This window comes from Streptomyces sp. RG80 (genome assembly GCF_040446465.1).
GTDB lineage: Bacteria > Actinomycetota > Actinomycetes > Streptomycetales > Streptomycetaceae > Streptomyces.
Window position 1 is genome coordinate 283,465 of sequence record NZ_JBEAAJ010000012.1, and the last position, 57,671, is coordinate 341,135.

The following is a 57,671-nucleotide window of genomic DNA, read 5'->3' on the forward strand; positions in this document are numbered from 1 at the left end:
GTGCTGCCGTCCTCGTAGAGGCAGTAGGCCTGCGGGGGAAACGTCCTGGACCGGCCCACGCCCCCGTAGTACATGGTGCACGGGTCCTCGCCGGGGTCCTTGGCCGTGTCGTCGGCCGTGACGATCAGCAGCCAGGCGGCGGCCGCCACCGGGATCGTCACGAAGACGGTGATCTTCGCCCAGGACGGCACCCGGGGCCGGCCGAGGAGTCCGTTCAGCGCGATCTGTATGACGACGTACACCGCGGCGACGGTCAGCGCGGTGCCCGGTTCCTCGAGCCACTCCACCAGCAGCCAGACGATCACGGCCACCGGGGGCGCGGTGAGGGCGAGGACCTTGAAGCCGGACGGGACCGCCGGATGGCCGAGCAGGAACAGCAGGACCGCGCCCGCGAGGACCGCGAGGAAGCCGGTCACGGGGAGGCGGGGACGGGCGCCGTCGGATACGGCGCCGTCGGCCGCGCGGTCCCCGTGTCGGTCCCCCGGTAGGTCTCGTCCTTCTTCCACGGCCCCACGCCGAGCCGCCCCGTCGTCCCGAGGTCCAGTTCCGGAACCACCGTCACGGGGTCGGCACCGGGCTTCGGCCGCACCCGGACGTAGGGCACGTTCACCGGGCCGTCGGCACTGACCTCGGTGGTGTTCCGCCACGCGAGCGTCGTCTGCGCGGCCTCGCCCGGCCGCAGGGTCACGGGCCGCGGGGATCCGTCCCCGCCCACGGCGGTGCTGATCTGTTCGGTCCCGTCGAGGATCTTCACACTGTCGACGGAGTCGTGGTCCTCGTCGAGGAGTTCGAGCTCCGGGTAGCCGTCGAGCTCATAGCTCCGGGTGCCGCAATTGACGAGGTGCAGGCCGACCACGCGCAACCCCATGGCGGCGTCGCCCTGATCGGCGTAGACGTGCACTCCGGAGGCGGGGCACGGGCCCGAGGCGGACGAGGCCTCGTCGACGGGGACGCCGCGCACCTTGACGACCTCCACGCCCGACAGCCCGGACACGTTCCCGGTCGTCTCCAACGGCTCCACGGTCCCCTTGGCGGTGCGCCCCGGCCCGACCGACTCGACGACCCGCTCGACGTTGTCGACCCCGCCGCCCGCTGAGCTGCGGAACCCGAAGGTGATCGTGTAAGTGGCCGCCACGGGCAGCGTGTTGGTGACCTCGAAGGTCGCGGAGAAGCCGGCCCCGCAGTTGCCACCCGGTCCCTGCGGACGCAGCGCGGTGATCTTCACGCCGTCCTCGTCCGGACCGTCGGCGGCGGACTGTCCGAAGCCCGCCGGGCACGTCGAGGCGGCACCGCCCGAGGCGTCAGCGGTGCCCCCACCCGGTGAGGCATGCTCGGAACCACACGCGGCGAGCAGCAGGACACCGGCGAGTACGGCGGGCACGACCCGCGAGGCGCTGGACATCCGCCCACCTCATCAGGGGCCGACGCCCTCGGCTGTGGCGGAAGCCACACCTCCGGTCACAGCGCTGTCACAAGTCGCGCCGGCTCGCGTCGCGGGGCGGCATGACGAAGGCCCCGCCGCCCGGAGGCCGCGGGGCCTTTGCCCACATGGGAAATGGTGGAGATGGCGGGAATCGAACCCGCGTCCAACGGTGCGGAATCAGGGCTTCTCCGTGTGCAGTTCGCTGTGATTTTCTCGGCCCCGGCAATCACGCGAACAAGTCGCCGACGGGCCCAGTCACTGTTTGATTTCCCATCGAACCCCGTGACCGGGCTCGATGGTTTAGTCCCCTAGATTATGCCAGGATCCGGGTCGGGAACACTCCCGGGCTGACACCCGTTAAGGACCTTCACTCACTGCTTATTAGGCAGCGAGGGCGAAGGTGCGGGAATCGCTCTTGTTAGTGGCGATTATTTTTTGCGACATATGGTTAACGAGATCATTGCCGCTTCCTCGACACGCTTCCCCTGCTTCGACATCCGCTGTCGAAACCGATCATCCCCATGTTGTTTTTTCAAAACCCCTCGCGAGAGGGGGCGCGCACCCGCTGTGGGGTGCGGTGCCATCGTACGTGACCAACGCCCGCCGATGCCAGCGCATTCCCGGCGGCCCACGCGGCTACTGACCGCGCTGCTTCCGCTTCGCCGCCGCGATCGCCCGGTCCGACTCCCGCCGGTCCTGCTTCTCGCGTAGGGTCTGCCGCTTGTCGTACTCCTTCTTTCCTCGCGCGAGCGCGATCTCGGCCTTGGCCCGGCCGTCCTTGAAGTACAGGGCGAGGGGCACGATCGTGTGACCCGTCTCCTGGGCCTTCGACTCCAGCTTGTCGATCTCCTCGCGGTGCAGCAGCAGCTTGCGCTTGCGGCGCGCGGAGTGGTTGGTCCAGCTGCCCTGGTGATACTCGGGGATGTGGGCGTTGTGCAGCCATGCCTCGCCCCGGTCGATCTGGACGAAGCCGTCGGTCAGTGAGGTCCGCCCCTCGCGCAGCGACTTGACCTCGGTACCCATGAGGACGATGCCGGCCTCGTAGGTGTCGACGATCGCGTAGTCGTGGCGGGCCTTCTTGTTCTGGGCGACGATCTTGCGCTTGCCGCCCTTCTCGCCGTCCCTGGCCTTGGCGGCGGCCCCACCGCCCAGCTTGGGCTGGGACTCCTTCGGTACGTACATTCCCTTGCTCATAGTGCCGTCCATTTTCGCACTACGGAGGGGGTCCGCGGAAAGCCGTTTACGACTGCGGGCTCAGTCCGCTCAGAACGGTCTCCGCGCGCTCGATCACCCGCTGGTCGGCGTCCAGGTCGGGGGTGATGCCCTTGCCGTCGACGCCGCGCCCGGACGGTGTCCGGTAGTGCCCCACGGTCAGCTCGGCCACCGACCCGTCCGGCAGCCGGCTGGGCATCTGCACCGACCCCTTGCCGAAGGTCCGGGAGCCCACGACCACGGCGCGCCCGCGGTCCTGCAAGGCGCCCGTGAGCAGCTCGGCCGCGCTCATCGTGCCGCCGTCGACGAGCGCGACCAGGGGTCTGGTGGTGTCGCCGCCGGGGTCGGCGTGCAGCGCGCGCTGGGCGCCCTCGACGTCGTAGGTGGCGACCAGGCCGCCGTCGAGGAAGGCGGAGGCGGCGGTGACGGCCTCGGCGACCAGACCGCCGGAGTTGCCGCGCAGGTCGAGGAGGATGCCGGAGGCGGCGGGGGCCTGTCGGACGGCGGCGCGGACGGCGGCGCCGGAGCCCTTGGTGAACGAGTCGATCTTGATGACGGTGGTCCCGTCGGCGAGTTGTCGAACGGTGACCGAGTCCGTGGACAGCCGGGCCCGCCGCAGCGTCTCGTCCCACGCGCGCGTGCCCCGCTCCAGCCCGAGCGTGACCGTCGTACCGGCGGCCGCGTCGGTGGCGTCACCGCGCAGTAAGGAGACCACCTCGGTCACGGGCCGCCCGTCGACCTTGCGTCCGTCGACACTGCGCAACCGGTCCCCGGACCGGATCCCGGCGACCGCGGCGGGCGACCCGGCGCGCACCTTGGTCACCTCGATCCGCCCGTCCCGCTCCCGCCGCGCCCACAGCCCGACGCCGGTGTACCGGCCGTCGAGGGCCTCCTCGAACTCCTCGTACTCGCCCGGCGAGTAGACGGCGCCCCAGCGGTCCCCGCTCCGGCTGACGGCCCGCTCGGCGGCCTCCACGGGGGACTTCCCGGCGGCCATGGCCTCGGCGGCGGCCTCGGCGACGTTCTCGTGATGCCCGGCCGGCGCGGCCGAACCGGCCCTGTCCGGCGTGCTCTTCCGGTCGCCCTCGGGCAACGACCCGGTCGCCGCCCCCGCCACCAGCACACTCGCGAACACCAACGTCAGAGCCGCCCCGCGGCCGAAACGGCGGGGCTGACAGAACAGGTCTCGGCCTGACATGCGGGTGAGTCTAGGACAACGCGAAGGGCCGCACGGCCGGTTGACCGTACGGCCCTCTTGGCGTGTGTCACACCTTCAAATACTTGCGCAGCGCGAAGAACGCTGCCAACGCGGGCATCAGCAGGCTCGTCGCCAGGATGAGCGGAAGCTTCGTCAGTACGGCGTCCCAGCCGATGAAGTTGATCAGATTGAGTTTCTCGGACAGGGCCAGGCCGTGGTCGATGATGAAGTACCGGGCCACCACCAGGAATCCGCAGGCGACCGTGCCTCCGATGAGCCCGGCGACGGCGGCCTCCATGATGAACGGGGCCTGGATGTAGAAGCCCGAGGCGCCGACCAGGCGCATGATGCCGGTCTCGCGCCGTCGGCTGAACGCGGAGACGCGCACCGTGTTGACGATCAGCATCAGGGCGACGACCAGCATGAGCGCCATCACCGCGCGCGCGGCCCAGTTCATGCCGTTGAGGAGTCCGAAGAGGTTGTCCAGGATGCCCTTCTGGTCCTGCACCGACTGCACGCCGTCCCGGCCGTCGAAGGCCGTCGCGACGACCTGGTACTTCTCCGGGTCCTTCAGCTTGATCCGGTACGACTCCTGCATCTGGTCCGGCGTGAGGGAGGCGGCCAGCGGGGAGTCGCCGAACTGCTCCTTGTAGTGCTTGTACGCCTGGTCCTGGGTCTCGTAGGTGACCTTCTCGACGACCGACATCTTGTCGAGGTCGGCGAGGATCTCCTTCTTCTGGTCGTCGGTCACCGCGCCCTTGGCGCAGTTGGGGTCGGACTCGGCGTCGCTCTTGTTGCAGAGGAAGACCGAGACGTTGACCTTGTCGTACCAGTAGCCCTTCATGGTGTTGACCTGGTCGCTCATGAGGAGCGACCCGCCGAACAGGGCGAGGGACAGGGCGACGGAGACGACGACGGCGAACGTCATCGTCAGATTGCGACGGAGACCGACACCGATCTCGGACAGTACGAACTGGGCGCGCATGGCGTCTGGTTGGGCCTTTCCGTGGACTGTGCGGTCAGTGCTGGTAGCCGTAGACGCCGCGCGCCTGGTCGCGGACGAGGCGGCCCTGCTCCAGCTCGATGACGCGCTTGCGCATCTGGTCCACGATGTTCTGGTCGTGCGTAGCCATCAGCACGGTCGTACCGGTCCGGTTGATCCGGTCGAGCAGCTTCATGATGCCGACGGAGGTCTGCGGGTCGAGGTTGCCGGTGGGCTCGTCGGCGATCAGCAGCTTGGGCCGGTTGACGAAGGCCCGCGCGATGGCGACGCGCTGCTGCTCACCACCGGAGAGCTCACCGGGCATCCGGTCCTCCTTGCCGCCGAGCCCGACGAGGTCGAGCACCTGCGGCACGGACTTGCGGATCTCGCCCTTCGACTTGCCGATGACCTCCTGCGCGAAGGCCACGTTCTCGGCGACCGTCTTGTTGGGCAGCAGCCGGAAGTCCTGGAACACCGTCCCCAGCTGGCGGCGCATCTGCGGCACCTTCCAGTTGGAGAGGCGCGCGAGATCCTTGCCCAGGACGTGCACCTGGCCGTGACTGGTCCGCTCCTCGCGGAGCACCAGCCGCAGGAAGGTGGACTTTCCGGAGCCGGAGGACCCCACGAGGAAGACGAACTCGCCCTTCTCCACTTCCAGGGACACATCCCTGAGTGCGGGGCGGGTCTGCTTGGGGTAGACCTTGGAGACGTTGTCGAATCGGATCACGGATGCACCACGGTTAGCCGGGGGTAGATGAGCGTGACCATACGCGACCGGGGTGCGCGTCCGCAGGCGCCGGTTGCGGTTGCATGCCGGATGTGCCTTTTGTGTACCTGCCCAGGGGGTCTCTCCGAGAGCGCTCGAGCCGTTTTCGGAGGAACCTGGCACAGTGGAGGGGGAACGTTCCGGACCCGGGGAGCGTTCTGTACAAGGAACCGGCACTAGGAGGGCGAGCGCATGACGTACGACCGGCTGGTGTGCGCGAACTGCGCCGCGCCCGTGAACGAGGGTCGTTGCCCCGTCTGCCGCGCGAACCGTGAGCGGCTCTCCCAGGAGAACCCGTTCGCCCAGCTCAACCCCATGACGCTGATCGCCCTGCTCGCGGTGCTGATCGCCGCGGTGGCCCTGCTGGCCCACCAGACCGCGTAGGAGACCGACCGCGCCGAAGAGCGCGTACGAGAACGCCCGAGGGGCCCGGAGCGGATGTCCGCTCGGGGCCCCTCGTCGTGCGACGCGCACACCCGGGGTGTGCGTGCGGCCACCGTCAGGCGGCGGCGCCGCCACGGCCGCCCACGAGGCGCGGCAGGACGCGGAAGCCGATACCGCCGGCGATCATCGTCGCGGCACCGATCAGCAGGAAGGTCGTCTCCGCGGCACCGGTCTCGGCGAGCTCGTCGCCGCCGCCCTGCGCCGAGGTGTCGGAGCCGGTGTCCGTGAGGGACGAGGAGCCCTGCTCCTGGGTGGAGGTGTTGGAGCCACCGTCGGTGTCGGTGTTGGAGCCGCCACCGTTGTTGTCACCGTCGTCGTTGCCGCCGCCGTTGTTGCCGTCGTCGGTCGGGTCCGAGGTGGGCTCGTCGCTCGGGTCCTCGGAGGGCTCCTCCGTGGGCTCGGTCGGCTCGGTGGTGGGCTCGTCGGTGATCGGCGGCTCCTCCGTCGGGAGGTCCGTCGGCAGGTCCGTCGGGAGGTCGGTGGGGACCGGGTCCTCCGTCGGTTCCGGCGCGGGCGACTCCTCGCCGCACAGGACACCGAGCAGGCAGTCGTCCGACTCCGCGGCGGAAGCGGCACCGGCGGCGGTGAGCGAGGCACCGGCCGCGATCACGGCACCGGCGGCTATCCGCGCGATCCGGATCCGCGTCTTCTTGGTCATAAGGTTGCTACCCCCAGTAGCTCATCGTCAGTGAGGCGGCGCTCGGGGCGGTGATCGACGGGGGTGGCGGTACTCAACTCTCCCCCGGTTCACATGCGCCCCAGAGATACGCATGCCGCGCTTTACCCTTCCCATTTTTCAAAGCAACGTCAAGGCCGTTGCGTACGCGATGTCCGGGTAAGGGTTCTTTGCCGGGGAATGGAGTCTGTGAGTGTGATGTAAAACCCAGACATCCGGGAACAGAAAAGGCAACTGTCGCCACGAGGGCGACAGTTGCCTTGTCGACAAATCTCTGTCGGTTACTTCTCCTGCTGCTTGCGCCAGCGAATTCCGGCCTCGAGGAAACCGTCGATCTCGCCGTCGAGAACGGACTGCGGATTTCCGACCTCGAACTCCGTGCGCAGGTCCTTGACCATCTGGTACGGGTGCAGGACGTACGAACGCATCTGGTTGCCCCAGGAGCTGCCGCCGTCCTTGAGGGCGTCCATCTTGGCCCGCTCCTCCTGGCGCTGCCGCTCCAGCAGCTTGGCCTGGAGCACGTTCATCGCCGTGGCCTTGTTCTGGATCTGCGAGCGCTCGTTCTGGCAGGAGACGACGATGCCGGTGGGCAGGTGGGTCAGCCGGACCGCGGAGTCCGTCGTGTTCACGCCCTGACCGCCGGGGCCCGAGGAACGGTAGACGTCGACGCGCAGCTCCGACTCGTCGATCTCGACGTGGTCGGTCTGCTCCACGACAGGCAGGATCTCCACACCCGCGAAGGAGGTCTGGCGGCGCCCCTGGTTGTCGAAGGGCGAGATCCGCACCAGCCGGTGGGTGCCCTGCTCGACGGAGAGGGTGCCGTAGGCGTACGGCACCTGCACGGCGAAGGTGGTCGACTTGATGCCGGCCTCTTCGGCGTACGACGTCTCGTAGATCTCGGTCTTGTAGCCGTGGCGCTCGGCCCAGCGCAGGTACATGCGCTGGAGCTGCTCGGCGAAGTCGGCGGCGTCCACGCCGCCAGCCTCGGCGCGGATGTTGACGAGCGCCTCACGGGCGTCGTACTCGCCGCTGAGCAGCGTCCGCACCTCCATCTCGTCCAGCGCCTTCTTCACGGCGACGAGTTCGGACTCCGCCTCGGCACGGGTGTCCGGGTCGTCCTCCTCCTCGGCCATCTCGAAGAGCACGGAGAGATCGTCGATCCGCCCGCGCAGCGCCTCGGCCTTCCTGACCTCGGCCTGGAGGTGGCTCAGCTTGCTGGTGATCTTCTGCGCTTCGTCCGGGTTGTCCCACAGGGACGGCGCGGCCGCCTGCTCCTCGAGCACGGCGATGTCTGCCCTCAGCTTGTCGAGGTCCAGAACGGCCTCGATCGACTCCATGGTCGAGGAGAGGGACTTGAGCTCTTCGGATACATCGACGACTGCCACGCCTCCAGCCTAACGGCTGTGGCAACCGACCCGTGCCGGGCCGCGGGGCGGGGCCTTTCGACGCAGTTCGGCACCTTTCAGCCCGTCCGGCGTTTGAGGACGAGGCCCCTTAAGGGCCGAAGGGGGGTCTGGGGGCGCAGCCCTCAGGGATGGGACGGGTAGGGGCGGCGGGGGCGAGAAGAGCCCGGCGGTCACCCCCACCCACCCGTCACGGAGAGGCCGGCGCCGAGTTCCCCGAGTCCGACGGCGTCCCGGGGTCGTCCCCCGACGTAGCCGCCCACGTACCCACCCCGGCCGCAGCCACCAGCACCACCGCCGCCGCACTCAGCACCAGCCGCCGCCTCCGCGTGGCCGCCCGATTCCGCGCAGACCCCGGCCGAGGCGCACCGGAGGCCCGCGGCACCCGCGCCGTCCCCCGCGCACCCCCCGCCAGCTCGTCCGGCGCCGGCACCCGCATCGACGTGTGCGTGTCCCGGTTGGAGTCGGCCGGCTTCGCCCCCGGCACCAGCGGCACCGCCCCCCGCCGTACCGGCGCCGCGGACGGCGGCTGCTCCGAGGGGGACTCGTACGGCTCCTCCTCCTCGTCCTCGGCGTCCGGCTCGTCCACGTCCAGCGGCGGCATCCCGGTGAGCATGGGGAGCAGCTCCCGCAGTCGCGCCCCCAGCTCCGAGGCGCGCAGCCGGGAGGCCGGGGCCTTGGCGAGGCACTGCACGAGGAGCTGCCAGAGCTCGTCGGGGATGCCGGGCAGCGGGGCCACGGTCTCGGTGACGTGCCGGCGCAGCACCGCGCCCGGGTGGCCGCCGCCGAAGGGCGTGAAGCCCGCCAGCAGCTCGTACAGGACCGTCGCCAGTGCGTAGATGTCCACGGCCGCGCGCGGGGGGAGCCCCTCCACGATCTCCGGGGCGAGGTAGTCCGGCGTACCGATGATCTTCGTGGCCCGGGTCCGGCGCGGGGTGTCGATGAGTTTGGCGACCCCGAAGTCCGTCAGCAGGGCGCGGTGCGAGCCGCCGGGCCCGAGCGGGCCCTGCATGTCCAGCAGGACGTTCTCCGGCTTGACGTCCCGGTGCACGACCCCGGCGGCGTGCGCGGCCGCGAGCCCGTCGGCGATGTCCGCGACGATGGCCACCGCGGCCTCGGGCGCGAGCCGCTTGTCCCGGTCGAGCCGGGTGCGCAGGTCGGTGCCGCGGACGAGGTCCATGACGAGTGCGAGGTCGTTGCCGTCCACGACCAGGTCGCGGACGGAGACGACGTTCGGGTGCTCGAGCCCGAGCAGTGCCGTGCGCTCCTGCACGAACCGCCCGACGAGCTCCTGGTCGGACGCGAGGTCCTCGCGCAGCAGCTTGACGGCGACGGGCCCCTCGGGCCCCTCGCCCAGCCACACCGTGCCGGCGCTGCCCCGCCCCAGGATCTGGTTGGCGGTGTACCGGCTGCCGATCTTCCGTGCCAAGGCTGCTCCTACAGACGCGTGTTGCCGATAAAACTACGCGTCCGACGAGCCCACCTTCACCGTGGAGGCCGAAATCACCCACCAGGTGTCGACAAATCTCCAGAGTCGCCGCGGGAACGGCTACTGCCCGGACGAACCGCCGCCCAGATCGCCGATCCACCCGGAGACCGTGCTGATCATGTCGCCGATCTGGTCCCAGTAGCTCTTGCCCGTGCCGATCCAGTCCTGGAGCGGGCTCAGCTCCCAGATCAGCCAGCCCGCGACGAAGAGGATGACGACCGTGAACAGGCACCCCTTGAGGCAGCCGAGTCCCGGGATCCGCATCGGGTTGGAGCTGCGCTGCCGCGGCTGCCGGGGCTCACGCTGGGGCTGCTGCGGTTGCTGGGGCGGCGCGTACCGCTGCGGCTGTGGCTGGGGCGGCGGAGGCGGGGCGTAGCGCTGCGGCTGCTGTTGCTGCTGCGGATGACCGCCGTAACCCTGCTGCGGCTGCTGGCCGCCGTAGCCCTGCTGGGGCTGCGGGCGCTGCTGGCGCTGCGGCGGCTGCTGCGGGCGCTGGACCTGCCGCTGGGGGCGGCGGCGCAGCGGGTCCTCATTGGGGTCGAGGTACTGGACCTGGGTCTGTTCGTTGCGGTCGCGGGCCGCGCGCAGCTGGTTCTGCCACGGGTGCGGGTCCTCGGGGCCGCCCTGTCCCTGCTGGCCCGGCTGGCCGGGCGGCACCGGCGGCAGCACGGCCGTCGGGTCGGCGGCGCCGCGGTTCGGGAGGACGGCGGTGGGGTCGGCGGCGCCCATGTGCGGCAGGACGTTGGTCGCGGCGTTCGGGTCGAACGCGCCCGCGCCGTGCGGCAGCACCTGGGTGGGGTCGGCGGAGCCCGGTACGGCCGCGGGGGCCGGGTCGGGCGCGAGGAGGGCCCCGACGTTCTCGGCGGCGGCGATCTGCGCGGAGTTCGCGTGCACGCCGACGCCCGCGGCGACGACCCGCAGGCCGCGCGCGAGGTTCTCGGCGCTGGGCCGGTCGTCCGGGTTCTTGCGCAGACAGCGCTCTATGACCGTCCACAGCGGCTCGGGAACCGTGGAGGGGCGGCGGGGTTCGGCGCTGAGGTGCTGGTGGAGGACTTCGAGTGCGGAGCCGCCGGAGAACGGCGGACGGCCGGTGACCAGTTCGTACAGCAGGATGCCGGCGCCGTAGATGTCGACGGCGGAGGTCTGCGGGCGGCCCTCGGCGGACTCGGGGGCGACGTACGCGGGCGTGCCGACGAACTCGTGGGTGCGGGTCAGGCCCGGGGAGTCGGCGAGGCGCGCGATGCCGAAGTCGGTGAGCAGCGGATGCATCTGGCCGCCGTCCTGCCGCAGCAGGACGTTGGCCGGCTTCAGGTCGCGGTGCACTACGCCGTCGGCGTGGCTGGCGGCGAGCGCGTCGGCGATCTGCGCGGTCATCAGGGCGGCGCCGACTGGGCTGAAGGGGCCGTTCTCGCGCAGGTAGCGGTGCAGGTCGGGGCCCTCGACGAGGTCCATGACCAGGGCGAGCAGATCACCCTCGACGACCAGGTCACGCACCCTGACGATGTTCGGATGGGTCAGCCGGAGCAGGACGGAGCGCTCCCGCAGGAACCGCATCACGATGTCGGGGTCGCTCGCGAGCTCCTCTTTGAGGACCTTGATCGCGACGGTCTCCCCGGGCTGGCCCTGGACGGCCGCCTCGGCGCCCGCGGCCTCCCGCTGCCGGGCGCGCCAGACGGTGCCCGTGGCGCCGCGTCCGAGCGGCTCCTCGAGGAAGTACTTGCTGCCTACCGGCCGCACGTCATGCGCTCCCTGCTTGCTTGCGTATGTTCCGACCCACTGTAGTGCCGCCTCCCGTAGGAGCGGCCTGTCGTCTTTCTGTGCGTCTTACGTACCGGTTCCCGTAGTTGTTCGAAGGAAAGACGCTCGACCCGGTCGGCTGGTTGCCGGAGTCGGACGTGACCGATCTCAAGTGATCGCCCGCGCGGTACTGGTCAGGCACTTTTGGGGGCAGAGCTGACCAATCAAGATCACTTGCCCTCGGGGGGCGGGCGCACTGTCAGTGGCAGGTGCGAGGATGCCTCCAGTACTGGCCGATGTGCTCGTGCGGCGGTGGGGGAAGTCCGCGGTGTGGGGGACCGTGGGGTGACTTCTGCCCCGTTTCGCGGGTGCCCGCGCAGAAGGGACCGCTGACGGCGATGCAGATCCGGCTGACCGTCGTAGACCCGCTGGCCCCGCCCGCGGAGGCGGCCCCCGGCCGTGCCGCGAGCTGCGACGTGCTGGTCACGGCACCCGCCGGCACGGCCCTCGCGGCGATAACGTCCGCGCTGGCCTCCGCGGTCTCCGGCGAGGGCACGCTCACCACCGGAACCGGACAGCCCGCGCTGTACGCCGGTGCCGAGCGCCTCGACGCCCAGCGCTGCACCCTCGGCGAGCCCCCGCTGACCGACGGCGCCGTGCTCTCCCTCGGCGCCCCCACCGACCCCGAGCCGCACCCCGAGGTGGACGACGCGCCCACCCGCCTCGACGTGGTCGCGGGCCCGGACGCGGGCGGGGTCCATCTGCTGCACGGCGGCCGCATCGAGATCGGCCGCTCCGCCGACGCCGACGTCCCGCTCGACGACCCGGACGTCTCCCGGCTGCACTGCGCGGTCACGGTCGCCGCCGACGGCCGGGTCTCGGTCGCCGACCTCGACTCCACCAACGGCACGGTCCTCGACGGCACGCGCGTGGGCACCCGCCCGGTCCGCTTCGCCCCGGGCGCCCTGCTCCGGATCGGCGAGTCCGCCCTCCGGCTGGCCCCGCCCGGCGGCCCCGGCACCCGCCTGCGCACGGCACCGGACGGCGAGGGGCACGTGCGCGTGCCGTCCCCGACGGAGCCCGGCACCGCCCCCCAGGGCCCTTCCGGACCGACCCGGCACGCGTACGGCACGGCGGACCTGACCCCCACCCCGGAACAGCCGGTGGTGCCGGTCCAGGGGCAGGCGCCCCGGATCGAGAGCAGGGGGGCGCGGCCGTACGAGACGCAGGGCGCCGTCTCCCGGCGCCGGGTGTCCGGTGTCGCGGGCGCCGCGGGGCAGGCTTCCGGCGCCGCCCGCGCGGGCGGCGGGGAGACCCACGCGGGGCGCCTCGGGGCGCTCGGATCCGGCGGTACGACGCCCTCCGCCGAGCCTGTCGGCCCCGGCACCCCACCGGACGTGGCCTCCGGCGGCCCGGCCGGCACCGACGAACACGCGCGCGCGGCGGACGCCACGGACGCCCCGGCGGGCAGCCGCCGCAAGGGCACACCGCTGCGGGGCACCGACATCCCGCAGGGCGTACGCAAGCGCGGCGGGCTCGGCGCCTGGGCGCGGCGGCTGACCGGCGGCCGGGGCGAGCAGAGCCCGGCGACCGAGAGCGACATGTACGACGACGAGGCTCCGCACCCGACCCCGGCGCCCGCGACCGTGGCCCTTCAGCAGCCGGAGACCTGGCCGGACCCGTCGGCGCTGCTGCTGACGGCGCTGGGCCCCGGCCCCCGGCTCTGGGAGCGCGGCCCGGACCACCCGGAGGCGCTCACGGTGCGGCTCGGCACGGCGGACCGGACGGCGCCCGACGGTTCGGGACTGCTGCCCGCGGTGCCGGTGACCGCCGATCTGCGCGAGGTGGGGGCGCTGGGGCTGGCGGGCCCGCGCGCGCGGCTGGCGGGGCTGGCCCGCGCGGTGGTGGCCCAGCTCGCCGCCCTGCACTCCCCCGACACCCTCGAGCTGGTCCTGCTCAGCGCGGACCGCTCCCGCCCGCTCGAGGAGCGCACCGCCGAATGGTCCTGGCTGGGCTGGCTCCCCCATCTGCGCCCGGGGCACGGCCAGGACTGCCGACTGCTGCTCGCCTACGACCGGGAGCAGGCGACGGCCCGCACGGAGGAGCTCCTGCGGCGGCTGGAGGAGACACCGCAGCCGACGGGGTCCGCCCTGGCACAGGCCCAGGCCGCGAACCAGGCCCGGCGCCCCTCCTGGGCGCGCGACGACGACGCCGGCGACAAGGCGCCCGCCTTCGAAGGGCCGTACACCGTCCTCCTCGTGGACGGTGACCCCGGTGGCGCCGATGTGCGTGAGGCCGTCGCGCGGCTGGCGCTGGAGGGGCCGCGGGCCGGGATACACGTGGTGTGTCTCGCCGAGACCCCGCCCGCTTCGCCCGCGTCGCCGGTGACGGAGACCTACGAGACGGCGTGCGCGGCGTCCCCGTCGTTCCGGGAGTGCGGCGCGGTCGCGCTGCTCAGCGGGGACGTGGCGACGGCGCTGCGGCTGATGCGGGTGGCGCGGGCCGGCACACCAGGCACCCCCGGCCCCGACGGGGCCCTGGCACCCGGCGGCGGCGAAGGCGGCACACCCGATCACCGTCGTTCCGACCATCACCCCGTCGCCGAGACCGCCGCGGGCCACACCACAGGCCCCGTCGGCCACGGCACCGTCGCCGCGGTGGACGCCGTCTCCCCCGCCTGGGCGGAGCGCTTCGCGCGGGCGCTGGCGCCGCTGCGTACGGACGGCGCCGGTGGCGAGCGGCAGGCGCGGGTGTCGGCGCCGTTGCCCCAGCTGGCGCGGTTGCTGGACGAGTTGGGGCTGGCGCGGGCCACCCCGGCGTCGCTGATGACCCGTTGGGCGGACGCGGCGGACGACACGGAGGCGCTCGGCGGACGGGCCTGGGCCGTGCTCGGCGCCGGGCCGCGCGGGCCGGTCTGCGCGGACCTCGTGGCCGACGGCCCGCACCTGCTGATCGAGGGCCCCGCGGGCAGCGGCCGCACGGAACTGCTGCGGGCGGTCGTCGCCTCGCTGGCCGCCGCCGAGCGACCCGACCGGCTGAGCATCGTCCTGATGGACGGCCGGGACAGCGTGGGCACGGGCGGCGGCGGTCACGGCGAGGGCCTGCGGGTCTGTACGGACGTACCGCATGTCACGACCCATCTCGCCGCCAACGACCCGGTGCGGATGCGGGAGTTCGCCCAGTCGCTGAGCGCCGAGCTGAAGCGCCGCGGTGAGCTGCTGGGCCGTTCCGACTTCGCCGAGTGGCACACCGGGCGGGAGCTGTCGGGCCGTATGGTCGCGCAGCGCGGCGCCTCCGGCGGGGCCGGTGACCTGGACGCCCCGCCCAGCTCCACGATCCGGCTGCGCCCCGGGGCGGCCCGTCAGCAGGCGGAGTCGGCACCGCCGCTGCCCCGTCTCGTGGTGGTCGTCGACGACCTGGACGCCCTGGTCTCTCCCGCGCTGGGCTCGCCCGGGCGGCCCTCGGCGGGCTCGGTGATGCGGGCGCTGGAGGCGGTGGCGCGGGAGGGCGAGCGGCTCGGCGTGCACCTGGTGGCCGCGGCGGCCTCCGGGGGGCGTACGGCGGAGTCGGAACCGGCTCGCCGGGCGGCGCTGCGGGTCACGCTGGACGCCCCGGCCCCCGGCCCGGACGAACCGGCGCCCGGCCGTGGCCGGCTGTCCTGGGCGGACGGCCGTACGACCGCCTTCCAGGGCGGCCGGGTGACGGGACGCATCCCGCGCACCGCGACCCTGCGTCCGACCGTGGTCGCCCTGGACTGGCACCGCATGGGCGACCCGCCGGCCCGCCGTCCCGTACGGGAGTTGGGCAACGGGCCGACGGACCTGGCGCTGCTGGCGAGCGCGCTGGAGCGGGCCGCGCGGGAGGTCGCGGCGACCGAGGTGCCGTCGCTGCTGTAAATGCGGCGAACGGGGGCTGTCCCGTTACGACGGGGTCACGATCCCCCGGTTGACACCGCACGCGGTCTTGCCGACCCCATGCCCCCGGCGTAGACCAGAGCCCACGGGACAGCGGTCGACGTTCGACGACGAACGAAGAACGGGGCAGTGATGCGCAGCACGAGCAGCACCTACCGGACACGCATGGCCACGGCGACAGCCGCCCTTCTCGCGGGAGCCCTCGCGCTCACCGCGTGCGGCGGCGATGACGACGACGGCGGAGGAGACGGGGGCGGAGGCGGCACGGAGACCGCCGGCACCTCTGTCACGCTCCCCAAGCTCGACGGCCAGACCCTGGAGGTCGCCGCCGTCTGGACCGGAGCCGAACAGGAGAACTTCACCAAGGTCCTCGACGAGTTCACCAAGCGCACCGGCGCCAAGGTCAAGTTCGTACCGACGGGCAACAACACCTCCACCTTCCTCGGCGCCAAGATCGACGGCGGTCAGCCTCCGGACGTGGCGTTCCTGCCGCAGGTCGGTGTGTTGCACCAGTTCGCGGAGAAGAACTGGCTCAAGCCCCTGGGTGCGGAAGCAAAGGCACAGTTGGACAAGAACTTCTCCCAGGGCTGGCGTGACCTCGGGGCGGTCGACGGGAAGCAGTACGGCGTCTACGCGAAGGCCGCCAACAAGTCCCTGATCTGGTACAACACCGCGGCCTTCGAAGCGGCCGGGATCACCGAGACGCCCAAGACGTGGAAGGAGTTCATCTCCACCGCGCAGACGCTGTCCGACGCCGGTTCGCCGGCCGTGTCGATCGGCGGCGCGGACGGCTGGACGCTCACCGACTGGTTCGAGAACGTCTATCTGTCCCAGGCGGGGCCGGAGAAGTACGACCAGCTGGCCAAGCACGAGATCAAGTGGACGGACCCCTCGGTCAAGCAGGCCCTCACCACGCTCGCCGAACTGTGGGGCAAGGACGAGCTGCTCGCGGGCGGCCGCAAGGGCGCGCTGGACACGGAGTTCCCGAAGTCGGTCACCCAGGCCTTCACCGGTGACACCCCGGCCGCGATGGTCTTCGAGGGCGACTTCGTGACCGCGAACATCAACGCCGACACCAAGGCGAAGGTGGGCACGGACGCCAAGGTCTTCCCGTTCCCGGCGGTGGGCAGCGACTCCCCCGTGGTCAGCGGCGGTGACGTGGCCGTGGCGCTGAAGGACAGCAAGGGCGCCCAGGCGCTGCTGACCTTCCTCGCCTCGACCGACGGGGCCGAGGTCTGGGCGGCGCAGGGCGGCATCCTCTCCCCCAACAAGGAGATGGACCAGAGCACCTACAAGGACGACGTGACCCGGCAGATCGCCAAGGCGCTCATCGACGCGGGCGACGACTTCCGGTTCGACATGTCCGACCAGGCTCCGGCGGCGTTCGGCGGCACGCAGGGCACCGGCGAGTGGAAGGACCTCCAGGACTTCCTCGCCGACCCGAGCGATGTGGCGGGCGCCCAGCGGAAGCTGGAGGCCAGCGCGGCCAAGGCCTACGGCGCCGGCTGACCGATGGCCTCCGTGGCGAACTCGACGGAGGGCGCCGGCGCCACGCCGACGCCCTCCGTCTCTCCGCGCGTGAGCGTGACGAGGACCCGGTTGTGGGTGGCGGTGCTGTTCCTGCTGCCCGCGCTGGTCCTTCTCGGCGCGCTCGTGGTCTACCCGATCGGGTACTCGGTCTGGCGCAGCCTCTACGACGCCGGCGGCTCGAACTTCGTGGGCCTGGACAACTACGGCGACATCTTCAGCAACGACGCCACGCTCACCGCCGTCAAGAACACCGCGATCTGGGTCGCGGTCGCCCCGGCCCTGGTCACCGCGCTGGGTCTGATCTTCGCGGTGCTGACCGAACGGGTGCGCTGGGGCACGGCGTTCAAGCTGCTCGTCTTCATGCCAATGGCGATCTCCATGCTCGCCGCCGGCATCATCTTCCGGTTGGTGTACTCGGCCGACCCGGACCAGGGGGTCGCCAACGCGGTGGTGACGAGCGTGCACGACACGTTCGTCGACTCCTCGGTCTATCCCAAGGCCCGGCCGAACGCGGCGGTGAGCGACCTCAAGGCCTCCGGCGACGGCTCGTTCACCTCGACCGGCACCGTGCGGGCGGGCACGCCGGCGCTGCTCCCGCTCGTCGGCATCGCGCCCAACAAGCTCCCCGGCAGCCCCGAGAACGCCAAGGCCGCGACCGGCGCCGGCGTCACCGGCACCGTCTGGCTGGACTTCAAGCTGGGCGGCGGCGGCACGAAGGGCCAGATCGACGCCGGCGAGAAGGCGCTGGAGGGCGTCAAGATCGAGGCCGTGAAGGACGGCGAGGTGGTCGCCTCCACCAAGAGCGGCGCCGACGGCACCTTCAATCTGCCCGGCGAGGCCGACGGGGCCCAACTGAGGCTGCCCGGCTCGAACTTCGCGGCGCCCTACAACGGCATCGACTGGCTCGGCCCGACCCTGATCACCCCGGCGATCATCGGCGCGTACGTCTGGATGTGGGCGGGGTTCGCGATGATCCTGATCGCGGCCGGCCTCGCCGGGGTGGACCGCAACCTCCTGGAGGCGGCCCGGGTCGACGGCGCCAACGAGTGGCAGGTGTTCAGGAAGATCACGGTGCCCATGCTGGCGCCGGTCCTGGTCGTCGTACTCGTCACGCTGATGATCAACGTGATGAAGATCTTCGACCTGGTCTACATCATCGCGCCACAGCCCAGTCAGGACGATGCCAACGTGCTGGCGCTGCAACTGTTCCAGTCGTCGTTCGGCGGCGGCGCGAGCTACGGCGTCGGCAGCGCGATCGGCGTCATCCTGCTGTTGCTGGTGCTGCCGGTGATGTGGGTCAACCTCCGTCGGCTGCGGAAGGAGCGTGAGCGGTGAGCGCTCTCGACACGACCGTGCGCGCCAAGCGCTCGCTCGCCGCCCGGGTGGCGAGCGGGGCGGCCGGCGGCGCGATGCGGATCTTCCTGATCGTCATCGCGCTGGTGTGGCTGGTGCCGACGTTCGGGCTGCTGGTCTCGTCGTTCCGCGACCCGACCGACATCGCCACCTCGGGCTGGTGGAAGGTGTTCAGCTCGCCGGGCCAACTGACCGCGAACAGCTACGAGACGATCCTCAAGAACGACGCGATCACCGACTCCCTGTTCAACACCGTCTGGATCACGGTCCCCGCGACCCTGCTGGTGGTGATCATCGGCGCGATGGCGGGATACGCCTTCGCGTGGATGGACTTCAAGGGCCGCGACTGGTGGTTCATGGTCGTGGTGGGGCTGCTCGTGGTGCCGGTGCAGATCGCGCTGATCCCGCTGACCTTCCTCTTCCGGGACATCGGGATCTTCGGTGACATCAGCGCCGTGATCCTCTTCCATGTCGCCTTCGGACTGCCGTTCGCGATCTTCCTGTTGCGCAACTTCTTCGCGGAGATCCCCCGTGAACTCCTGGAGGCGGCGCGCCTGGACGGGGCCGGCGAGGCCCGGCTGTTCCTGACGGTGGTGATGCCGCTGGCCGCGCCCGCGCTGGCCTCGCTGGGCATCTTCCAGTTCCTGTGGGTGTGGAACGACATGCTGGTGGCGCTGGTGTTCTCCAACTCCGAGTCGCAGCCGCTGACGGTCGCCCTGCAACAGCAGGTACGGCAGTTCGGCAGCAACATCGAGATCCTGGCGACCGGTGCCTTCATCTCGATGGTGATCCCGCTGGCCGTGTTCTTCGCGTTCCAGCGGCAGTTCGTGTCCGGGGTGATGGCGGGCGCGGTGAAGTAGCCCGTACGACAGCGCGATCGAAGGGGCGGGCCGCGACCGGTCCGCCCCTTCACGTTCGCGCGAAATCCCCCGTATGCCGCACACCACGTAACCAAGTCGCGTCGAGGGCAGTTCCCGGGCATGGCCTACCGCCCGCGCCGACTCTTGGATGTGCCTTGCCCAGGTTCACTGTCATCGTCCCCGCGTACAAGGTTCAGGCGTATCTGCACGAGTGCCTGGAATCGGTGCTCTCCCAGTCGTATCCGGATCTGGAGCTGATCGCCGTCGACGACTGCTCGCCGGACGCCTGCGGGGCGATCGTCGAGGAGTTCGCGGCCCGCGACCCGCGTGTCCGGCCGGTGCGCCTGGCCGAGAACCAGGGCCCGGGCGGCGCCCGCAACGCCGGTCTGGCGGCGGCGACCGGCGACTACCTGGTCTTCCTGGACGGCGACGACACCCTCACCCCGGACGCGCTGCGGGCGATCGCCGACCGGCTGAAGGAGACCGGCGACCCGGACGTCCTGGTCTACGACCACGCGCTCACCGACTGGACCGGCGAGGCGATCCGCGACGGCCTCGCCGCGCAGCTCACCGAGCAGGGCCCGGCACCGTTCCGCCTGGAGGACCGCCCGGGGCTGCTGCGGGTGACGACGGCGGCCTGGAACAAGGCGTACCGCCGGGAGTTCATGGCGGACGCGCGCTTCTCCTTCCCGCCCGGCTGGTACGAGGACACGCCCTGGACGTACCCGGCCCTGATGGCGGCGCAGACCCTCGCGACCCTGGACCGGGTGTGCGTCCACCACCGCAGGCGCCGCCAGGGCGACATCCTCGGCACCACCAGCCGCCGCCACTTCGACGTCTTCGACCAGTACGACAGGGTCTTCGCGTACGTCGACCAGCACCCCGAACTCGCCCGTTGGCGCCCGGCGTTGTTCCGCCGCATGATCGAGCATCTGTCGGCGGTGTTCACCGAGCGGCACCGGCTGCCGCGTGCCACCCGCGCCGAGTTCCTGCTCAAGTCCCGCGCCCACTACCGCCGTTACCGCACCCCGGGGCACCCCGTCCCGCTCCGCTCCCGGCTCCGCCACACCCTGGTCCGCCTGGGCCTGCACCGCACCTACCGGGCCCTGGAGTTGGCCAAGCGGCTGGGCCGGTGGACCACCCGCCGTACGACCCGACTCACCCGGGCCGTGCGCGCCGCGGCCCTCCGGCTCCACTACCGCATCCAGCGCCGCCTCCCGCTGCGCGAGGACCACGCCGTGTTCGCCGCGTACGGGAACCGCGGCCACAGCTGCAACCCGGGCGCCCTGGAGCAGGCGTTCCGCACCCACGCCCCGCACATCCGCACGGCGTGGATCGCCGACGCCGAGCACCACCACACGATCCCGACCGCGGCCCGCCGGCTGCGCCCCGGTTCGGCCGCCTACTGGACGGCGCTGGCCCGCTCCAAGTACCTGGTGAACAACACCGACTTCGACCGCCGTCTGGTCAAGCGCACCGGCCAGGTCCTCGTCCAGACCCAACACGGCACGCCCCTCAAGCACATGGGCCTGGACCTCCAGGAACGCCCGGCGGCCGCCCGCGACATGGACTTCACCGCCCTCCTCGACGGCGTCGACAAGTGGGACTACCTGCTGTCCGCCAACCGCCACACCACCCTGACCTGGGAGCGGGTCTACCCGGGCACGTACGCCACGCTGGAGTACGGCTACCCCCGCAACGACGTGTTCCAGCAGGCGACTTCGCAGGACGTGCGCCGGCTGCGCGAGTCGCTCGGCATCCCGGAGGGCACGGTCGCGATCCTGTACGCGCCCACCCACCGCGACTACCGCCGCACCCAGCGCCCCTCCCTCGACCTGGACCGCGTCCTGCGCCGCCTCGGCCCCCGCTTCGTCGTCCTGGCCCGCGCCCACCACGGCCACGGCGGCCCGCTCGCGACGAGCACCGGCCGGATCATCGACGTCAGCGACCACCCGAGCGTGGAGTCCCTGTGCCTCGCCTCGGACGCCCTGGTGACGGACTACTCGTCCCTGATGTTCGACTACGCGAACCTGGACCGGCCCATCGTGGTCCACGCCGACGACCGGGAAGCGTACGAGGCGGCCCGCGGCACCTACTTCGACCTGCGCGCCTTCCCGCCCGGCGCGGTCGCGCGCAGCGAGGACGAGCTGACCGACATCTTCGCCAGCGGCCACTGGCGCGGCTCCCGCTCCACCCAGCTGCGCTCGGCGTTCCGCGAGCGGTTCTGCCCCTACGACGACGGTCGCGCCGCCGAGCGGGTGGTACGCCGGGTGGTGCTGGGCGACACCGACCCCGCGCCGTTCCTGCCGCTCGCCGAGCGCTACCCCGTACCGTCCGCGGCGGCCGCCCTGGAGCAGCAGCCGGCCCTGGAGCGGCAGCCGAGCGTGGTCCCGCGGCCCGCGGCACCGCCGGTCGTCACCGAAACCGTCTAACACCGTTCCCACCCAGGGGAGTTCGCATGCCGTCCGCCAACACCTCGGGGCCCACCCCGACCCGGCCGCACACCTGGCGACCGTCGGGCCGCCCCGGTCGCTGACCCGCGCGGACGCCGAGACACGCGCGGCCGCCCGCACAGGTGCGGGCGGCCGAGGAGAGCGTCGCCGGGGCGGTCGGTGACTACTCGATGACGAGCTCGACCTCTATGTTGCCGCGGGTGGCGTTGGAGTAGGGGCAGACCTGGTGGGCGGTCTCGACGAGCTTGCGGCCGGTCTCCGCGTCCACGGTGTCGGGGAGCTCGACACGGAGCACGACGGAGAGGCCGAAGCCCTCGCCCTGCTTGTGGATGCTGACCTCGCCGGTGACGGAGGCGTCGCTGACGTCGACCTTGGCCTGGCGGCCGACGAGACCGAGGGCGCTGCCGAAACAGGCGGCGTAGCCGGCGGCGAACAGCTGCTCCGGGTTGGTGCCCTGACCGTTGCCGCCCAGCGCGGCCGGCGGGGCCAGCTGGAGGTCGATCTGGCCGTCGTTGCTGACGGCGCGACCGTCGCGGCCGTGGGTGGCGGTGGCGACAGCGGTGTAGAGCGCGCTCATGGGGTCCATCCCTCTCAGGAGAGTCAACGGGGGGGGGTGGCCGGCCCATTACATTCGGTCCGGGCCCTCTCACGACCACAAGTAGAGCACACAATTCAATTGCGCACAACTGAATGACGGACAAGCGCTACCCTGGAGACATGACGACGCCACCACCCGCCACCGACTGGCTCCGCCTGGACCAGCAGATCTGCTTCTCCCTGAACGCCGCCTCACGCGCCTTCGGCGGCGTCTACCGCGTGATCCTCAAGGACCTCGGGCTCACCTATCCGCAGTACCTGGTGATGCTGGTGCTGTGGGAACACGGCGACCTGCCCGTCAAGAAACTCGGCGAACACCTCCGCCTCGACTCCGGCACGCTCTCCCCGCTGCTCAAGCGCCTGGAGTCGGGCGGCCTGGTCCGTCGCGAGCGCAGCGTCCGTGACGAGCGGTCCGTGGAGGTCCGGCTCACCGAGGAGGGCGTCGCGCTGCGCGAGCGGGCGCTGGAGGTGCCGCGCCGGATCGTCGCGGCGACCAGCCTCGACGTGGACGGGATCCGCGAGCTGCGGGCCCGGCTGGACGAACTGACCTCGGCACTGGACTCGGCCCAGCTGGAGGAGCAGGCCTGAGGTGGCGGTGGCGCCGACGGTGTGGCGCCAGTGGTGAGGCGTGGCGCCCGCACGCGCGAGTGAACGGGAGTGAACCGGGGGCGGCTTCCGACCGTCTTCCGGGCCGAGCGCCACCCTCTGCGATTCCGGAACACGCCCTCCATGGACCCTCACACCCCCCAGGCCTGTGTCGTCGTGACCGGCTACGACAACGCCCCGCGCGTGAGAGCCACCGTGCGCTCGGTGCTCGCCCAGGGTGCCGCCGTCCGCGAGGTCCTGGTCGTGGACGACTGCTCGACGGACGGCAGCGGGGAGCGGCTGGCCCGCCTCACCTCCGTCGATCCACGCGTGCGCGTGCTGCGTCGCCGGTGGCACAGCGGCGGCCGCGGCAGCCCGCGCAACACCGGTCTCGACCGGGTGACATCGCCGTACGTGATGTTCCAGGACGGCGGCGACCTCCTGCTGCCGGGCGCACTGGACGCACTCCTGGGGGCGCGCTCGGAGATCGCGAGCGGGTTGTGCGCGCTTCCCGCCCGGCGCCCGCTCCTGGTCCACGACACCGCCTGCGGCAACAAGCTCTACCGCACCGACTTCCTGCGCACGAACGGCATCCGCTTCCCCGAGGGTCGCTTCCCCCACGAGGACGTCGTCTTCCACGCGCGCGTGCTGGCCGCGAGCCCCGACATCGTGCTCGTACGGACGCGGGTGTCCGTGCGGCGCACCCGGCAGCCCGCCGACGCGCGGGCGCTGACGGAGGCGTACCGGCTGGCGTACGACATCCTGCGGGCCGCCGGCCGGGAGGAGCTGGCGATGGCGGTGCGCGAGGCGCACGACACGCAATCGGCACCACACGTGACTCCGCACTCACGCAGAGTCGTCGAAGTTGTCCGCGACAGCCTCCGGCGCCTGCTTCACTGATAGCCGGACTGACGAGGGGACGGCCGCACATGACCTGGCTGATCACCGGCGGCGCCGGCTACATCGGGGCGCACGTCGTACGCGCGATGACCGACGCGGGCGAGCGCGCGGTGGTGTACGACGATCTGTCGACGGGGATCGCCGAGCGGGTACCGGAGGGGGTGCCGCTGGTCGTGGGCTCCACCCTGGACGCGGAGCGCGTGGCGCGCGCCCTCGCCGACCACGCCGTCACCGGGGTCGTGCATCTGGCGGCGAAGAAGCAGGTGGGCGAGTCGGTCGACCGGCCACTGCACTACTACCGGGAGAACGTGGAGGGCTTGCGCGTCCTCCTGGAACAGGTCACCGAGGCGGGCGTCGCCTCCTTCGTCTTCTCCTCCTCGGCGGCGGTGTACGGCATGCCGGACGTGGAGCTGGTCACGGAGGAGACACCGTGCGTGCCCATGTCGCCGTACGGCGAGACGAAGCTGGCCGGTGAGTGGCTGGTCCGCGCGACGGGCCGCGCGACGGGCCTGGCGACGGCATCGCTCCGCTACTTCAACGTGGCGGGCGCGGCGAGCCCCGAGCTCGCGGACACCGGCGTCTACAACCTGATCCCCATGGTCTTCGAGAAGCTCACGGAGAACGCGCCCCCGCGCATCTTCGGCGACGACTACGCCACCCCGGACGGCACCTGCGTCCGCGACTACATCCACGTGGTCGACCTCGCCGAGGCCCACGTGGCCACGGCCCGCGCCCTGCACGCCTCCCCCGGCCGCGACCTCACTCTCAACATCGGCCGCGGCGAGGGCGTTTCGGTACGCGAGATGATCGACCGCATCAACGCCGTGACCGGCCACGACCGCCCCCCGACCACCACCCCCCGCCGCCCCGGCGACCCCGCCCGGGTCGTCGCCTCCGCCGACCGCATCACCACCGAACTCGGCTGGAAGTCCAGACACGACGTCCAGGACATGATCACCTCGGCCTGGCAGGGCTGGGTACGCCTGCATCCGGAGGCGGCACGGGGGTAGGGCTTGGTGCGGGGGGGGGCAAGGCCCGGTGTGGGGCGGTCGGTTGTGGGCTCTGGTCGTGGCCTAGCCTGCCCCGATGACCGTACCCACCTCGCGCGCCCTGGGCGCGGTGCTCGGCTCCGCCGTCGGCGACGCGCTGGGCGCGCCCTTCGAGTTCGGCCCCGAGGGCGCCTTCTCGGCGCGCTTCCCGCACCCCGGACAGGGCGGCGAGATGTGCGGGGGCGGCGGCTGGGACCCGGGCGAGGCCACCGACGACACGCAGATGGCCGTACTGGTCGCGGAGTCCGTCCTGGCGCACGACGGCCTCGAACTCCCCGACGTCTTCGACCGCTTCCGGCGCTGGGCCGCCGCCGACCCCAAGGACATCGGGCTCCAGACCGAGGCCGTCCTGACCGGCGGCGACCCGTGGGACCTCGCCGCGGCCCTGCACTTCCAGACCAGCCAACGGGCGGCGGGGAACGGCGCGTTGATGCGGGCGGCGCCGTCGGCGGTGTACTTCGCGCCCACCGGCCGCGACGCCACCATGGACGCCGCCCGCCGCCTCTCCGCCCTCACCCACGGCGATGGGGCGGCCTGGGAGGGCACCGCGATCCTCCACGAGCTGATCCGGGTCGCCCTCACCGGCGCCGACCCGCTGACCGCCGTGCCGGACACCCTCACCGCCGTCCACCCCGACCATCGCGCCCGCTACGCCACGGTCCTGGCCCCCGACTGGCACCCGGACCGGGCAACCGAGTTCAACGGCGCCGTCTGGCCCTGCCTCGGCTCGGCCGTCTGGGCGCTGCGCACCACCTCCTCCTACGAGGAAGCGGTGCGCGCCGCGATCGACCTCGGCGGCGACACGGACACCGTGGCCGCGGTCACCGGCGGCCTCGCGGGGGCCGTGTACGGCGTCGAGGACATCCCCGACCGGTGGACCGAGCCCCTGCACGTCCCGCTCCCCGGCTTCGGCGAACGGGTCCTGCGCACACCCGAACTGACCGAGCTCACCCGGCGGTTGTGCAACTGAGGCCTACGGCGCGCCCCGCGAGTGGCGGCGGCTGCGGGACGTGCCGTTGCTCGGGCCGCTGCCCGGTTACGGCTACAGCGCCTTGAGCCCCGCCGCGGTCGCTCGCGCGAGCGCCGCCAGGTAGCCCTTCGGCAGCTTCGGGCTCCGGATCACCACGGATCGCCAGTACAGCGGCCCGGAGATCAGGTCGAGCGCCAGTTCGTCGTCGAGGCCCGCCCGGACCTCCCCGCGCTGCTCCGCCGCCACAAGGATCTTGCTGGCGACCCCCTCCTGCCCGTCCCGCAACGCCTTCTGCACCGCTTCGGCGATCTCGGGGTTACGGGCCGCCTCCGCCTGGAGGTCCGGCAGGATCTGCGAGGCCACGGGATGGCGCAGCGCCCGGGACGTCACCTCGTACAGCAGCCGCAGGTCGCTCTCCAGCGCGCCGGTGTCGGGCGCGGGCAGCCCCTGCACGGCGAGCGCCGACACCACGTCGAGGACCAGGTGGAGTTTGGAGCGCCAGCGGCGGTAGACCGCGGTCTTGCCGACGCCCGCCCGGCGCGCGATCCCCTCGATGGACATCCGCGCGTAACCGACGGCCGCGAGCTCCTCGAAGACGGCCGCCCGGATGGCCTCCGTCACATCCTCCCGGAGCACGGCGGCTCCGGCGGGGGCCCGGCGGCGCGGACGGGTCTTCGGCTCGTCGGCGTTCGTCGTCATACGGGTCAGCATAGGGCGTTACGACGATACGGTCCCGTCCCCACGCTGCGCGTCACGACGAAACGGTTGCGTTCCGACGCCCATTCGGCCTACGCTCACGTTGCGACGATACGGTCCCGTCCCGACGTAAGAGAACGTGAAGAGAAGCGTAAGGAAACGCCGGACGACGGGCACCCCGCCGCACGCACCCCCACCCCCTGAGCGAAAGCAGCGGATGTGAGCCAGGTCCTCAACGCGCCGCCTCCGGCGACGACCACCCCCGCTCCCGCCGAAGGCGACCTCGCGGCCCTCGCCGCCCGCCACGGCCTCTCGGTCAGCGGTGCCCGCCCGACCCTGTCCGAGTACGTCCGCCAGCTGTGGGCCCGGCGTCACTTCATCACCGCGTTCTCGACCGCCAAGCTCACCGCCCAGTACAGCCAGGCGAAGCTCGGCCAGATCTGGCAGGTGATGAACCCGCTGCTGAACGCGGCGGTGTACTTCTTCATCTTCGGCGTGCTGCTGGGCACCAAGAAGGGCGTGCCGGACTACATCCCGTTCCTGGTCACGGGCGTGTTCATCTGGACCTTCACGCAGAGCTCGATCCTCGCGGGCACCCGCGCCATCTCCGGAAACCTCGGCCTGGTCCGCGCCCTGCACTTCCCCCGGGCCGCGCTGCCGATCTCCTTCTGCCTCCAGCAGCTCCAGCAGCTGCTGTTCTCGATGGCCGCCCTGGTCGTGATCCTGCTCTGCTTCGGCGTACCGGTCTCGGCGTCCTGGCTGCTGGCGATCCCGGCGCTGGTCCTCCAGTTCGTCTTCAACGCCGGTGTCTCGATGGTGATGGCCCGGCTCGGCGCCAAGACGCCGGACATCGCCCAGCTGATGCCGTTCGTGCTGCGCACGTGGATGTACGTGTCCGGCGTGATGTGGAGCATCGACCACCTGCTCAGCAAGCACAACGACCTGCCGTCCTGGGTCGGCCCGGTCCTCCAGGCCAACCCGGCCGCCGTCTACATCGACCTGATGCGGTACGCCCTGATCGACAGCTTCCACTCCAGCCAGCTGCCGCACCACGTGTGGGCGATCGCGGCCGGCTGGGCACTGCTCGCCGGAGTCGGCGGATTCATCTACTTCTGGAAGGCTGAGGAGACGTACGGCCGTGGCTGAGAACACCAACGAGAACGTCCCGACCGTCGTCGCCGACAACGTCGACATCGTCTACCGCGTCAACGGCACCGGCGCCGGCCGCGGCTCCGCGACCGCCGCCCTCAACCGCATCATGCGCCGCAAGCAGACCGAGAAGGCGTCGGGTGTGCGCAAGGTGCACGCCGTGAAGAAGGTCTCCTTCGTCGCCTACCGCGGTGAGGCGATCGGTCTGATCGGCACCAACGGCTCCGGCAAGTCGACCCTGCTCAAGGCGGTCGCCGGTCTGCTGCCGGTGGAGAACGGCGCCATCTACACCGACGGCCAGCCCTCCCTCCTCGGCGTCAACGCGGCGCTGATGGGCGACCTGACCGGCGAGCGCAACGTCTACCTCGGCGGCCTCGCGATGGGCATGTCCCGCGAGCAGGTCAAGGAGCGCTACCAGGAGATCGTCGACTTCTCCGGCATCAACGAGAAGGGCGACTTCATCACCCTGCCCATGCGCACGTACTCCTCCGGCATGGGCGCCCGGCTCCGCTTCTCCATCGCCGCCGCCAAGGACCACGACGTCCTCCTCATCGACGAGGCCCTCGCCACCGGCGACCGGTCCTTCCAGAAGCGTTCCGAGCAGCGCATCCGCGAGCTGCGCAAGCACGCGGGCACGGTGTTCCTGGTCAGCCACAACAACAAGTCGATCCGCGACACCTGCGACCGGGTCCTGTGGCTGGAGCGCGGCGAACTGCGCATGGACGGACCCACCGAGGACGTCCTGAAGGAGTACGAGGCCTTCACCGGCGACAAGACCACGAAGCCGAAGCCCAAACCGAAACCGAAGGTCGCCGTCTAGGGCCCTTCGTGCTGGAACACCCAGGTGCGGTAGACCAGGAACCGGAACGCGGACGCCAGCACGATCGACACGGCCTTCACGGCATTCGAATCCAGCGGACCGTGAAGGCCGAGGCCGTGGTAGCCGACGTAGAAGAGCCCGCTCTCCATGGCCACGCCGATCGCGCTGAAGACGAAGAACAGCACGATCTGCTGGTGGGTGCGCGCGTCCCGGTCCCGGTAGGCGAAAAAGCGGAAGCCGAGGTAGTTCGTGCCCATGGCGACGAGGCTGGCGAGCGCCGTCGCCATCATGGCCCGCCATGCGAGGCCGTGCAGCAGCACATTGAAGACGGCGAAGTTCACCAGCACGCCGCTGCCACCGACGGCGCCGAAGTGCACCACTTCGCGGACGCCGACACGCTCCTCGACAAGGTTCACAGTCACGGCACAAGGCTTAGCCGCAAACGGTAAGTCTTCTCCTTCCCTTTGCCTAAGGCAGGCCAAGAAAAGGGCGCCCCGAGCCTTCGCGGCTCGGGGCGCCCTTCTCGTCGTACCGCCTACGAATGCGTGCGCAGCAGGGTGCGCATGGTCCGCATCGCCACCGACAGGTTGGCGAGGTCGAACGTCTCCGAGCCCTGGATCTCCTCCAGGGTCGTGCGCGCCCGGCCCAGGATCGCCGCGTTCTTCTCCTCCCACGCCTTGAAGCGCTGTTCGGGAGTCGAGGTGCCGTTGCCCACCGCGAGGACGTCCGCGGTCAGCGCCGAGTGGGCCGCGTAGAGGTCCTCGCGGATCGAGGCGCGGGCCATGGACTGCCAGCGGTCCGCGCGGGGCAGCTCGATGATGCGGTCCATGAGCTGGGTGATCCGCAGCCGGTCGGCGAGGTCGTAGTAGACCTCGGCGACGTCCAGCGGCTCGCGGCCCATCCGGTCGGCCACCGAGACGATGTCGAGCGTCGGGAAGGCGGAGGAGAACCCGGCCACGCGCGTGGCGAGTTCGTCCGGGACGCCGGCACCGGACAGCTCGTCGTAGATCTGCTGGTACCACTCCAGGTCCGCGCCCTTGAGCAGCTTCGGCAGCTGCGACCAGACCTGCTCGACCCGCTCGCCGAAGAACTCGACGGTCTCGGCGAGCTGGAGCGGCTGCGGCCGGTTGTTGAGCAGCCAGCGCGTGCCGCGCTCGACGAGCCGGCGCGAGTGCAGCCTGATCCGGGTCTGCACGGCGGCCTCGACCTGGTTGTCGAGCGCCTCCACGCCGTCCCAGACCATCGCCGAACGGAAGATCGCACGGGCCGCGGTCTGCGCCCGGACGATCTCCTCCAGGGAGGCACCGGTCTCCTCGCGCAGCCTGTGCAGATAGGTCGTACCGCCGGTGTTGACCGTGTCGTTGACCAGCACGGTCGTGGTGATCTCGCGGCGCAGCGGGTGGTTGTCGATGTGCTCGGCGAACTTCTCGCGCAGCGCGCTCGGGAAGTACGCGTGCAGCAGACCGCGCAGATACGGGTCGTCCGGGAGCGTGGTGTGCAGCAGCTCGTCGGAGACCGTGATCTTGGTGTACGCCAGGAGGACGGCCGTCTCCGGGCCGGTCAGGCCCTGTGCGGCGCCCAGGCGTTCGCGGATCTGGCGGTCGGTGGGCAGGAACTCCAGGGCCCGGTCCAGCAGGCCGGCGCGCACCAGGTGGCGCATGTACCGCTGCTGGGCGTGGAGCATGTCCTTGGACTGGGCGAGCGCGTTGGCGATGGCCGTGTTCTGCGCGTAGTTGTTGCGCAGCACGAGGTGGCCGACCTCGTCGGTCATCTCGGCGAGCTGCTTGTTGCGCTGCTTGACGGTCATGTCGCCGTCCGTGACCAGCCCGTTGAGCAGGATCTTGATGTTCACCTCGTGGTCGGAGGTGTCCACGCCCGCGCTGTTGTCGATGGCGTCGGTGTTGATCTTGCCGCCGGTGAGCGAGAACTCGATCCGGCCGAGCTGGGTCAGACCCAGGTTGCCGCCCTCGCCGACGACCCTGACCCGCAGGTCGGCGCCGTCCACCCGGATCGGGTCGTTGGCCTTGTCGCCGACGTCGGCGTGGGTCTCGCCGGCGGCCTTGACGTACGTGCCGATGCCGCCGTTCCACAGCAGGTCCACCGGCGCCTTGAGGATGGCCTTCATCAGGTCGGCCGGCGTCATCTTGGCGACCTTGCCCTCGATACCGAGTGCCTCGCGGATGTGCGCGTTGACCGGGATCGCCTTGGCGCTACGGGGGAACACGCCGCCGCCGGTGGAGATGAGCTCGGCGTTGTAGTCGGCCCAGCTGGAGCGCGGCAGCTCGAAGACGCGGCGGCGCTCGGCGTAGGAGGTGGCCGCGTCCGGGTTCGGGTCGATGAAGATGTGCCGGTGGTCGAAGGCTGCGACCAGGCGGATGTGCTCGCTGAGCAGCATGCCGTTGCCGAACACGTCACCGGACATGTCGCCGATGCCGACGACCGTGAAGTCCTCGGCCTGCGTGTTCACGCCGAGCTCCTGGAAGTGCCGCTTGACCGACTCCCAGGCGCCGCGCGCGGTGATGCCCATGCCCTTGTGGTCGTAGCCCGCGGAGCCGCCGGAGGCGAAGGCGTCGCCGAGCCAGAAGTTGTACTGCTCGGCGACCCCGTTGGCGATGTCCGAGAAGGTCGCGGTGCCCTTGTCGGCGGCGACGACGAGATAGGTGTCGTCCTCGTCGTGCCGGACGACGTCCGCCGGGGGCACGACCTCGCCGGCGACCATGTTGTCGGTGATGTCGAGCAGCGCCGAGATGAACGTCTTGTAGCTGGCGATGCCCTCGGCCAGCCACGCGTCCCGGTCCACACCCGGGTCCGGCAGCTGCTTGGCGACGAAGCCGCCCTTGGCACCGACGGGCACGATGACGGTGTTCTTCACCATCTGCGCCTTGACCAGACCGAGGATCTCGGTACGGAAGTCCTCGCGCCGGTCGGACCAGCGCAGACCACCACGCGCGACCTTGCCGAAGCGCAGGTGCACACCCTCGACCCGCGGCGAGTACACCCAGATCTCGTACGCCGGACGCGGCGCCGGCAGGTCCGGGATGGCCTGCGGGTCGAACTTCATGGACACGTACGCGTGCGGCTTGCCGCCGAGCGCCTCCTGGAAGAAGTTCGTGCGCAGCGTCGCCTTGATGACGGTCAGGAAGGAACGCAGGATGCGGTCCTCGTCAAGGCTCGCGACCTGGTCGAGCGCGGCGTCGACCTCTTCGAGGAGGGCGTCCACGATCTCGTGCCCGGCGCGCTGCCGGTCGGGCGACATCCGCGCCTCGAACAGGGAGACGAGGAGGCGGGTGGTGTGGACGTTGTTGCGGAGGGTGTCCTCCATGTAGTCCTGCGAGAAGGTGGACCCCGCCTGCCGCAGGTACTTGGCGTACGCCCGCAGCACCATGGCCTGACGCCAGTTCAGCCCGGCGCTCAGCACGAGGGCGTTGAAGCCGTCGTTCTCCGCGAGGCCGGTCCAGGTCGCGGCGAACGCCTCCTGGAAACGCTCGCGGCCGTCGTCGCCCAGGTAGTCCCCGGCGCCGTTCCCCGTGCGGGGCATGCGCAGCCCGAAGTCGTAGATCCAGGCGACGCTGCGGTCCGAGCAGCGCAGCTCGTAGGGCCGCTCGTCCATGACCTCGACGCCTAGCCGGTTGAGGACCGGCAGGACGGCGGAGAGGGTGATCGCGGCGCCCTTGCGGTAGATCTTGAAGCGGCGCTCCTCGGGGGCGGCGCCGACCGGCTCGTACAGGCTCAGCGCGAAGTCGTTCTCCTCGGTGAGCTTCTCGAGGTGGACGAGATCGGCGACCGCGGAGCGCGCGGTGTGGTCGGCCTTGTAGCCCTCGGGGAAGGCGTTGCCGTAGCGGCGCAGCAGCTCGGCGGCGCGCTCCTCGCCGAGTTCGGCGTTGAGCGCGTCGGAGAAACCGTCGGCCCAGGAGCGGGCGGCCTCCACCAGGCGCGCCTCGATGCGCTCCTTGTCGAGGTCGGAGAGCTCCGGCAGCTCGGTGCCCTGCGGGACGCGGACCACGAAGTGCAGCCGGGAGAGGATCGACTCGGTGTTCCAGGCCGTGAAGTCGACGCTGATGCCGCCGAGTTCCTCCTTCAGGATGTCGATGATCCGCAGCCGGACGCCGGTGGTGTACCGGTCGCGCGGGAGGTAGACGAGGGCGGAGTAGTAGCGCCCGTACTCGTCCTGGCGCAGGTAGAGCCGCAGCCGTCGGCGCTCTTGGAGGTACAGGACGCTCGTGACGATCGACTGGAGCTCGTCGACCGGGGTCTGGAAGAGCTCGTCGCGCGGGTAGGTCTCCAGGATCTGGAGCAGGTCGCGCCCGTCGTGGCTGTTGGGCGAGAAGCCGGCGCGCTGGAGCACCTCGGCGACCTTGCGGCGGATGACCGGAACGCGGCGGACGGACTCGGTGTAAGCGGCCGAGGAGAACAGCCCGAGGAAGCGCCGCTCACCGACGACATTGCCCTCGGCGTCGAACTTCTTCACCCCGATGTAGTCCAGGTACGACGGCCGGTGCACGGTCGCCCGGCTGTTGGCCTTGGTCAGCACCAGGAGCTTGTGCTCGCGCGCCTTGGCGCGGGCGTCGGCGGGCAGCCGCTCGAAGGAGGGGCTGACGGGGTGGCTCTCGTCCTCGGCGTGATGCGGGTCGGAGCGCAGGATGCCGAGGCCGGTGCCCGGCACGGCGGCGAGGGAGTCGTCCTCGCGGAGCTGGTACTCGCGGTACCCGAGGAAGGTGAAGTGATCGGCGGCCAGCCAGCGCAGCAGCTCGCGGGCCTCCTCGATCTCCTGCTCGCGCAGGTCGGAGGCGACGGGCTCGGCGGGCAGCTCCTCGGCCATCCGCAGCGCCGCGTCGCGCATCTTCTCCCAGTCCTCGACGGTCTCGCGGACGTCGGACAGGACGCGCAGCAGATCGGCGGTGATCTGCTTCAGGTCCGCGCGGTCGGTCTCGCGGTCGATCTCGACGTGGATCCAGGACTCGGTGTGCCCGTCGTGCGGCAGCTCACCGCTGGGGCGCTGGGTGAGCACCTCGACGAGCTTGCCCGTGAGGTCACGCCGGACGGCGACCTGCGGGTGGATGACGACATGGATGCCGCGTCCCTGCCGGGTCAGCTCGTTGGTGACGGAGTCGACGAGGAAGGGCATGTCGTCGGTGACGACCTCGACGATCGAATGCGTGCAGGCCCAGCCGTTCTCTTCGACGGTGGGCGTGAGCACCCGCACATTGGCCGTTCCCTGCGGCCGGTTCTCGGCCAGCCGGTAGTGCGAGTACGCGGCTCCGAAGACGTCGATCGGGTCGCGATCGGCGAGGTCCTCCGGGGCGGTGTGCAGGTAGTAGCGCTGGAGGAACGCGAGCACGGTCTCCCGGTCAGGAGTGCCCTCGTCCGTCGTCCCGGTCGGTAGGTGCCCCCCGACCGGGCTGTTCTCAGCTACCCGGGCGGCCCTCTCGAGCAGCTCGGCCTTGGCTTCGTCCAGCTTGGTCTGCATTGTCCTCTGGCTCCTGTCGCGCGCCGTTGCGTGACGTAGAAGGAAGTACGGTCTCTTCCCCTGGGACGTGACGCCGTGACGCGGGGTGTCCGGTCTGTTCCGACGCTATGCCGCAAGGTGAGATGAGCGGGGGGTTATCAGCCATTCTCGACGCGCCCGACGGATGTGACGTCGCTCTCCGCGACACCGCTTCCGGGAAGGTGCGCGGCGCTCCGGGGGGCCATGTGCCCCCGCCCCGCCCGCGAGGACCAGCGACTGCCGCCCGGTCACGGATGTGGTCCGTGCTCTCCGGGCGCAGGGCAGGGGCAACAGTGCCCCCGCGAGCTATCGCGCTGATCACGCCACCAGGCTATCGCTCCTTACAGGGGGCCCGTCATGAGCCGTATGTGTACAAAACCAGGGGTCGAACTTTGACGTTCTGCACAGGGGCGGGCGGTGCGCCGTCGTGCGGGGGCGCCTTACGGAACGAATGGCGACCGCACCCCTTGGCAAGGTCCGGCTCCGGAGGCACGTTGCCGACATGACAGCCAAAATCCTGATCGTCACCGGCGACGCGGCAGAGTCACTGGAGGTCCTGTACCCCTACCAGCGCCTCCGCGAGGAGGGCTACGACGTCCATATCGCGGCCCCCGCCCGCAAGACACTCCGGTTCGTCGTCCACGACTTCGAACCCGGCTTCGACACCTACACCGAGAAGCCCGGCTACACCTGGCCCGCCGACCTCGCCTTCTCCGAGATCGACCCCGGTCAGTACGCCGCCCTCGTCATCCCCGGCGGCCGGGCACCCGAGTACCTCCGCAACGACCCCGAGCTGCGCAAGATCCTCAAGTCCTTCTTCGACGCGGACAAGCCGGTCGCCCAGATCTGCCACGGCCCCCTGCTCACCGCCGCGATCGACGGCCTGCGCGGGCGCCGCGTCACGGCTTACCCCGCACTGGAACTCGACATGCAGGCGGCCGGCGCCACCTTCCAGGACGCCGAGGCGGTCGTGGACGGCACCCTGGTCTCCGCACGGGCCTGGCCGGACCACTCCCGCTGGATGCGCGAGTTCCTGACGATCCTGCGGGCTAAGGCGCCGGTGACGTGAGGAGGGGGGCGGGGCGGTAGCCGTTCGACTGCGCCGCGTCGGTGACGTGAGGAGGGAGGTGGTGCGGTAGGCGTTCGACTGCGGCCCGGTGGGGGCTGGTCGCGCGCACGCGGCGGTAGCCGCAGATCGATGCAGCCCCGCGCCCTCGAGCGCCTGGGCCGGGGCTGTTCCTCCGCCCCGCCCCCGCCCGCGCCGCTACGCCGCCAGCCGCTCCGCCTCCACCACGGCCTCCGCCAGGGTGTCCACCACGGGCACTCCCACTTCCTCCAGGCTGGCCCGGCTGTGCGAACCCCCCGTGTACAGCACGGCCCGCGCCCCCACGTGCCGCGCCGCCACCGCGTCGTCGGCCGCGTCCCCGATCACCACGGTCCGAGCAGGGTCCACTCCCGCCGCCCCCGTCAGCGCCGCGAGGTGCCGTGTCATGTGCTCGGCCTTGCTACCCCCCGAGGGCCCGGTCCGCCCGTCGACGCGTATGAAGTGCGCCTCGATCCCGAACCCCCGGACCAGCGGGACGAGTTCCTCGTGCCCGTACATGCTGAGGATCGACTGGCTGCGGCCCGCCGACCGCCACCCCGCGAGCAGCTCCGCCGCACCGAGGGTGAGCCCGCAGCGGACCCGGTGCTCGGTGTAGTAGCGGTGGAAGGTCTCGTCCATGACCACCCACTCGGCATCGGTCGGCAGCCGGCCCAGCAGCCGCTCGTAGAACTTCGGTACCGGCACGCAGTACAGCGCGCGATACCGCTCCATCGTGATCGGCTCGAGCCCCAGCTCGGCGAATGCGGCGTTCGTCGCCCCGATGATCGCGTCGTTGTCGTGGAACAGGGTCCCGTTCCAGTCCCACACAATGTGCGCGCCCGTGTGCTTCCCCATGTCGAAAAAGGTACCCGCCACCACTGACAATCATGAGACCGGCAGCTCACCGGGGCACGGACCGCTCCTCAGTCCCCCAGCCCGACCAGGTTCGCGATCTCCTGCGTGGCGTACCAGAGCAGCTCGTGGTCCTCGGCGCCGTCCACCACGAACTGCGCGTCGTCGTCCCCGCCGTCCGCGGCCGGCAGCGCCTGCGCGGCGGCGGTGACATCCTCCTCGGCGTCACTCGCGTCGACATGCACGGCCGCGGCCTTGGTCAGCGCCACGGCCCCGGCGACCCGGACCTCGCCGAGCGCCGCCGGGTCGAGACCCCGGTCGGGGTCGGCCTGGGCCGCGCCGTCGGGTACGTCGACGGCCACCACGACCCGGCGCCGTACCGCCTCGGGATCCGCCGCCAGCAGCCGCAGCGAGGCGAGCGCGGCCCGGTTCAGCGCCGCGTACTCCAGTTCCTCGATGTCGTCGGAGAGGTACCACTCGCGCAACGCGGGCGTCACGGCGTACGCGACGAGCGGTCCGGATCCCAGCTCGCCCGTCTTGTACGCCTCGGCGAGACCGGAGAGGGTCAGGGGGACGTAGACACGCATGGGCTGCCGCTTTCGTGGTCGGGGGCGGGGTCGGGGTGCTCCGCGAGGGCCTCGGCGAAGGCCTCGCTGGCGGCCTCGTCAAGAGCCCTCAGGATACGTGCGGGCGTCCCCTTTCGAGTCCCTGCCTTGACGCCCGGGGGCGTCAACCCCGGTCCGACATCTCACCCGGTACTGCCCCGTGGTCAGGCGCTTCCGGCACCCTCACTCACTCGGATAAGCGAACATTTCGGCCGCTCGACCCGGGCCGCCGCTTCCTTGCCGCCGACGCCCGCGGCCCCGTACAAGATCCCCAACCACGGAAGTTACCGCCCGGTATCAATCCGGGCCCGCTGAAACGGGGACCCCATGAACAAGGTCATGACCAGGGCACAGCACCGTCCCGGCACCCGCCCGCCGAGCCGCCGCGACCCCCGCCGCCCGGGCACCACCCCGCCCCGCACCCCGACCGGCGGCACCACCCGCACGACCGCGGACGACGCCCGCCCGCCGGGCTCACGCACCGCCGCCGGCCCCCGCACCTTCCCCGTCGACAACCGCCCACCGACAACCGGCACGCCCGCCTCGCCCACCCACCGCACGCCCTCACGGCCGACTCCGGAAAGGCCCCTCGACGCCGCCCGCAGGCCCGTCCCCCAGCCCCGCCCCACCGACGTCTTCGCCGACCTCCTCCTCGCGGTGCTCAGCGGCCAGCGCCCCGTCCACTCGATGCTCCGCCACACCGCCGGCCGCGCCTACGACGAACTCGCCGAGCTGGCCGAACGCGGCCCCCTCCGCGCCCGCGGCACCCGCCCCGTCGTCCGCGACATCGGCTACTACGTCCCCCGCGACGGCGCGGTCGAGGCCTTCGCCCGCATCGGCGCCGGCGACCAGCTCCGCGCCATGGCCTTCCGCCTGGAACAGGGCCGAGACCACCGCTGGCGCTGCACCGCGGTAGAACTGGGCGGCCCCCGCGGCAACCACACGCCCGACGACTGACGCACTCCGGCCCCGCCCTGACACGTCCTGGGGAGCCCCCAGGCCCCCAAGGGAGCTCTCCAGGACAGCCGGACAACCATTCCGGCTGGGTGAGAGCGGGCGGGGCCCACAGCTCGCCGTGACAGCGTCCACGGCAGCTCTCCGACGACGGTCCGCAAAGACGGAGACCGGGCTGCCCCGGGGGCTGGCGGGACAGTTCGCAGGCCGCCCTCGGGAACCAGCTCCCCGGGGGACCCGCCTCGCAAGAGCCGAGAGGGCCTCAGGGGCGCCGACCTGGCGCTCCCGAGCACGTAACCGGCGGACGGCCCCCAGGCCAGACCTGACGCCGCCAGAGGCGCCCACAGAACCCCATCTCGACGCCCCCAGGCAACCCACTGCCCGGGCGCTGCCTGACCGCTCCGCGAGCCGCAGGATGCCGCGCAGCCCCCACCAAGCCGGGGGCAACTCACCCGCACCGACCGGTCCGCGCGGGGCGGCCCCCGGCCCGGCCCGCCCCGCGCAGATCCGCCCCCACCGCCCCCTGCATCCGTCCCCGTACACACCGAAGGGCCGGGCCACCCCAGGTGACCCGGCCCTTCAAACCGCTACGGCGTCGCAGACACCGTTACTTCTTGCGGCGCCGCCCCGCACGGGACTGCTTGCGCCGCTCCGCGCGCGTGAGGCCGTCCGACTCGGAGCGCACCGGCTCGTCGTCGGCGAACTCGCCCTCGACGACGCCACCCTCGCCGTCCACGGTCGGCGCGGAGAAGTGCAGATCCCGGCGCTGCGGAGCGTCCAGCCCCTTCGCGCGGATCTCCGGACGCGCACCCGCCTGCGCAGGCACCGAGTCCTTCTTCTCGAGCGTCGGCTTCTCGTCCTCGACCGGAACCTCCTCGACCTGCTGCTCGACCTGGACCTCCAGGTTGAACAGGTAGCCGACGGACTCCTCCTTGATGCCCTCCATCATGGCGGTGAACATGTCGAAGCCCTCGCGCTGGTACTCGACCAGCGGGTCCTTCTGCGCCATCGCGCGCAGGCCGATGCCCTCCTGGAGGTAGTCCATCTCGTAGAGGTGCTCGCGCCACTTGCGGTCCAGGACCGACAGCACGACCCGACGCTCCAGCTCACGCATGATCTCGGAGCCGAGCTGCGCCTCACGCGCCTCGTACTGCTCGTGGATGTCGTCCTTGATGGACTCGGAGATGAAGTCGGCGGTCAGCCCGGCCCGGTCGCCGGCCGCGTCCTCCAGTTCCTCGACGGTGATCTTCACCGGGTAGAGCTGCTTGAACGCGCCCCACAGCCGGTCGAGGTCCCAGTCCTCCGCGAAGCCCTCGGCAGTCTCGGCGCTGATGTAGGCGTCGATGGTGTCGTCCATGAAGTGCTGCACCTGCTCGTGCAGGTCCTCGCCCTCCAGAACGCGGCGCCGCTCGCCGTAGATGACCTCACGCTGGCGGTTGAGGACCTCGTCGTACTTCAGGACGTTCTTACGCGTCTCGAAGTTCTGCTGCTCGACCTGCGACTGGGCGGACGCGATCGCGCGCGTGACCATCTTGTTCTCGATCGGCACGTCGTCCGGCACGTTCGCCATGGACATCACGCGCTCGACCATCTGGGCCTTGAACAGCCGCATCAGGTCGTCGCCGAGCGACAGGTAGAAGCGGGACTCACCCGGGTCGCCCTGACGGCCGGAACGACCGCGCAGCTGGTTGTCGATACGACGCGACTCGTGCCGCTCGGTACCCAGGACGTAAAGCCCGCCGAGGTCCTTGACCTCTTCGAACTCCGCCTTGACCGCCTGCTCGGCCTTGGCCAGGGCGGCGGGCAGGGCCGCGGCCCACTCCTCGATGTGCTCCTCGGGGTCGAGGCCGCGCTGACGCAGCTCCGCCTCGGCGAGGTCCTCGGGGTTGCCGCCGAGCTTGATGTCGGTACCACGGCCGGCCATGTTGGTGGCCACGGTCACGGCGCCCCTGCGGCCGGCCTGGGCGACGATCGTCGCCTCCCGGTCGTGCTGCTTGGCGTTGAGCACCTCGTGCTGGACACCGCGCTTGCTGAGCTGCTGCGAGAGGTACTCGGACTTCTCGACCGACGTCGTACCGACGAGGATCGGCTGGCCCTTCTCGTGCTTCTCGACGATGTCGTCGACGACCGCCTCGAACTTCGCGACCTCGGTGCGGTAGATCAGGTCCGACTGGTCCTTGCGGACCATGGGCCGGTTGGTCGGGATCGGGACGACGCCGAGCTTGTAGATCTGGTGGAACTCGGCGGCCTCGGTCATCGCCGTACCGGTCATGCCGCAGAGGCCGGGCTGTTCCTTGCCGTTGTGGTCGTGGCGCTTGTAGAGGCGGAAGAAGTTCTGGAGGGTGATCGTGGCGAGCGTCTGGTTCTCGTCCTTGATGTCCACCCCTTCCTTCGCCTCGATCGCCTGGTGCATGCCCTCGTTGTAGCGGCGGCCGGCGAGGATACGGCCGGTGTGCTCGTCGACGATCATGACTTCGCCGTCCATGACGACGTAGTCCTTGTCCTTCTTGAAAAGCTCCTTCGCCTTGATGGCGTTGTTCAGGTAGCCCACCAGAGGGGTGTTCACCGACTCGTAGAGGTTGTCGATGCCCAGCCAGTCCTCGACCTTGGCGACACCGGACTCGTGGATGGCGACCGTGCGCTTCTTCTCGTCGACCTCGTAGTCGCCGGTCTCCTCGATGCCCTTGAGCTGGTTGCCGGCCTCGCCCTTCTTCAGGCGGGTGACCAGCTTGGCGAAGTCGCCGTACCACTTGGTGGCCTGGTCGGCCGGACCGGAGATGATCAGCGGCGTACGGGCCTCGTCGACCAGGATGGAGTCGACCTCGTCGACGATGGCGAAGTTGTGGCCGCGCTGGACGAGCTCGTCCTTGGACCACGCCATGTTGTCGCGCAGGTAGTCGAAGCCGAACTCGTTGTTCGTGCCGTACGTGATGTCGCACGCGTACTGCTCACGGCGCTGGGCGGGCGTCATGTTGGCGAGGATGCAACCGACGTCCAGGCCCAGGAACTTGTGGACGCGGCCCATCATCTCGGAGTCGCGCTCGGCCAGGTAGTCGTTGACCGTGATCAGGTGGACGCCCTTGCCGGACAGCGCGTTCAGATACGCGGGCAGGGTGCCGACCAGGGTCTTGCCCTCGCCGGTCTTCATCTCGGCCACATAGCCGAGGTGGAGGGCCGCGCCGCCCATGATCTGTACGTCGTAGTGCCGCTGACCGAGCGCGCGCTTGGCGCCCTCGCGCACGGTGGCGAACGCCTCGGGCAGCAGGTCGTCCAGCGTCTCACCATCGATGTACCGCTGCTTGTACTCATCAGTGAGGGCCCGCAGCTCGGCGTCGGAGAGGTCGACGAAGTCCTCTTCGATGGAGTTGACCTGGTCCGCGATGCGGTGCAGCTTGCGCAGGATCTTGCCTTCGCCTGCACGCATGATCTTCGAGAGGACGGACACGGGGGTAAGTCTCCTTGCCGGTCGGGCCTGGGACGGTCGGTTTCCATTTGACTTGACTGAGCAACGGCCATCGTATGCGAGGACCCGGCCACGCCGGGAGCCTGCCGAGGACGCCGACCGTCCGCTGCTTCAAATCTCCGTCAAAGGGGACAACGGACGGAGGTCGCGGATGGTGCCGCGCTCCACCGACGAATTGAGCGAAGTGTGATCACGCGCTCACACAAAGCAAAAAGATGGCGCCGTTGTGCGACCCCCGAGCAGAATCGGCCGATGGAATCCGTCACGCTCACCACCGGCCGCCTGGTTCTGCGCACCGTCGGTCCCGACGACACCGACGCCGTGTACGCCGCCGCCCAGGACCCCGAGATGCAGCGCTGGATCTCCCAGTTCCCCTCGCCCTACCTTCCCGAGCACGCGCGGGCCTTCACCGAGCAGTTCGCCCCCGACGGCTGGGCGAACGACTCCATGTTCACCTTCGGCGTCTTTCTCCCCTCCGGTGAACTCGTCGGCATGCTCGGCATCACCATGCGCTCTCTCGGCGTCGCGGAGATCGGTTTCTGGGCGGCAAAGGAACACCGTGGCAACGGCTACATCACCGAAGCCACGACCACCGCCTCCCGCTGGGCCTTCACCGCCCTCGCCATCGACCGCATCGAATGGCGCGCGGAAGTCGGCAACACCCCCTCCCGCGCGGTGGCCCAACGCGCCGGCTTCACCCTGGAGGGCACCCTCCGCTCCGCCCTCAACAACAAGGGCGTACGCCGGGACTGCTGGGTGGGTTCACTCCTGCCGTCGGACCTGGGCCTCCCATCGACGGCCCCGTACCTACCGGCACCGTCCGACCGATCCGAGCCTTGAGCCGCCCCCCAGCCCGTCGGAAGCGCCCTCCAGCCCGTCCGGCGTTTGAGGACAAGGCCCCTTAAGGGCCGAAGCGGGGGTCCGGGGGCGGCAGCCCCCTGGGGGTCCCCCCTCTGGGGGAGGGACGGGTAGGGGCGGCGGGGGCGAAAAACACCCCACCCTCACCCCACCACAGCGCACCCCGCCAAGAACCCGCAGCTCACCCCCCACTGTCAGTCCCACCTCCTATCGTGCGGAGGCATGACGACCCCGCGCCCCACGACCGCCCTCTCCGCAGACGAGGCCCGCCGAATCGCCCTACGCGCCCAGGGCTTCCTCGGCACCCCCGACCGCAAGGCCGGAGTCCGCGGCACCCTCCGCCACCTCGGCGCGGTCCAACTCGACACCATCTCCGTCCTGGCCCGCTCCCACGAACTCATCCCGTACGCCCGCCTGGGAGCGGTAGGCCGCAAGACCGTCGAGAGCGCCTACTGGGAAGACAGGCACGCCTTCGAGTACTGGTCCCACGCCGCCTGCATCCTCCCCATCGAGGAGTGGCCCCACTTCGCCTTCCGCCGCCGCTCCTACCGCAACCGCCCGCACTGGAACCACGACCTCCCGGACGGCACCTACGACCAGGTGATCAAGCAGCTCCGCTCCGAAGGCCCCCTCACCGCCACGGAGTTGGGCGGCGCTAAGAAGACCAGCGAATGGTGGGACTGGTCCGGCACGAAGGTCGCCGTGGAGCGTGCGCTCATGTACGGCGAGGTGGTCTGCGTGGAGCGCCGCGGCTGGAAGCGCGTGTACGACCTCGCCGAGCGCGCCGTACCGGAGGATCTGCTGCACGACAGGCTGGACGACACCGAGTGCCTGCGCCGCCTCGTCCACCTCGCCGGCCGGTCCCTCGGCGTGGGCACGCGCGCGGACATCGCCGACTACCACCGCCTCAAGGGCGAACAGGTCGACTCGGTGATCGACGAATCGGGCCTGGTCCCGGTCACGGTCGAGGGCTGGTCCAAGCCGGCCTGGGCCGACCCCGCGGCCTTGGAGACACCCCCGCGCGGCCGCCACCGTACGACCCTGCTGTCGCCCTTCGACTCCCTCATCTGGGAACGCGCGCGTACGGAGCGGATCTTCGGCTTCACCCACCGCCTGGAGGCCTACGTCCCCAAGCCGAAGCGGGTCTACGGCTACTTCGCGATGCCCGTCCTGGCCGGCGGCCACCTCGTCGGCCGCGTGGACCCCGCGCGCGAGGGCCGCACCCTGGTGGCCAGGCAGGTCACCCTGGACGGCCCGAAGGCGGTCCCGGCGGTGGCCCAGGCCCTGGTCGAGGCGGCGAGCTGGGTGGACTGCACGGACGTACGGGTGGAACGGGTGGACGCGCCCGAGCTGCGCGAGCCCCTCATCAAGGAACTAGCGGATCTCTAGGATCTTCTCGCGCATCGCGTAGACCACGGCCTCCATCCTGGAGTGCAGCTGCAGCTTCTCCAGGATGTTGCGCACATGGTTCTTCACGGTGTTCTCGGAGATGAACAACTCCTTGGCGATATCGCGGTTGTTCATACCGGTGGCGACGAGTTTGAGAACCTCCAGTTCCCGGTCCGTCAGTCGCGGCGCGGGAACAAGCCGACGCTCGTCCGTCCGCTGGATCATCGACTTGAACTCGGTGAGCAGTTTCGACGCCATCGACGGGCTGATCTGCGACTGCCCGTCGGCCACCGCGCGAATGGCGGTGGCCACCTCGTCCGTGGAGATCTCCTTGAGGAGATAACCGGTCGCGCCCGCCTTGATCGCCTCGTAGAGGTCGGCCTCCTCATCGCTGATCGTCAGCATGATGATCTTGGCGCTGGGTGCCACCTCCTTGATGGAGGTGCACGCCTCGATACCGCCCCGCTTGGGCATGCGTACGTCCATCAGGACGATGTCGGGCAGCAGGTCGGCGGCCTTGTCCACGGCCTCCGCGCCGTCACCCGCCTCGCCCACGACCTGGATGTCCTCCTCGGCCGCGAGCACGATCTCCAGTCCCCGTCGGAAGAGGGCGTGGTCGTCCACGACCAGGACACGGATCGGCTCCTTGCGTGATGAGCCCGCGTCCGGCCCCATGCCGACGACGCCGTCGCCGGCGTCCTCGTCATGCATCGGTCCGAAACTGTCCGCCATCGTTCCTCCCCCTGAAGGCTGTGGCTGGTCCTGTGCCATCGCCAACCCAAGGCAACGGCCCACCGGTTGGGCCGGTGCGGCCATGATTTCATGCCCGGACGACACCGCGGTCACAGAGCGGGGCGCGAAGTGGTCGCACACCGGTGCCCCTGGGGGCGCACACGCGCTCCAGGGGCACCGGCTCAGCCGTCAGCCGAGCGGGTCAGCCACCCAGCGTGCCCCCGGCCGCGGGAGGTTGCGCCTGGGCAACCATCGGGTCGGTGCTGAGGTGGATGACGCCGTAGTCGTAGGCGTGCCGCCGGTAGACGACACTCGGTTCCTTGGTCTCGGAGTCGACGAACAGATAGAAGTCGTGCCCGACCAGCTCCATCTCGTACAGAGCCTGGTCGAGGGTCATCGGGGAGGCGACGTGGGTCTTCTCGCGGACGATGAGCGGGCCCTCGCCCTTGACCTCCAGCGAGCCGATCTTCTTGGTGGGGACGCCGTCCTGCTCTTCCTCATGGACGGCGTGGCCGTTTCCGTTGAGCGTCGCCGCGCCCGGAACGTGGTCGGGGACCTCGGCCGCCGTGAGTCGGCGGGAGCCACGGCGGGAGTAACGCTTGTCGTGCTGCTTGCGCAGCCGTGCGTCCAGCTTTTCCGCCGCCAGGTCGAGCGCCGCGTACGGATCGCTTGCCGCCGCCTCCGCCCGGATCACCGGACCGCGGGAGCGGAGCGTGATCTCCACTCGGTCACAGCGGTCGGCCTGTCGGGGGTTCGGCTCCTTGGACACCTCGACGTCGAGGCTGATCACCTTGCCGTCGAGCTTCTGGATCTTCTCCAGCTTCAGCTTCTCGGCCACGTGCTTGCGGAACCGCTCGGGCACCTCGGTCTTGCGGCCCTTGACGACGATGTCCACGCAGAACTCCGTTCCCGGATAGCTCCGCTCCACTGGCGGAGCATCTCCCTTTTGCACCAGGCTCCGGTGAGTCCCGGAACCTCGGACTCGGTGACTTCCACCTCCTCCCCCGTGGGCAAGATCTCCACTCCACCGGGGCGGGTGATTGTGAAAAACCCGCGGCACGGCAATCCGATATGAGAGGTGTGGCCTGCGCCTTTCCTCACAACCGAACATATCTCGCCCGGACGGATGTCGTCACCCTCTACCGCGGCGTACCTCCGTTCAGGTGAATTGGCCCTCTCATTACCTGCAACGATGCAAGTTCGCAGTCAGTTCCGGTTTATTTCGAAAGAATCTGGCGCAGCTGCGACCACAGCCGCGCAGATGACGTCACCGGCACGGTAGGTCCGCACCATTCCGGCCGCACCGCCCATGCCCGCCTCCGCCGATCGGTTCATCCCTCCCCCTGTGCCTTCCCGAGCGGCCGTCCCGTACACAGCTGTTGCGGCTGAGTCGTACGCGACCGTGCCACTGTTCCGTCCGTTCCGGCCCCGCCCGACCGCCGCCGCGGCCGTCGCCGCCCGCACGGCCCGCGCCGCCTCCGTCAGGGACGCACCCGTCGTCATCAGGTCGTCGACGAGCACGACCGGACCGTCGAGCAGCAGCCGCCCACCGCCGGGCACGACCGCGAGCGCCCCGGCGAGATTCTCCAGCCGCTCCCGCGAGTTGAGCCCCGCCTGGTCGGCCACGGCACGCCGCTGCCGCAACACGCCGACCACCCGCGCCGGCACCCCTGCCCGCCGCAGCTCCCCCGCCGCCGCCAGCGCGATCCGCCGCGCCGGATCATGCCCCCGAGCCGCCACCACCCGCCGCGCGGACGGCACAGGCACAAGCAACACGGCCGCACCCCCAGCCATTGCCCAGCCACCCAGGCCCCCGTCAGCCGCCACCAGCCCGGAACCGACACCCACACCGCCGGCCCCACTCCCGACCGCCGCCCCGGCACCCTCCACCGGACCGCAACCACCGACCCCTGCGAAGCCGTCACGGCGCCGTGCCCCGGCACCCACCGAGCCGCAGCCATCGACCTCCGCAGGGCCGTCGCCGGGCCCTGTCCCGGCGTCCCCCGCCGAACCGCAGCCATTGACCCGAACGGAACGGTCACCGCGCCATGCCCCGGCGCCCCTCGCCGAGCCCCGACCACCAGCCCCCACCGATCCGTCACCGCGCCCTACTCCAGCCCTGGCCCGCCTTGGATCACCACTCCCCGGCCGCCTTGAACCACCCCACCCAACCGAACCCGGGTCACCACTCCCCGCCGACCTCGGATCACCCCACCCCGCAAAACCGCCCCCACGCCCCTCCGCGGCCCCCTCCGGCACGCAGCCACCGTCTCCAGCCGCATCACCCGTCCGTCGGCTCCCAGGGCCCGCCTGGCCCCAGCCCGAGGCCACTGGGGCATCTCCGCCCCGTCCAACCTCCCTGGCCCCACGCCCCGCGCCCCTTGCCGGCCCCACGGACGCGGTATCCGCCCCCGAGAAACCCCCGCCGAGCCTCCCCGAACCCCCGACACGACCCCGCTCAGCCCCCGCGAAGCCCGGACCGTCCCCTGTCGACTCCCCGCCGCCGAACCACAGCGGCTCCGCACCAGGCCCCGACGCCAGTCCACCATCCGCCCCCGGCTCACCGGCCCAGGCCGGTCCATCCGCCCCAGCCGGCCCACCAGCCCGCATCGAATGCCCGGCCCCCGCCAGATCCCAGGCCCAAGCCTCCCGCAGCCCCGCCAGCACAGCCCCCGCCAGAGCCACGCCGAGCGGCGCCGAGAGTGCCAGTGCGCCTCGCTCCTTGTGTGCCAGCAGCACCGCCCGGACCTCGTCGGCGTACCGCGCAGCCGCATGCACCGCCGGCAGCCCCACAGGCTCCGGCTCCGGTCGCACCCGGCACGGCACGGTCCCGCTCAGGACCGCACGGCACTCCGGACAGAGCACCGTGCGAAGCGCCCCGCAGCCTCCGCACTCAGCCGGCAGCACCAGATCGGTGAGGTCCTGCCACCACCCCCGCATGCCCACCACTGTGCCAACGCGCGCGCCACCCGGCCACCCCTGTGGAAAACCCCCTGTGGACAACTCCCCGCGGCACTCACGGGCCGGCACGGACCCACCGTCCGCGCCTACCCGGGATAGACCGGCGCCGTCCCGTCCTTGACCACCTGCTGCCACTTCGACCCGGACGAGAGCCGGACGATGCCGTCCTCCTCGGAGTACGCCACCAGCGGCAGTTGCTCGTCCTCGGAGGAGGCGAGGGCCTTCACACCCGTCAGCGCGGCGGGCGGTGAACCCACCGGCGTGGAGCCGTCGACCTGGACGTACGACATCTGCTGCACGCCACCGTCTTCGCGTCCCACCACCACGAGCCGGCTGTCCCCGGCCCATGACATGGCGGTGACCTCCACCAACTGCGGTGTCACCGAGCGAGGTTCGACCACCGCGACAGGCTTCTCACCGGTCGCCTTGTCACCCCGCTCGATCCGTCCGACGTAGAGGGACTTCTTGCCGCCCTTCTCCACGATGAGCGCGATCCGCACTCCGTCGGCGGCCATCCGCACCGCGTCGATCCGTCCGTCGAGCCCCGTGGTGTCCACCTGGATCGGCTCGCCCGCGCCCTTCTTCAGAAGCAGCAGCCGGGGGTTCTCGGGATCGCGGTCGGCCACCCACAAGTCGCCCTCACCGTCCCAACTGGGCGTGGTGAGGCGGTCGTTCTGGGTCTTGCCGTGGCTGCGCAGAACCGGCTCGCCGAGTGAGGCACCCGAGACCAGCGACCCGACGTACAGCGCGCCGCCGTCGAGGGAGACCCCGGCCGCCTTGCGCTCGTCCCGGGACACCGCGGCGGCCCGCAGCTCCTTGTCACCCTCGCCGAGCGCGCCCGGAACCTGCGCGGGGCTCGTGCTGTCGCTCTCGCTCGCCAGCCGGGCCAGCCGGTGCTTGCCGTCGATGAGGTACTGGTACTCGTCCTTCGCGGCCTCGTGCACCACCGCGAGCTCGGCCTCGCCCTCGCTTAGGGTGTCGCACAGTTGGGTGCCGTCGGAGCGTTGCAACGCGACCGAGGTCACGCCGGTGGGCGTCAGATCCCTCAGCGTAAACAGGAGTTGGGCGGCCATCTCCCGGCACTTCTCCGAACCGACCCGGTCCGCCTTGGCGTTCAGCGGCACCGTCAGCTGGTTCTGGTCGTCGGGCGCCAACTGGTCGACGCCCTTCTTCAGCGACGTACCGGTGGGGAAGCTCGACCTGACCACCGGGCTCAGCCAGCGTGAGGGCCCGGCGAGCAGCAGACTCACCGTCTGCGTCATCGGGTCGACCTTCTTGCGCACGTAGACGGGGTCGGCGACAGCCACCGGCTGCCCGTTCGCCTCGGACGGAGAGTTCGAGGCGAAGTAGTACTTGTTGACCGAGGTGTAGTTGCGCAGGAAATCCGACTTGCCCATGACCACGCCCCGCGGCGGCAGGTCAATGCGCCACTGCTTGGACTTCTTCTCGCGCACGAGGTGCAGCGTCTTGTCGTACTCCCCGGCGGCGGGCGCGTACGTCCGCTGTCCGTCCACGGTGGCGACCTTCTCGCCGGTCAGCCTGAAGACGGCGTCGGTCCCCTCGCCGCCACCCGTCGAATGCCTCTCGGACGAGTCGGGCCCTTCCGCGAGCACCGTGAGCGACTGCTCGGGCCGCCAGGTATCCGCGGCCTCGCGGGTCAGATACTTGCGTGCCGTCTCGAAATCGGGATCGTCGCTGGTCAGCGCTTCGAGGAAGCCGTCCACTATCTCGGGCGCCTCGGCGTTCTCCCGGGGTGGCACCGCGAAGACGCGTACCTGCGAGTCCTGGCGCGGCGTGGACTCCACCCCGCGCAGATCCCCGCTGTCCGGCATCGAGGCACATCCGGCCAGCAGCAGAGCGCCGCACGCGACCGACACCACCGCCCGCACAGACTCCCGCCGTCGGCCGCCCCCCAACCGGTCAGCGCCCACGGCTGCTTGCCTCCCCCTGCTTGTTCCGGTCCTCGGGACCGGCGCTTCGAGCTTCCGAAGGCGCCGCGTCCGCGGCACCCGTGTCGTCCGCCGGCCGCGCTCCCCCGGTGGGGCGTGGCACCACGCGCGCGCCGTTGCCGGGCAACGCGGTCGGATCGGCGGTGGGGGGCGCGGCGGGCTGCCGCGGCGCGAGCGGCGCGGGCTCGTTCGACGTCTGCACCGGCACGGTGGCGCGCTTCTCGCCGTCCCCCGCGCGCGGCAGACCGGCGTCATTAAGTCCACGATTGCGTCGCGAGTCCTTGGGCTCCAGCGGTATCGGCGAACCCCGCAGCGGCTCGTCCGCCGTCCTCGGCAGCGTCAGCCGGAACTGCGAGCCACCCCCGGGCTCTCCCCACGCCTGGAGCCAGCCGCCGTGCAGCCGCGCGTCCTCCAGGGCGATGGACAGCCCCAGACCCGTACCACCGGTGGTACGCGCGCGTGCCGGGTCGGCCCGCCAGAACCGGCTGAAGACCCGGGTCGCCTCACCGGGCTTGAGCCCTACGCCGTAGTCGCGCACCGCGACCGCGACCGCCCCGCCCGCCGCGGCGAGCTTCACCACTACGTCCTTGCCCTCGCCGTGCTCCACGGCGTTGACGACCAGATTGCGCAGCACCCGCTCCACCCGCCGGGCGTCGGCCTCGGCCACGACGGACTGCTGATCGCCCACGACCCGTATCCGCGTTCCCTTGCGGTCGGCGAGCGGCGCGGCACCGCCGACGACCCGCTGGACGACCTCCCGCAGATCGATCGGCTCCGCCTCCAGCGCAGCCGCGCCCGCGTCGAACCGGCTGATCTCCAGCAGGTCGGCGAGCAGCGACTCGAACCGGTCCAGCTGATCGGCGAGCAGCTCCGCCGACCGCGCGGTCACCGGATCGAAGTCCTCCCGCGCGTCATGGATGACGTCCGCCGCCATCCGTACGGTCGTCAGCGGCGTCCGCAGCTCGTGCGACACGTCGGACACGAACCGCCGCTGCATCCGCGACAGGTCCTCCAGCTGCTGGATCTTCAACTGCAGGTTCTGCGCCATCTTGTTGAAGGCCTCACCGAGCCGGGCGATGTCGTCCTCACCAGTGACCTTCATACGTTCCTGAAGCCGCCCCGCGGACAGCCGCTCCGCGATCCCGGCCGCCATCCGCACCGGCGCGACGACCTGCCGCACCACAAGCCAGGCGATGGCCCCGAGGAGTACGACGACGAAGAGCCCGGCCGTCGCCAGCGTCCCCTTGACCAGGCTCAGCGACTTCTCCTCCTGCGTGAGCGGGAAGAGGTAGTAGAGCTGGTACGGGTTGCCGTTCGGATCGTCGACCTGCTTGCCGATGATCAGCGCAGGCTGCGACTCCTGGCCGTCGGTGTACACGATCCGCGTATAGCTCTGGGCCGCCAGCGTGCTGCTGTCGACACGCTCCCGCAGGTCCTCGGGCACGCTCGCCGTCGGCAGGACCCTGCCGGAGGCACGCGGACCGCGCCCGCCGCTGTCGTCACCCGCGGCCGGCAGCGTGACGACGTCGAAGGCACCCTGGCCACCGCTGGAGAGGAACTCCACCAGGTCGCCCATCCACTGGATGACGCTCGGGTTGGTGCGGTCGCCCGTGCCCGCGGCGTCCTCATCGCCCGCGCTCAGCGCTGTGTCGGCCTTCTGCTTGGCCGCCGCGAAACCACCCGTGGCCTGGCTCTGCGACGCCTTCACCTTGGCGTCCAGCAGCCCGTTGCGCACCTGGCCGATGACGACGAACCCGAGCAGCAGCACCACGCCTATCGACATCAGGAGCGTGGTGACGACGACCTTGAGCTGGATGTTGCGCCGCCACAGCCGCATGACGGGCAGCAGCGGCCGACGCACCCAGCGCATGAACAGCCTGAGAACCGGGCTGCCCTGGACCCCGCCCTGAAGCAGCCCGCCCTCGAAGAAGCGCCCCCAACGGGAGCCCGACGTCTTCCGGCCGACAGGCCGCTCCGCACGGGCCCCGGTCCGCCCGGGCGACGAAGCGGCACTGTCTCCGGACATGTCAGCTGGGTCCTGCCTTGTATCCCACACCACGGACGGTCACCACGATCTCGGGCCGCTCCGGGTCCTTCTCGACCTTGGAGCGCAGCCGCTGCACATGCACATTGACCAGACGGGTGTCGGCGGCGTGCCGATAACCCCACACCTGCTCGAGCAGCACCTCACGGGTGAACACCTGCCACGGCTTGCGCGCCAGCGCGACCAGCAGGTCGAACTCCAGCGGCGTCAGCGCGATCGACTGCCCGTCCCGCTTCACGGAGTGACCGGCCACGTCGATGACGAGGTCACCGATGGCGAGCTGCTCGGGCGCCGGCTCCTCCGACCTCCGCAGCCGCGCCCGGATCCGGGCGACCAGCTCCTTCGGCTTGAACGGCTTCACGATGTAGTCGTCGGCGCCCGACTCCAGGCCCACGACGACATCGACGGTGTCGCTCTTGGCCGTGAGCATCACGATCGGCACACCCGACTCCGCCCTGATCAGGCGGCAGACCTCGATACCGTCCCGGCCGGGCAGCATCAGGTCCAGGAGCACCAGATCGGGTTTGCTCTCCCGGAATGCGGCCAGCGCCTTGTCGCCGTCAGCTACGAAAGACGGCTCAAAACCTTCACCACGCAGCACAATGCCGAGCATCTCGGCCAGTGCGGTGTCGTCGTCGACGACAAGGACTCGTCCCTTCATAACCGACATCATCCCATTCTCATAACAGTGACAGAGGCGCTGGTGAGCAGGGTCACTGGCCCGTGACGATAGTCGTACTCGGCCGTCACTGTCTGCCCCCGTCCGGCGACGTCGATGTCTCGACGGATGTCAGCTACCCAGCGTAGGCGCACCGCCACCCCGAGGTCGGCTCAACGGCTTTCAGCCGTGGCTGTGACCGCCGCGCGACCGCCTAGCCGATCGTCACCTGACGCGACCTGGCGCACAGCTCAGCCAGCGCCTCCGCCGTCACCGGCGACACCACGCCCTCCTCCGTGACGATCGCCGTGACCAGCTCGGGAGGCGTCACATCGAACGCCGGGTTGTACGCCTGCGTCCCCAACGGCGCCACCGCCAGCCCACCACCCGCTCCCGTCACCGGCACCTGCGGCGCGGCAACCTCCGTCACCTCGAACCCGGGACGCTGCTCGACCTCGATCGACGCCCCGTCCGGCGTGTCCGGATCCACCGTCGTCACCGGCGCCACCACGATGAACGGCACATGGTGGTACCGCGCGAGCACCGCGAGCGGATAGCTCCCCACCTTGTTCGCCACCGACCCGTCGGCCGCGATCCGGTCCGCCCCGATCAGCACCGCGTCCACCTCCCCCGCCGCGAACAGCGAACCCGCCGCGTTGTCGGTGAGCAGCGTGTACGCCATCCCGCTGCGCGCCGCCTCGTACGCCGTCAGCCGGGCTCCCTGAAGCAGCGGACGCGTCTCGTCCACCCACAGGCGCCTCAGCTGCCCCGCCCGATGCGCCGCGAGGGCCACCGCGAACGCCGTCCCCTCACCACCCGACACCAGCGAACCGGTGTTGCAGTGCGTGAGGACGCGATGCCCGCCACCGGGCAGCAACTCGTCCAGCAGCGCCAGTCCGTGCACGGCCATCCGCGCACTGGCCTCGGCGTCCTCCCGGTGCAGCGCCCGCGCCGCGTCCAGCGCGGCCACCGCCGCCTGCCCCGCGTCCCCACTCCTGGCCAACTCGGCCCGGTACGCGGACTGCGCCCGGCGCACACCGACCGAGAGGTTCACCGCTGTGGGCCGGGCGCCCGCGAGCCCGGCCGCCGCCTCGTCCACGTCGAAGCCCCGCGCGGCGGCGAGCGCGACACCGTACGCCCCCGCGATTCCGAGCACCGGCGCCCCGCGCACGGCGAGCGAACGGATCGCCTCCACCAGCGCGGGCGCGTCCGTACAGACCAGCTCGACCTCCTCGGCCGGCAGCCTCGTCTGGTCCAGAAGGACCACGACGGGACCTTCGGGTGGCTCTTCCCAACGGATCGTGGGTATCTCGATCGGCCTGCTGTCCTCGCCGGATTGCGCGTACTGATCAGCCATGCGGTCAGTCTGCCCCTTATCCGGCGGACAATTGAAGGTGTGCAGCCGATACCGCGCCCGGTCCCCCGGCGACCACCCCATGGCACGATGGCTGCCAACCTGCCGCCGCGACCGCGGACGGGCACCGTGAAGGAGCAACGATGAAGGACACTCCGGGCTGGGCCTCGCCCGGATCTGCCCCGTCCGACGGGCAGGAGCCCGGTGCGTCCGGCCCCGCCGAGCCCGCGGACCACCCCGGCCCCTCGGACCAGCCGGGCACGGACCCGCAGGGCCCCGGCTCGAAGTGGTCCAAGGAGCAGCCGCCCCCCGCTCAGTGGTCCGCCCCGACCGGACCGGAGAACCCCGCCCAGACCCCGCCACCTCCACCACCCGCCCCGGGCTGGGGCAACCCCCCGACCGGCCCCGGCGCCCCCGGCACCGCCCACGGCGGATACGGCGGCGGGTACGGCGGTCAGGGCGGATACGGCGGCTGGGGAAGCGGCTGGGGTGGCCCCCCGCCCGCGGCCAAGCCCGGTGTGATCCCGCTCCGCCCTCTCGGCGTGGGCGAGATCCTCGACGGCGCGGTCTCCACGATGCGCACCTACTGGCGCACGGTCCTGGGCATCTCCCTGACCGTCGCGGTCGTCACCCAGATCCTCGTGATCCTTCTCCAGGGCCTGGCCCTGGACGACATCAACACCGCGGCCCCGGGCCCCGACGCCAGCCCCGACGAACTGGCGCGCGCCCTGGGCGACACCATGCTCAGTACCAGTGTCATCTTCCTGATCTCGCTGATCGGCACGATCGCCGCGACCGCCCTGCTCACCACGGTCACCAGCCGCGCCGTCCTCGGCAAGTCGGTGACCACCGGCGAGGCCTGGCGCGACGCCCGTCCGCAGGTGGCCAAGCTCTTCGGCCTGATCTTCCTGCTGATCCTCATCGCCTTCGCGATCGTCGCGGCCGGGGTCCTGCCGGGCGTCCTCGTCGCCGTCGCGGGATCGGGCGACGCGGGAGCCGGCCTCGCGGTCCTGGGCGGACTCGCCGCTGGTGTCGTCGCCCTGTGGCTCATGATCCGCTTCTCGCTGGCCTCGCCCGCGCTGATGCTGGAGAAGCAGGGCATCCTGAAGTCGCTGAGCCGGTCCGTGAAGCTGGTCCGCGGCTCCTGGTGGCGCGTCTTCGGCATCCAGCTGCTCGCCACGATCATCGCCAACATCGTGGCCTCGATCGTCGTCATCCCCTTCGCCTTCCTCGCCTCCGCCCTGGACGGCGAGGGCTTCACCGGCCTGCTCAGCACCGGCGGCGATCTCGGCTGGACGTACCTCGTCGTCAGCGGCATCGGCTCGGTGATCGGCGCCATGATCACCTTCCCGATCACCGCCGGCGTCACCGTCCTCCTCTACATCGACCAGCGCATCCGCCGCGAAGCCCTCGACCTCGACCTGGCCCGCGCGGCCGGCGTCCAGGACTACGGCTCCGGCGCTCCCGGCGCCACTGCCGGAGGCTGATGCGGTGAGTCCGGCGGGGGGAGTTCTCACATCGGTACAGACCTGGCCGCACCCGGTCGTGCGCGCCGGCAACGCCTTCACGCTGGGCTCTTCCGGCGACGAACCACCGGTCACCATCCCGCGTGACCCGGCACGCGAGGCGGCTCGACGCGAGCTGTCCAAGGGCATATACCACGAGAACGACCCCAGCTGGTTCCAGCGCGCCCTCAACGCCTTCTGGAAATGGGTCGGCGAACTGTTCGACACAGCCGCGACCGCGACGCCCGGCGGAGCACTCGGCCTGCTCGTCGTCATCGTGGCCGTCCTCGCGGTCCTGGGCGCCCTCTGGTGGCGCCTGGGCACCCCGCGCCGCGAACCCTCCTCAGCCGCCGCCCTGTTCGACGACCGCCCCCGCAGTGCCGCCGAACACCGCGCGGCCGCCGAGGCACACGCCGCCCAGGGCCACTGGAGCCAGGCCGTCCAGGAACGCATGCGGGCCATCGTCCGCTCCCTGGAGGAACGCGCCCTGCTCGACATCCGCCCCGGCCGCACCGCCGACGAGGCCGCCGCCGAAGCCGCCCGCACCCTGCCCTCCCGCACCGACCGGCTGCACGCCGCCGCCCGGGACTTCGACGACGTCACATACGGCGGCCGCAGAGCGAGCCGGCAGTCGTACGAGCGCATCGCCGAACTCGACCGCGACCTGGAACGCACCAAACCCCAGCTCGTGAGCAGCACCCACAACACGGCGCCAAACACCCGCCAGGGAGCCGCCGAATGACCACCGAGGCCACGCTCCCCGCCACCTCGGCCTCGCCCACCGCCCGCCAGGTGTGGACCCGTACACGGGGCATCGCGCTCGCTCTCGTGATCCTCCTGGCGGCGGCCGTCGCGATCGCCGTGATCCGCTCCGACGCCCGACACGGCAACCTCGACCCACGCTCCGCCGACCCCTACGGCAGCCGCGCCATCGCCGAACTCCTCGCCGACCGCGGGGTGTCCACGCGCGTGGTCACCACCCTGAACGAGGCCCGCACCGCAGCCGGCCCGGACACCACCCTCCTGGTCGCCCTCCCCGACCTGCTGACGCACCGCCAACAGACCCTGCTGCACTCCACGACCTCCGACTCCGACGGCCGTACCGTCCTGGTCGCCCCCGGCAGCGCGTCCATCGGACGGCTCGCCCCCGACGTCACGGCAGACCCCGCCACCAGCACCGGCTCCACGCTCGACCCCGACTGCGACCTGCCCGCCGCCCGCCGCGCGGGCGCCGCCGACACCGGCGGCATCCGCTACACCACCACCCACCTCGACGCCGACGCCTGCTACCCCAGCGAACGCCTCGCCACCCTCCTGCGCGTCCCGGAGACCGGGAGCGGCGACACCGTCGTACTCGGCGCGCCCGACATCCTCCTCAACGACCGCCTCGACGAGCAGGGCAACGCCTCCCTCGCCCTCCAACTCCTCGGCTCCCGCCCCCATCTGGTCTGGTACCTCCCCTCGCTCTCCGACGCTTCGGCCGCCGCCGACGACGAACGCAGCTTCTTCGACCTGATCCCCCCAGGCTGGCGTTGGGGCACCCTGCAGCTCTTCGTCGCCGCAGCCCTGGCCGCCCTCTGGCGGGCACGCCGACTCGGCCCCCTCGTCCCCGAGAAACTCCCCGTGGCGATCCGCGCCTCCGAAACCGTCGAAGGCCGCGCCCGCCTCTACCGCAAAGCCAACGCCCGCGACCGTGCTGCCGCCGCTCTCCGCTCCACCACCCGCACCCGCCTCGCCCCCCTCGTAGGCGTCCCCGTCGCCCAGGCGCACGCGCCCGAAGCCCTGCTCCCCGCCCTGTCCGCCCACCTCCGCACCGAAGGCGACGGACAGCGCCTGCACTCCTTGCTCTTCGGCCCGCCGCCCGGTGACGACGCAGCCCTCATCTCCCTAGCCGACCAACTCGACGCCCTCGAAAGAGAGGTACGCCGTTCATGATGGCCCCGACCACTGACAACGCCGGGTACACCGGGGATCCGGACGCCGCCCGGGCCTCCCTGGAAGCCCTGCGCGCCGAGATCGCCAAAGCCGTGGTCGGCCAGGACCCCGCCGTGACCGGCCTCGTCGTCGCCCTCCTCTGCCGCGGACACGTCCTACTAGAAGGAGTCCCTGGGGTCGCCAAAACGTTGCTCGTCCGCACCCTCGCGTCCGCACTCGAACTCGACACCAAGCGCGTCCAGTTCACCCCCGACCTCATGCCGAGCGACGTGACGGGCTCCCTCGTCTACGACACCCGCTCCGCCGAGTTCTCCTTCCAGCCCGGCCCGGTCTTCACCAACCTCCTCCTCGCGGACGAGATCAACCGAACGCCTCCCAAAACCCAGTCGTCTCTCCTCGAAGCGATGGAAGAACGCCAGGTCACGGTCGACGGCACCCCGCGCCCCCTCCCGGACCCGTTCCTGGTCGCCGCGACCCAGAACCCGGTCGAGTACGAGGGCACCTACCCCCTCCCCGAAGCCCAGCTGGACCGTTTCCTCCTCAAACTCACCATCCCCCTCCCCTCCCGCCAGGACGAGATCGACGTCCTCACCCGCCACGCCGAAGGCTTCAACCCCCGCGACCTGCACGCCGCCGGCGTACGCCCGGTAGCAGGCCCCGCAGACCTCGAAGCCGCCCGAGCAGCGGTCGCGAAAACAACCGTCTCCCCCGAGATCACGGCTTACGTCGTCGACATCTGCCGCGCCACCCGCGAATCCCCGTCCCTCACCCTCGGCGTCTCCCCCCGAGGCGCCACAGCCCTCCTCGCGACCTCCCGCGCCTGGGCCTGGCTGACGGGCCGCGACTACGTCATCCCCGACGACGTGAAGGCACTCGCCCTCCCGACCCTCCGCCACCGCGTGCAACTCCGCCCGGAGGCCGAGATGGAGGGCGTGACGGCCGACTCCGTCATCCACGCGATCCTCGCCCACGTCCCCGTCCCCCGCTGATGGCACTCACCGGACGCGCCGCACTCCTCGCGGCCCTGGGCTCCCTCCCCATCGGCATCTGGGAACCCACCCTGACGGGCCTCCTCGCCGTGAACGCCCCCCTGGCCATGGCCTGCGCCTGCGACTTCGCCCTAGCGGCACCCGTACGCCGCCTGGGCCTGACCCGCTCCGGCGACACATCCGTACGCCTCGGCGAGACGGCCGACGTCACCCTGACGGTCACCAACCCGTCCAACCGCCCGCTCCGGGCCCACCTCCGCGACGCCTGGCCCCCCAGCAGCTGGCTGCCCGGCACGGAGACAGCCGCATCCCGCCACCGCCTCACAGTCCCCGCGGGCGAACGCCGCCGCCTCACCACCCGCCTACGCCCCACCCGCCGAGGCGACCGTCAGGCCGACCGCGTGACGATCCGCTCCTACGGCCCCCTCGGCCTCTTCTCCCGCCAGGGCACCCACAACGTCCCCTGGACGGTCCGTGTCCTGCCCCCCTTCACCAGCCGCAAGCACCTCCCCGCCAAGCTCGCCCGCCTACGCGAACTCGACGGCCGCACCAGCGTGCTCACCCGAGGAGAAGGCACCGAATTCGACAGCCTTCGCGAATACGTCCCCGGCGACGACACCCGCTCCATCGACTGGCGCGCCACAGCCC

Annotated in this window: 44 protein-coding genes, 1 other RNA gene and 2 pseudogenes (2 of these 47 only partly in view); 21 read left to right on the plus strand and 26 right to left on the minus strand. The window is 71.1% G+C overall.

Annotation, left to right across the window (positions count from 1 at the left end):
- The 7 genes from ABKA17_RS37710 to ftsE form a co-directional block, all read right to left on the minus strand.
- On the minus strand, positions 1 to 416 hold the 5' portion of the coding sequence (locus ABKA17_RS37710; protein WP_353696881.1) for a hypothetical protein. 154 nt of this gene lie to the left of the window's left edge; the window shows 416 of its 570 coding nt (coding positions 1-416); it begins with the start codon at positions 414 to 416; its stop codon lies beyond the left edge, outside the window.
- Positions 413 to 1,402, minus strand: a complete 990-nt coding sequence (locus ABKA17_RS37715; RefSeq protein WP_353696882.1) for a DUF4232 domain-containing protein — start codon at positions 1,400 to 1,402, stop codon at positions 413 to 415. Before ABKA17_RS37715 ends, ABKA17_RS37710 begins: the two co-directional genes overlap by 4 nt.
- A gap of 154 nt (positions 1,403 to 1,556) precedes the next feature.
- Positions 1,557 to 1,944: a transfer-messenger RNA gene (gene ssrA / locus ABKA17_RS37720) on the minus strand.
- 115 nt (positions 1,945 to 2,059) lie between these two features.
- Positions 2,060 to 2,605: an SsrA-binding protein SmpB gene (smpB, locus tag ABKA17_RS37725; protein WP_353696925.1), complete on the minus strand. Its 546-nt coding sequence runs from the start codon at positions 2,603 to 2,605 to the stop codon at positions 2,060 to 2,062.
- A 58-nt stretch (positions 2,606 to 2,663) separates the two neighbouring features.
- Positions 2,664 to 3,833, minus strand: a complete 1,170-nt coding sequence (locus ABKA17_RS37730) for a S41 family peptidase (protein ID WP_353696883.1) — start codon at positions 3,831 to 3,833, stop codon at positions 2,664 to 2,666.
- A 67-nt stretch (positions 3,834 to 3,900) separates the two neighbouring features.
- Entirely contained in the window at positions 3,901 to 4,818 is a 918-nt protein-coding gene (gene ftsX / locus ABKA17_RS37735) for a permease-like cell division protein FtsX (RefSeq protein ID WP_353696884.1), read from the minus strand.
- Positions 4,819 to 4,852: 34 nt separating this feature from the next.
- Positions 4,853 to 5,542 carry a cell division ATP-binding protein FtsE gene (gene ftsE / locus ABKA17_RS37740; RefSeq protein ID WP_020132390.1) on the minus strand — a complete coding sequence of 230 codons (690 nt, stop codon included), beginning with the start codon at positions 5,540 to 5,542 and terminating at the stop codon, positions 4,853 to 4,855.
- A 231-nt stretch (positions 5,543 to 5,773) separates the two neighbouring features.
- On the opposite strand from ftsE, the gene ABKA17_RS37745 reads away from it, so the two are divergent.
- Positions 5,774 to 5,965 carry a hypothetical protein gene (locus ABKA17_RS37745; RefSeq protein WP_059192144.1) on the plus strand — a complete coding sequence of 64 codons (192 nt, stop codon included), beginning with the start codon at positions 5,774 to 5,776 and terminating at the stop codon, positions 5,963 to 5,965.
- Between the two features lie 115 nt (positions 5,966 to 6,080).
- Here ABKA17_RS37745 and ABKA17_RS37750 read toward each other — a convergent pair whose 3' ends face one another.
- From ABKA17_RS37750 to ABKA17_RS37765, 4 genes are all read right to left on the minus strand, one after another.
- Positions 6,081 to 6,683 carry an LPXTG cell wall anchor domain-containing protein gene (locus ABKA17_RS37750; protein WP_353696885.1) on the minus strand — a complete coding sequence of 201 codons (603 nt, stop codon included), beginning with the start codon at positions 6,681 to 6,683 and terminating at the stop codon, positions 6,081 to 6,083.
- 299 nt (positions 6,684 to 6,982) lie between these two features.
- The gene (gene prfB / locus ABKA17_RS37755; RefSeq protein WP_353696886.1) at positions 6,983 to 8,086 is read right to left on the minus strand and encodes a peptide chain release factor 2; all 1,104 of its coding nucleotides are present in this window, start codon (positions 8,084 to 8,086) and stop codon (positions 6,983 to 6,985) included.
- Between the two features lie 208 nt (positions 8,087 to 8,294).
- The gene (locus ABKA17_RS37760) at positions 8,295 to 9,533 is read right to left on the minus strand and encodes a serine/threonine-protein kinase (protein ID WP_353696887.1); all 1,239 of its coding nucleotides are present in this window, start codon (positions 9,531 to 9,533) and stop codon (positions 8,295 to 8,297) included.
- Between the two features lie 120 nt (positions 9,534 to 9,653).
- A complete protein-coding gene (locus tag ABKA17_RS37765; protein WP_353696888.1) occupies positions 9,654 to 11,330 on the minus strand; it encodes a serine/threonine-protein kinase in 1,677 nt (558 codons plus the stop codon).
- 398 nt (positions 11,331 to 11,728) lie between these two features.
- Here ABKA17_RS37765 and ABKA17_RS37770 point away from each other — a divergent pair, with 398 nt between their 5' ends.
- The 5 genes from ABKA17_RS37770 to ABKA17_RS37790 all read left to right on the plus strand — a co-directional run bounded on the left by ABKA17_RS37770 (position 11,729) and on the right by ABKA17_RS37790 (position 21,419).
- Positions 11,729 to 15,226 carry an FHA domain-containing protein gene (locus ABKA17_RS37770; RefSeq protein ID WP_353696926.1) on the plus strand — a complete coding sequence of 1,166 codons (3,498 nt, stop codon included), beginning with the start codon at positions 11,729 to 11,731 and terminating at the stop codon, positions 15,224 to 15,226.
- Positions 15,227 to 15,376: 150 nt separating this feature from the next.
- On the plus strand, positions 15,377 to 16,753 hold the full coding sequence (locus ABKA17_RS37775) for an ABC transporter substrate-binding protein (protein ID WP_353696889.1): 1,377 nt from the start codon (positions 15,377 to 15,379) through the stop codon (positions 16,751 to 16,753).
- A gap of 3 nt (positions 16,754 to 16,756) precedes the next feature.
- Positions 16,757 to 18,109, plus strand: coding sequence for a carbohydrate ABC transporter permease (locus ABKA17_RS37780; RefSeq protein WP_353696890.1), 1,353 nt, complete (start codon positions 16,757 to 16,759; stop codon positions 18,107 to 18,109).
- Entirely contained in the window at positions 18,106 to 18,987 is an 882-nt protein-coding gene (locus tag ABKA17_RS37785; protein ID WP_353696891.1) for a carbohydrate ABC transporter permease, read from the plus strand. The genes ABKA17_RS37780 and ABKA17_RS37785 overlap by 4 nt, the downstream gene beginning before the upstream one ends.
- Before the next feature lie 155 nt (positions 18,988 to 19,142).
- Positions 19,143 to 21,419 carry a bifunctional glycosyltransferase/CDP-glycerol:glycerophosphate glycerophosphotransferase gene (locus ABKA17_RS37790; protein WP_353696892.1) on the plus strand — a complete coding sequence of 759 codons (2,277 nt, stop codon included), beginning with the start codon at positions 19,143 to 19,145 and terminating at the stop codon, positions 21,417 to 21,419.
- Between the two features lie 184 nt (positions 21,420 to 21,603).
- Here ABKA17_RS37790 and ABKA17_RS37795 read toward each other — a convergent pair whose 3' ends face one another.
- Positions 21,604 to 22,017, minus strand: a complete 414-nt coding sequence (locus tag ABKA17_RS37795; protein ID WP_171148179.1) for an organic hydroperoxide resistance protein — start codon at positions 22,015 to 22,017, stop codon at positions 21,604 to 21,606.
- A 140-nt stretch (positions 22,018 to 22,157) separates the two neighbouring features.
- Between ABKA17_RS37795 and ABKA17_RS37800 the strand changes: the two genes are divergently transcribed.
- The 4 genes and pseudogenes from ABKA17_RS37800 to ABKA17_RS37815 all read left to right on the plus strand — a co-directional run bounded on the left by ABKA17_RS37800 (position 22,158) and on the right by ABKA17_RS37815 (position 25,541).
- Positions 22,158 to 22,625 carry a MarR family winged helix-turn-helix transcriptional regulator gene (locus ABKA17_RS37800; protein ID WP_353696893.1) on the plus strand — a complete coding sequence of 156 codons (468 nt, stop codon included), beginning with the start codon at positions 22,158 to 22,160 and terminating at the stop codon, positions 22,623 to 22,625.
- 141 nt (positions 22,626 to 22,766) lie between these two features.
- Positions 22,767 to 23,426 (plus strand): annotated as a pseudogene (locus ABKA17_RS37805) (glycosyltransferase family 2 protein); the annotation flags it as partial.
- A gap of 125 nt (positions 23,427 to 23,551) precedes the next feature.
- Positions 23,552 to 24,532 carry a UDP-glucose 4-epimerase GalE gene (galE, locus tag ABKA17_RS37810; RefSeq protein WP_353696895.1) on the plus strand — a complete coding sequence of 327 codons (981 nt, stop codon included), beginning with the start codon at positions 23,552 to 23,554 and terminating at the stop codon, positions 24,530 to 24,532.
- A 76-nt stretch (positions 24,533 to 24,608) separates the two neighbouring features.
- Positions 24,609 to 25,541 (plus strand): ADP-ribosylglycohydrolase family protein, encoded by a 933-nt coding sequence (locus ABKA17_RS37815; RefSeq protein WP_353696896.1) that lies wholly within the window; start codon positions 24,609 to 24,611, stop codon positions 25,539 to 25,541.
- A gap of 72 nt (positions 25,542 to 25,613) precedes the next feature.
- Here ABKA17_RS37815 and ABKA17_RS37820 read toward each other — a convergent pair whose 3' ends face one another.
- Positions 25,614 to 26,240, minus strand: a complete 627-nt coding sequence (locus ABKA17_RS37820; RefSeq protein WP_353696897.1) for a TetR/AcrR family transcriptional regulator — start codon at positions 26,238 to 26,240, stop codon at positions 25,614 to 25,616.
- Positions 26,241 to 26,456: 216 nt separating this feature from the next.
- Here ABKA17_RS37820 and ABKA17_RS37825 point away from each other — a divergent pair, with 216 nt between their 5' ends.
- Complete coding sequence (locus ABKA17_RS37825; RefSeq protein ID WP_353696898.1) at positions 26,457 to 27,383, plus strand: ABC transporter permease; 927 nt, start codon at positions 26,457 to 26,459, stop codon at positions 27,381 to 27,383.
- Complete coding sequence (locus ABKA17_RS37830; protein WP_353696899.1) at positions 27,376 to 28,206, plus strand: ABC transporter ATP-binding protein; 831 nt, start codon at positions 27,376 to 27,378, stop codon at positions 28,204 to 28,206. Before ABKA17_RS37825 ends, ABKA17_RS37830 begins: the two co-directional genes overlap by 8 nt.
- Here ABKA17_RS37830 and ABKA17_RS37835 read toward each other — a convergent pair.
- The gene (locus ABKA17_RS37835) at positions 28,203 to 28,628 is read right to left on the minus strand and encodes a GtrA family protein (protein WP_353696900.1); all 426 of its coding nucleotides are present in this window, start codon (positions 28,626 to 28,628) and stop codon (positions 28,203 to 28,205) included. The two genes, ABKA17_RS37830 and ABKA17_RS37835, sit on opposite strands and share 4 nt — an antisense overlap.
- Before the next feature lie 113 nt (positions 28,629 to 28,741).
- A complete protein-coding gene (locus ABKA17_RS37840) occupies positions 28,742 to 33,673 on the minus strand; it encodes an NAD-glutamate dehydrogenase (protein ID WP_353696901.1) in 4,932 nt (1,643 codons plus the stop codon).
- Between the two features lie 520 nt (positions 33,674 to 34,193).
- Here ABKA17_RS37840 and ABKA17_RS37845 point away from each other — a divergent pair.
- Entirely contained in the window at positions 34,194 to 34,760 is a 567-nt protein-coding gene (locus ABKA17_RS37845; protein ID WP_353696902.1) for a DJ-1/PfpI family protein, read from the plus strand.
- A 195-nt stretch (positions 34,761 to 34,955) separates the two neighbouring features.
- On the opposite strand, the gene ABKA17_RS37850 is transcribed toward ABKA17_RS37845, so the two are convergent.
- Together ABKA17_RS37850 and ABKA17_RS37855 are read right to left on the minus strand one after the other, a co-directional pair.
- The gene (locus ABKA17_RS37850; protein ID WP_353696903.1) at positions 34,956 to 35,630 is read right to left on the minus strand and encodes an HAD family hydrolase; all 675 of its coding nucleotides are present in this window, start codon (positions 35,628 to 35,630) and stop codon (positions 34,956 to 34,958) included.
- 68 nt (positions 35,631 to 35,698) lie between these two features.
- Entirely contained in the window at positions 35,699 to 36,214 is a 516-nt protein-coding gene (locus ABKA17_RS37855; protein ID WP_353696904.1) for a DUF6912 family protein, read from the minus strand.
- 345 nt (positions 36,215 to 36,559) lie between these two features.
- Here ABKA17_RS37855 and ABKA17_RS37860 point away from each other — a divergent pair, with 345 nt between their 5' ends.
- A complete protein-coding gene (locus ABKA17_RS37860; RefSeq protein WP_353696905.1) occupies positions 36,560 to 37,189 on the plus strand; it encodes an Rv3235 family protein in 630 nt (209 codons plus the stop codon).
- Positions 37,190 to 37,793: 604 nt separating this feature from the next.
- Here ABKA17_RS37860 and secA read toward each other — a convergent pair.
- Positions 37,794 to 40,631, minus strand: a complete 2,838-nt coding sequence (secA, locus tag ABKA17_RS37865) for a preprotein translocase subunit SecA (protein ID WP_353696906.1) — start codon at positions 40,629 to 40,631, stop codon at positions 37,794 to 37,796.
- A gap of 270 nt (positions 40,632 to 40,901) precedes the next feature.
- On the opposite strand from secA, the gene ABKA17_RS37870 reads away from it, so the two are divergent.
- Both ABKA17_RS37870 and ABKA17_RS37875 read left to right on the plus strand, forming a co-directional pair.
- Positions 40,902 to 41,489 (plus strand): GNAT family N-acetyltransferase, encoded by a 588-nt coding sequence (locus ABKA17_RS37870; RefSeq protein ID WP_353696907.1) that lies wholly within the window; start codon positions 40,902 to 40,904, stop codon positions 41,487 to 41,489.
- A 240-nt stretch (positions 41,490 to 41,729) separates the two neighbouring features.
- Positions 41,730 to 42,896, plus strand: coding sequence for a winged helix-turn-helix domain-containing protein (locus ABKA17_RS37875; protein WP_353696908.1), 1,167 nt, complete (start codon positions 41,730 to 41,732; stop codon positions 42,894 to 42,896).
- Here the strand turns inward: ABKA17_RS37875 and ABKA17_RS37880 are convergent.
- From ABKA17_RS37880 to mtnA, 8 genes and pseudogenes are all read right to left on the minus strand, one after another.
- Complete coding sequence (locus tag ABKA17_RS37880; RefSeq protein WP_353696909.1) at positions 42,882 to 43,628, minus strand: response regulator; 747 nt, start codon at positions 43,626 to 43,628, stop codon at positions 42,882 to 42,884. The two genes, ABKA17_RS37875 and ABKA17_RS37880, sit on opposite strands and share 15 nt — an antisense overlap.
- A gap of 202 nt (positions 43,629 to 43,830) precedes the next feature.
- The gene (gene hpf / locus ABKA17_RS37885) at positions 43,831 to 44,523 is read right to left on the minus strand and encodes a ribosome hibernation-promoting factor, HPF/YfiA family (protein ID WP_502994513.1); all 693 of its coding nucleotides are present in this window, start codon (positions 44,521 to 44,523) and stop codon (positions 43,831 to 43,833) included.
- A gap of 311 nt (positions 44,524 to 44,834) precedes the next feature.
- A complete protein-coding gene (locus ABKA17_RS37890; protein WP_502994514.1) occupies positions 44,835 to 45,575 on the minus strand; it encodes a ComF family protein in 741 nt (246 codons plus the stop codon).
- Between the two features lie 696 nt (positions 45,576 to 46,271).
- A pseudogene (locus ABKA17_RS37895) lies at positions 46,272 to 46,568 on the minus strand (ComF family protein); the annotation flags it as partial.
- Positions 46,569 to 46,675: 107 nt separating this feature from the next.
- A complete protein-coding gene (locus tag ABKA17_RS37900; RefSeq protein ID WP_353696911.1) occupies positions 46,676 to 48,520 on the minus strand; it encodes an LpqB family beta-propeller domain-containing protein in 1,845 nt (614 codons plus the stop codon).
- Entirely contained in the window at positions 48,510 to 50,564 is a 2,055-nt protein-coding gene (gene mtrB / locus ABKA17_RS37905) for an MtrAB system histidine kinase MtrB (protein WP_353696912.1), read from the minus strand. Before mtrB ends, ABKA17_RS37900 begins: the two co-directional genes overlap by 11 nt.
- Before the next feature lies 1 nt (position 50,565).
- On the minus strand, positions 50,566 to 51,255 hold the full coding sequence (mtrA, locus tag ABKA17_RS37910) for a two-component system response regulator MtrA (RefSeq protein WP_353696913.1): 690 nt from the start codon (positions 51,253 to 51,255) through the stop codon (positions 50,566 to 50,568).
- 199 nt (positions 51,256 to 51,454) lie between these two features.
- Positions 51,455 to 52,597: an S-methyl-5-thioribose-1-phosphate isomerase gene (gene mtnA / locus ABKA17_RS37915; RefSeq protein ID WP_353696914.1), complete on the minus strand. Its 1,143-nt coding sequence runs from the start codon at positions 52,595 to 52,597 to the stop codon at positions 51,455 to 51,457.
- 140 nt (positions 52,598 to 52,737) lie between these two features.
- Here mtnA and ABKA17_RS37920 point away from each other — a divergent pair, with 140 nt between their 5' ends.
- The 5 genes in view from ABKA17_RS37920 to ABKA17_RS37940 are tightly spaced (at most 58 nt apart) and all read left to right on the plus strand, a layout consistent with a single transcriptional unit that may run on beyond the window.
- Entirely contained in the window at positions 52,738 to 54,081 is a 1,344-nt protein-coding gene (locus tag ABKA17_RS37920) for a DUF7847 domain-containing protein (protein ID WP_353696915.1), read from the plus strand.
- A 58-nt stretch (positions 54,082 to 54,139) separates the two neighbouring features.
- Entirely contained in the window at positions 54,140 to 54,841 is a 702-nt protein-coding gene (locus tag ABKA17_RS37925; protein WP_353696916.1) for a DUF4129 domain-containing protein, read from the plus strand.
- The gene (locus ABKA17_RS37930) at positions 54,838 to 56,034 is read left to right on the plus strand and encodes a DUF4350 domain-containing protein (RefSeq protein WP_353696917.1); all 1,197 of its coding nucleotides are present in this window, start codon (positions 54,838 to 54,840) and stop codon (positions 56,032 to 56,034) included. Before ABKA17_RS37925 ends, ABKA17_RS37930 begins: the two co-directional genes overlap by 4 nt.
- Positions 56,034 to 57,023 carry an AAA family ATPase gene (locus tag ABKA17_RS37935; protein WP_353696918.1) on the plus strand — a complete coding sequence of 330 codons (990 nt, stop codon included), beginning with the start codon at positions 56,034 to 56,036 and terminating at the stop codon, positions 57,021 to 57,023. The genes ABKA17_RS37930 and ABKA17_RS37935 overlap by 1 nt, the downstream gene beginning before the upstream one ends.
- A protein-coding gene (locus ABKA17_RS37940) for a DUF58 domain-containing protein (RefSeq protein WP_353696919.1) crosses the window boundary here: on the plus strand, positions 57,023 to 57,671 show its 5' end (the start). Its footprint extends 662 nt past the window's final position; only the first 649 of its 1,311 coding nucleotides appear in the window; the start codon lies at positions 57,023 to 57,025; its stop codon lies off the right edge, out of view. The genes ABKA17_RS37935 and ABKA17_RS37940 overlap by 1 nt, the downstream gene beginning before the upstream one ends.

Coding starts and splice junctions, on each gene's coding strand:
- ABKA17_RS37715 (WP_353696882.1), bottom strand. CDS start 1,402: ATGTCCAGCGCCTCGCGGGTCGTGCCCGCCGTACTCGCCGGTGTCCTG.
- smpB (WP_353696925.1), bottom strand. CDS start 2,605: ATGTACGTACCGAAGGAGTCCCAGCCCAAGCTGGGCGGTGGGGCCGCC.
- ABKA17_RS37730 (WP_353696883.1), bottom strand. CDS start 3,833: ATGTCAGGCCGAGACCTGTTCTGTCAGCCCCGCCGTTTCGGCCGCGGG.
- ftsX (WP_353696884.1), bottom strand. CDS start 4,818: ATGCGCGCCCAGTTCGTACTGTCCGAGATCGGTGTCGGTCTCCGTCGC.
- ABKA17_RS37745 (WP_059192144.1), top strand. CDS start 5,774: ATGACGTACGACCGGCTGGTGTGCGCGAACTGCGCCGCGCCCGTGAAC.
- ABKA17_RS37750 (WP_353696885.1), bottom strand. CDS start 6,683: ATGACCAAGAAGACGCGGATCCGGATCGCGCGGATAGCCGCCGGTGCC.
- ABKA17_RS37770 (WP_353696926.1), top strand. CDS start 11,729: ATGCAGATCCGGCTGACCGTCGTAGACCCGCTGGCCCCGCCCGCGGAG.
- ABKA17_RS37775 (WP_353696889.1), top strand. CDS start 15,377: ATGCGCAGCACGAGCAGCACCTACCGGACACGCATGGCCACGGCGACA.
- ABKA17_RS37780 (WP_353696890.1), top strand. CDS start 16,757: ATGGCCTCCGTGGCGAACTCGACGGAGGGCGCCGGCGCCACGCCGACG.
- ABKA17_RS37795 (WP_171148179.1), bottom strand. CDS start 22,017: ATGAGCGCGCTCTACACCGCTGTCGCCACCGCCACCCACGGCCGCGAC.
- ABKA17_RS37800 (WP_353696893.1), top strand. CDS start 22,158: ATGACGACGCCACCACCCGCCACCGACTGGCTCCGCCTGGACCAGCAG.
- galE (WP_353696895.1), top strand. CDS start 23,552: ATGACCTGGCTGATCACCGGCGGCGCCGGCTACATCGGGGCGCACGTC.
- ABKA17_RS37815 (WP_353696896.1), top strand. CDS start 24,609: ATGACCGTACCCACCTCGCGCGCCCTGGGCGCGGTGCTCGGCTCCGCC.
- ABKA17_RS37820 (WP_353696897.1), bottom strand. CDS start 26,240: ATGACGACGAACGCCGACGAGCCGAAGACCCGTCCGCGCCGCCGGGCC.
- ABKA17_RS37840 (WP_353696901.1), bottom strand. CDS start 33,673: ATGCAGACCAAGCTGGACGAAGCCAAGGCCGAGCTGCTCGAGAGGGCC.
- ABKA17_RS37845 (WP_353696902.1), top strand. CDS start 34,194: ATGACAGCCAAAATCCTGATCGTCACCGGCGACGCGGCAGAGTCACTG.
- ABKA17_RS37850 (WP_353696903.1), bottom strand. CDS start 35,630: ATGGGGAAGCACACGGGCGCGCACATTGTGTGGGACTGGAACGGGACC.
- ABKA17_RS37855 (WP_353696904.1), bottom strand. CDS start 36,214: ATGCGTGTCTACGTCCCCCTGACCCTCTCCGGTCTCGCCGAGGCGTAC.
- ABKA17_RS37860 (WP_353696905.1), top strand. CDS start 36,560: ATGAACAAGGTCATGACCAGGGCACAGCACCGTCCCGGCACCCGCCCG.
- ABKA17_RS37870 (WP_353696907.1), top strand. CDS start 40,902: ATGGAATCCGTCACGCTCACCACCGGCCGCCTGGTTCTGCGCACCGTC.
- ABKA17_RS37875 (WP_353696908.1), top strand. CDS start 41,730: ATGACGACCCCGCGCCCCACGACCGCCCTCTCCGCAGACGAGGCCCGC.
- ABKA17_RS37880 (WP_353696909.1), bottom strand. CDS start 43,628: ATGGCGGACAGTTTCGGACCGATGCATGACGAGGACGCCGGCGACGGC.
- mtrB (WP_353696912.1), bottom strand. CDS start 50,564: ATGTCCGGAGACAGTGCCGCTTCGTCGCCCGGGCGGACCGGGGCCCGT.
- mtrA (WP_353696913.1), bottom strand. CDS start 51,255: ATGATGTCGGTTATGAAGGGACGAGTCCTTGTCGTCGACGACGACACC.
- mtnA (WP_353696914.1), bottom strand. CDS start 52,597: ATGGCTGATCAGTACGCGCAATCCGGCGAGGACAGCAGGCCGATCGAG.
- ABKA17_RS37920 (WP_353696915.1), top strand. CDS start 52,738: ATGAAGGACACTCCGGGCTGGGCCTCGCCCGGATCTGCCCCGTCCGAC.
- ABKA17_RS37930 (WP_353696917.1), top strand. CDS start 54,838: ATGACCACCGAGGCCACGCTCCCCGCCACCTCGGCCTCGCCCACCGCC.
- ABKA17_RS37935 (WP_353696918.1), top strand. CDS start 56,034: ATGGCCCCGACCACTGACAACGCCGGGTACACCGGGGATCCGGACGCC.